This window comes from Streptomyces sp. NPDC008163, from assembly GCF_042956885.1.
GTDB lineage: Bacteria > Actinomycetota > Actinomycetes > Streptomycetales > Streptomycetaceae > Streptomyces > Streptomyces drozdowiczii_A.
In genome coordinates this window covers 226,218-280,744 of record NZ_JBIBHG010000001.1, presented here as the reverse complement: position 1 = coordinate 280,744, position 54,527 = coordinate 226,218, and the positions used below count along the sequence as shown (strand labels likewise).

Here is a 54,527-nt window from a genome sequence, read left to right as displayed (position 1 = left end):
AGTTCTTCTTGGCCTCTTCCACGCCCTTGGCGATGGCCGCGGGAACTTCCTTGGCCTTGCCGTAACCGACACCGACGGTGCCGTCACCATCGCCCACCACGACCAGCGCGGTGAAGCTGAAGCGACGACCACCCTTCACAACCTTGGCGACTCGGTTGATCGCGACGACGCGCTCGACGTACGCGGTCTTCTCGGCGGCGGTAGCGCCGCCGTCACGGCCCTTCCGGTCCCGCCGCTCGCCGCCACCGGCACCGCTTCCGCGGCGCTGGGGTCCAGCCATTGGATTTACCTCTCTCTGTTACGTCCGCTGTGCGTAGGAACCGGGGCTAGAACTTCAGCCCGGCTTCACGGGCGGCGTCAGCCAGAGCGGCAATCCGCCCGGCGTACTGGTTACCACCGCGGTCAAACACGACGGCCTCGACGCCTGCGGCCTTGGCACGCTCGGCGACCAGGGCGCCGACCTGCTTGGCCTGGCTGCTCTTGTCGCCCTCGCCACCACGGATGGAGACGTCCAGGGTCGACGCCGACGCGAGCGTGTGGCCCGCGATGTCGTCGATGACCTGAGCCACCATGTGGCGGTTGGAGCGGGTCACGACCAGGCGCGGACGCTCCGGCGAGCCGGAGATGTGCTTGCGGACGCGGATGTGGCGCCGCTTGCGAGCCGCGCGCTTGTACGCGTCGCCCTTGGCGATCTTCACGCCGTATGCCATGGCTACTTACCAGCCTTTCCGACCTTGCGGCGGATGACCTCGCCGGCGTACTTGACGCCCTTGGCCTTGTACGGGTCAGGCTTCCGCAGCTTGCGGATCTTGGCCGCGGTCTCGCCGACCTTCTGCTTGTCGATGCCCTCGACGGTGAACTTCGTGGGGGTCTCCACCTTGAAGGTGATGCCCTCCGGGGCCTCGATCAGGATCGGGTGGCTGTAGCCCAGGGCGAACTCCAGGTTGGAGCCCTTCGCCTGGACGCGGTAACCGACACCGCTGATCTCGAGCGCCTTGATGTATCCCTGGGTCACACCGGTGATCATGTTCGCCACCAGCGTGCGGGACAGGCCGTGAAGGGCCTTGTTCTGACGCTCGTCGTTCGGGCGGACGACGTTCAGGACGCCGTCCTCACCCTTGGTGACCTCGATCGGCGACGCGACGGTGTGCGTGAGGGTGCCCTTGGGGCCCTTCACGTTGACCGTGCGGCCATCGATGGTGACGTCCACACCGGCGGGAACCTGGATGGGGAGCTTGCCGATTCGCGACATGAGCTATTCCTCCGTTCCCGACTACCAGACGTAGGCGAGGACTTCCCCACCTACGCCCTTCTTCTGAGCCTGCTGGCCGGTCAGGAGACCGTGGGACGTGGAGATGATCGCCACGCCCAGGCCGCCGAGGACCTTCGGCAGGTTGGTGGACTTTGCGTAGACACGCAGACCCGGCTTCGAAATACGCTTGATGCCGGCGATCGAGCGCTCGCGGTTCGGACCGAACTTCAGGTTCAGGACGAGGTTCTTGCCGACCTCGGCGTCCTCGACCTTCCAGCCGGTGATGAAGCCCTCCTGCTGGAGGATCTCCGCGATGTGCGACTTGATCTTGCTGTGCGGCATCACGACGTCGTCGTGGTACGCCGAGTTCGCGTTGCGCAGACGCGTGAGCATGTCTGCGATGGGATCAGTCATGGTCATGAGTTGGCCTTCGGCCTCTCTCGCCGGGGTTTCCTGTATGCGCCATCCCTCTCCCCGCTCAGAGGCGGGACGGGTGCGGTGCGGGGACCTACGGCGTAGTAAGTCGGTCATGGGCGGCAGGCGCCCAACCCTGCAAGCCTACGGCATGCGGGGCCGGGCTCCTGCCGACCAGATGCTTACCGAGAGTCTCCGGTGATTCCCAACGCCCAAAGGGCGAAGGAGAATTACCAGGAGCTCTTGGTCACGCCCGGCAGCTCGCCGCGGTGAGCCATCTCACGAAGGCACACGCGGCACAGGCCGAACTTGCGGTAGACGGAGTGGGGCCGGCCGCAGCGCTGGCACCGGGTGTAACCCCGGACGCCGAACTTCGGCTTACGGGCGGCCTTAGCGATCAGAGCCTTCTTCGCCACGGTCAGTTCTCCTTGAACGGGAAGCCGAGGTGACGAAGGAGGGCACGACCCTCGTCGTCATTGGTCGCCGTGGTGACCACGGTGATGTCCATGCCCCGGACCCGGTCGATCTTGTCCTGGTCGATCTCGTGGAACATGACCTGCTCCGTGAGACCGAAGGTGTAGTTGCCACGGCCGTCGAACTGCTTGGGCGACAGGCCGCGGAAGTCACGGATACGCGGCAGCGCGAGCGACAGCGTACGGTCCAGGAACTCCCACATGCGGTCACCGCGGAGGGTGACGTGGCAGCCGATCGGCTGCCCCTCGCGCAGCTTGAACTGCGCGATCGACTTGCGGGCCTTGGTGACGGCCGGCTTCTGACCGGTGATCGTGGTGAGGTCCTTGACGGCACCGTCGATCAGCTTGGAGTCGCGGGCGGCGTCGCCCACACCCATGTTGACCACGATCTTGACCAGACCGGGAATCTGCATGACGTTCTCGTAGGAGAACTCCTCACGCAGCTTGCCGGCGATTTCCTCGCGGTAGCGCGTCTTGAGACGCGGCGCGGTGGTGGTAGTCATCAGATGTCCTCACCGGTGCGCTTGGCAACACGGATCTTGTTGCCCTCGTCGTCAAAGCGGTAGCCGACGCGAGTAACGACCTTGTTGCCGTCCTTCTCAACAACCAGCTGCACGTTGCTGACGTGGATCGGGGCCTCGGTCGTCACAATGCCACCGGTCTGCGAACCGCGAGCGGTCTGGCCGGCCTTGGTGTGCTTCTTGACCCGGTTGACACCCTCGACGAGGACGCGGTCCTGAGCGGGGTAGGCCACGATGACCTTGCCCTGCTTGCCCTTGTCCTTACCGGTGATGACCTGTACCAGGTCGCCCTTCTTGATCTTCATGCTTACAGCACCTCCGGCGCGAGCGAGATGATCTTCATGAACTTCTTCTCGCGCAGCTCACGGCCCACCGGGCCGAAGATACGGGTGCCGCGGGGGTCGCCGTCGTTCTTCAGAATGACGGCGGCGTTCTCGTCGAAGCGGATGTACGAGCCATCCTGGCGACGACGCTCCTTGACGGTGCGAACGATGACCGCCTTGACGACGTCACCCTTCTTCACGTTGCCACCGGGGATCGCGTCCTTGACGGTGGCGACGATGACGTCACCGATGCCCGCGTAGCGGCGACCCGAGCCACCGAGAACACGGATGGTGAGAATTTCCTTCGCACCCGTGTTGTCGGCGACGCGCAGTCGCGACTCCTGCTGGATCACGTCTATCTCCTGATCGTCTGCCGGTTCCCGGCAGGGGCCCCGCTAACGGGTGCCCCTGCCGAGCCTGGCGGAACTGACCTGAGGGGAAGTCCCCTCAGGAATTACTTGGCCTTCTCGAGGATCTCGACGATGCGCCACCGCTTCGTGGCGGACAGCGGCCGGGTCTCCATCAGGAGGACGCGGTCGCCGACGCCGGCGGCGTTCTGCTCGTCGTGGGCCTTGAGCTTGTTCGTACGGCGGATGACCTTGCCGTACAGCGCGTGCTTCACGCGGTCCTCGACGGCGACGACGACGGTCTTGTCCATCTTGTCGCTGACGACGAGGCCCTCGCGGGTCTTGCGGAAGCCGCGCTCGGCGGTCTTGCTCTCAGTCACAGTCTTCTCGCTCATCAGACGCTCTCCACCGTCTCGATACCGAGCTCGCGCTCGCGCATCAGGGTGTAGATCCGGGCGATGTCCTTACGGACGGACTTGAGCCGACCGTGGTTCTCGAGCTGGCCCGTCGCCGCCTGGAAGCGGAGGTTGAACAGCTCTTCCTTGGCCTCGCGGAGCTTGTTGAGGAGCTCCTCGTTGCCCAGCTCGCGCAGCTCGGACGCCTTGGTACCGGCCGACATCACGCTTCACCTGCCTCGCGCTTGACGATCCGGCACTTCATCGGCAGCTTGTGGGCCGCACGAGTCAGCGCCTCACGGGCGATCTTCTCGTTGGGGTACGACAGCTCGAACATGACGCGTCCGGGCTTGACGTTGGCGATCCACCACTCCGGGGAACCCTTACCGGAACCCATGCGGGTCTCGGCAGGCTTCTTGGTGAGGGGACGGTCCGGGTAGATGTTGATCCAGACCTTGCCGCCACGCTTGATGTGACGCGTCATGGCGATACGAGCGGACTCGATCTGACGGTTCGTCACGTACGCCGGGGTCAGCGCCTGGATGCCGTACTCGCCGAACGCAACCTGCGTGCCACCCTTGGACATGCCGCTGCGCTTCGGGTGGTGCTGCTTGCGGTGCTTGACCCTACGGGGGATCAGCATTTCGGTCAGGCCTCCGTTCCGGTGCTCTCAGCAGCCGGAGCAGCGGCGGTCGCCTCGGCCTTGGGGGCCTCGGCGGCCGGAGCCGACTGCTGCGGCTTGCGGCCGCGGCCGCCACGCTCGCCACCGCGGCCACCGCGGCCGGCCGGGCGGTCAGCGCCGCCACGGGCCGGGCGGTTGCCCGCACGGGCAGCAGCGTTCTCGGCGCGGACCTCGGCGATGTTCTTGACGTCGCCCTTGTAGATCCAGACCTTCACGCCGATGCGGCCGAAGGTCGTCTTGGCCTCGAAGAAGCCGTAGTCGACGTTCGCGCGGAGCGTGTGCAGGGGCACACGGCCCTCGCGGTAGAACTCCGAGCGGGACATCTCGGCGCCGCCGAGGCGACCGCCGCACTGGACCTTGATGCCCTTGGCGCCGGCCTTCATCGTGCTCTGCATGCTCTTGCGCATGGCACGACGGAAGGAGACGCGGGAGGAGAGCTGCTCGGCGACGGCCTGGGCCACCAGCTGAGCGTCCACCTCGGGGTTCTTGACCTCGAGGATGTTCAGCTGGACCTGCTTGCCGGTCAGCTTCTCCAGCTCGCCGCGGATGCGGTCGGCCTCGGCGCCGCGGCGGCCGATGACGATGCCCGGGCGAGCGGTGTGGATGTCGACGCGGACGCGGTCGCGGGTGCGCTCGATCTCAACCTTCGAGATGCCGGCGCGCTCCATGCCCTTCGTCATCATGCGACGAATGGCGACGTCTTCCTTGACGTAGTCCTTGTACAGCTTGTCGGCGTACCAGCGGGACTTGAAGTCCGTGGTGATGCCGAGCCGGAACCCGTGCGGGTTTACCTTCTGGCCCATTACCGGGTTCCTTCCTTGCTGCTGACGACCACGGTGATGTGGCTGGTCCGCTTACGGATCCGGTAGGCACGGCCCTGGGCACGCGGACGGAACCGCTTCAGGGTCGGGCCCTCATCCACGTACGCCTCGCTGATGACCAGCGAAGAGGCGTCGGTGTGGTCGTAGTTGTGTGCGGCGTTGGCAATGGCGCTGTCCAGCACCTTGCCGACCGGCACGCTCGCGGCCTGCGGGGCGAAACGCAGGACCGCCTGAGCCTCCGTGGCGTCCATGCCACGGATGAGGTCCACCACGCGGCGGGCCTTCATGGGCGTGACGCGGATGTACCGCGCCTGGGCCCTGGCTTCCATGGTTGTCCCTTCGGTGTAAGTCATAGTCAGTCACCCCGCGTTAGCGGCGCTTCGACTTCCGGTCGTCCTTGACGTGGCCGCGGAAGGTGCGAGTCGGCGAGAACTCGCCGAGCTTGTGGCCGACCATCGACTCGGTGACGAACACCGGGACGTGGATCTTGCCGTTGTGCACCGCGATGGTGTGACCCAGCATGGCCGGGACGATCATCGAGCGACGGGACCAGGTCTTGATGACGTTCTTGGTGCCGGCCTCGTTCTGTACGTCCACCTTCTTGGCGAGGTGGCCGTCGACGAAGGGCCCCTTCTTGAGACTGCGCGGCATCTAAACCCGCTCCTAGCGCTTCTTGTTCGTCTTGCGGCGGCGGACGATGTACTTGTTCGACGCCTTCTTGGGCGAACGAGTACGACCTTCCTTCTTACCCCACGGCGAAACCGGGTGACGGCCACCGGAGGTCTTACCCTCACCACCACCGTGCGGGTGGTCGACCGGGTTCATCACGACACCACGGACGGTCGGGCGGACGCCCTTCCACCGCATACGGCCGGCCTTGCCCCAGTTGATGTTCGACTGCTCGGCGTTGCCGACCTCGCCGATGGTGGCGCGGCAGCGGGCGTCGACCAGGCGGATCTCACCCGACGGCATACGAAGGTGGGCCATGGTGCCCTCCTTCGCCAGCAGCTGCACGGAGGCACCCGCGGAGCGGGCGAACTTCGCGCCGCCGCCGGGCCGCAGCTCGATGGCGTGGATGGTCGTACCGACCGGGATGTTGCGCAGCGCCAGGTTGTTGCCGGGCTTGATGTCGGCGGCCGGGCCGTTCTCGACACGGTCGCCCTGCGTCAGGCCACGCGGCGCGATGATGTAGCGCTTCTCGCCGTCCGCGTAGTGCAGGAGCGCGATGCGCGCGGTGCGGTTGGGGTCGTACTCGATGTGCGCGACCTTGGCCGGCACGCCGTCCTTGTCGTGACGACGGAAGTCGATCACGCGGTAGGCGCGCTTGTGGCCACCACCCTGGTGGCGAACGGTCACACGACCGGTGTTGTTACGGCCGCCCTTGTTGTGCAGGGGGCGGACCAGCGACTTCTCCGGCGTGGACCGCGTGATCTCGACAAAGTCGGCGACGCTGGAGCCACGACGGCCCGGGGTCGTCGGCTTGTACTTGCGGATACCCATTTCTCAGTCCTCGTCCGATTCCGGACGACTCGGCCTCACTAGGAGGTCGGGCCGCCGAAGATGTCGATACGGTCGCCCTCAGCGAGGGTCACGATGGCGCGCTTCGTGTCGGCGCGCTTGCCGAAACCGGTGCGGGTGCGCTTGCGCTTGCCCTGGCGGTTGATCGTGTTGACCCCGGTGACCTTGACCGAGAAGACCGCCTCGACGGCCTGCTTGATCTGGGTCTTGTTGGAGCCCGGCGCGACGATGAACGTGTACTTGTTCTCGTCGAGCAGCGCGTAGCTCTTCTCCGAGACAACCGGCTTGACGAGAACGTCGCGCGGGTCGGAGTAGGTCTTGCTGGTAACGGTCGCCTCGCTCATCAGGCGTCGCTCCCTTCGGTCTCGGTCTGGGGGCCAGACACGAAGGACTCGAAGGCGGCCTGGGTGAAGACCACGTCGTCAGAGACGATCACGTCGTACGTGTTCAGCTGGCCCGGCTCCAGGATGTGCACCTGGGGCAGGTTGCGTGCGGAGAGCCACGCGGCCTCGTCGTTGCGGTCGACGACCAGGAGCAGGTTCTTGCGCTCCGAGATCTTGCCGAACAGCGTCTTGGCGGCCTTCGTGGAGATCCCACCCTCGACCACGCCGGTGACGACGTGGATACGGGAGTGACGCGCCCGGTCGGAGAGGGCACCGCGGAGGGCGGCGGCCTTCATCTTCTTCGGGGTGCGCTGCGAGTAGTCACGCGGCTGCGGGCCGTGGACGACGCCACCGCCGACGAACTGCGGCGCACGGGTCGAACCCTGGCGCGCGCGGCCGGTGCCCTTCTGGCGGTACGGCTTGCGCCCACCACCGCGGACCTCGCCACGGGACTTGGTCTTGTGCGTGCCCTGACGGGCAGCTGCCAGCTGTGCGACGACGACCTGGTGGATCAGCGGAACGCTGGTCTTCGCGTCGAAGATCTCCGCGGGGAGCTCGACGGTACCGGCCTTGTCGCCTGCCGGCGAAAGGATGTCAATGGTGCTCATTACCTCAAGCCCCCTTGGCCGCGGTACGGACCAGGACGAGGCCGCCGTTCGGACCGGGGACCGCGCCCTTGATGAGGAGCAGACCCTTCTCCGCGTCAACCGCGTGGATGGTCAGGTTCTGGGTGGTGACGCGCTCGTTACCCATGCGACCGGCCATGCGCATGCCCTTGAAGACACGCCCAGGGGTGGCGCAGCCACCGATCGAACCGGGGGAACGGTGCTTGCGCTGCACGCCGTGACCGGCGCCGAGGCCCCGGAAGTTGTGACGCTTCATGACACCGGCGAAGCCCTTGCCCTTGCTCTTGCCCGTGACGTCAACCTTGACGCCGGACTCGAACACCTCGGCATTGATCTCCTGGCCGAGCGTGTACTCGCTGGCGTCAGGAGTGCGGATCTCCACCAGGTGGCGGCGCGGGGTGACGTCGGCCTTGGCGAAGTGACCCTTGAGGGGCTTGTTCACCTTGCGCGGGTCGATCTCGCCGAAGGCGATCTGCACCGACTCGTAGCCGTCGCTGTCGTTCGTACGGACCTGCGTCACGACGCACGGACCGGCCTTGACGACGGTCACCGGGACGACCCGGTTGTTCTCGTCCCAGACCTGGGTCATGCCGAGCTTCTCGCCCAGGACGCCCTTGATGTTCTTGCTCATCTCGGCCGTCCCCTCAGAGCTTGATCTCGATGTCGACGCCAGCCGGCAGGTCGAGACGCATCAGCGAGTCAACCGTCTTCGGCGTGGGGTCGAGAATGTCGATGAGGCGCTTGTGCGTGCGCATCTCGAAGTGCTCGCGAGAGTCCTTGTACTTGTGCGGCGACTTGATGACGCAGTACACGTTCTTCTCAGTGGGCAGCGGCACCGGGCCCGCGACCGACGCACCAGTGCGGGTCACCGTCTCGACGATCTTCTTCGCCGAGGAGTCGATGACCTCGTGGTCGTAGGCCTTGAGCCGGATGCGGATCTTCTGTCCCGCCATGGCTACTAGTAGTCCTGTCTCTCGTTTAACGCTCTGGAACCCGGGGTTCTGGTATCCCCCACCTCCGACCCACGCGGTCGGGCGTGTCGCATCCCCTCTACGCAGAAGTCCCGAAGGATTTCCCAACCAAGGGGGTGCGGGCCGAAGACCACGCTGCCGGGGGTGAAACCCCACCGGGCGCCTGGCCGGTGCCCCACTTACGCTTCCCGGAAGATTCCCGTACGTCCGGCCCGCATGGGGCCGACGAGTACTGTGGGACTCGCTTCCGGTCCTCCCGGCGGGAGGCGCGCAGCATTGACACTCAACCGAGCAACCTGGCTAGTGTGCCATACGGGCTGCGGGCCTGGCCAATCGGGTCGGGGATCTTACCCCGGCCGAGTGGATGCTCAAACGCAGGCGCGCATCGGGGGTCCCGGACCCCGCCGCCCACCCCACTTATTCGTTCGTACGCGCAAGCCCCCGCCCCTACAGTTTCCGACCGGATGCGGCGACGGTACGGGGGCGGAAGATCATGCGGACGCACTATCCACGGACCCCTCATCTGCCCTGGTCGCCCGGTGCCACCTCCGACGACGTGCGGATGACGGATCTCGCGGCGCTGGCCGGGACCGAGGTCGTCGTCACCGAGAAGCTGGACGGCGAGAACACCACGTTGTACGCGGACGGGCTGCACGCCCGTTCGCTGGACTCGGCGCACCATCCGTCGCGGACCTGGGTGAAGGCCCTCCAGGCCCGGGTCGGCTCCCGCATCCCGGCGGGGTGGCGGATCTGCGGGGAGAACGTGTTCGCGCGGCACTCCCTCGCGTACGGCTCGCTGGAGAGCCACTTCTACGGGTTCTCCGTGTGGGACGGCGACCGCTGTCTGGACTGGGACCGGACCGTGGAGTTCCTGCGCTCCCTGGGCATCCCGGCGCCGCCGGTGCTGTGGCGCGGGGTGTTCGACGCGAAGGCGCTGCGCGCGCTGAAGCCGGATACGGGGCGGCAGGAGGGGTACGTCGTCCGGCCGGCGGCCTCCTTCCCGGCGGCCCGGTTCGGCCACGTCGTCGGGAAGTGGGTGCGGCCGGGGCACGTGGTCACCGATACGCACTGGATGCACGCGGAGGTCGTGGAGAACGGGCTCGGCGCGGGGGCGGCGCTGTGGGCCGTACGGTCCGGAGCCCCCGTCGCCCCGGAGGCGCTGGCGGCGGCGGTGGGCGCGCAGGACCACGACGCCCCCGCCGCGCTCGCCGCCGCCGACGCCCTCGACGCCCTCGGCCGCACCGGGGACGACCGGCTCGCCGGCGTCCTCGCCGCCGCGCTGCACGGCACCCGCCGCACCGCCCTCGTCCCGCTCCTCGCCCCCGGCGTCGGCATGCCGCTCGCCCGTCGCGTCGCGGACCTCGTCGGGCTGGCCCCCGGGCTGCACCGGCCCTACCCCGACGAGGAGCGGCGCGCCGGGCTGGCCCGGATGGCGCTCGCCGCCGACCTCTCCGTGCTGCACGCGGTGTCCGGGGTGCTGGCGGACACCGCCGGGGCGCGGGAGCAGGTCGAGTGGTCGGCGCTGCACGCGGAGGAGGTGCGGGAGCCGGACGGGCTGGCCGAGGCGTTCGCCGATCTCGGGCCGGAGGCCGCCGCACGCTGCCTGGCGCAGGCCCGCGAGGCGTACGCGGACGGGCGTATCGCCACCGCCGAGGAGGCCGTCGCCGCGACCTGGCGATGGCGGTCCGGGGACTTCCCGCGCCTGGTCCAGCTGGCCGGGCCCTCGGGCAGCGGCAAGAGCACCTTCGGCCGGGGCCTGCCGGGGGTCGCGACGTACGTCTCGCTGGACGATCTCCGCCTGGCCCGGGGCTCGCGCGCCGACCAGAGCGCCAACGGGGACGTGCTGCGGGAGGGCCTGGACCGCCTGGACGCGGCCCTCGTCCCCGGCGCGACGGTGGTCTGGGACGCCACCTCGCTCAACCCGCACCAGCGCTCCCTGGTCCACGCGGTAGCCCGCCGCCGCGACGCCCTGGTCACGCACGCCGTGGCCTGGATCGGCGAGGCGGAGCTGGCCGCGCGCAACGGGCGCCGGGAGCACCCCGTACCGCCGCAGGTGCTGGCGTCGCAACTGCACCGGTTCGTACCCCCGTATCCCGGCCAGGCGCACCGCACCTGGTACATCGGCACCAGCGGAACCGTGGAGGACCGGGCCTGATGCGTACGAGCGAGGAGATCTACCACCGGGTCCGCTGGGACGCCCGCTTCGATCCGGCGCGCTTCGTGCTGGGCGTGGCGCAGCGCGGCCGGGAGCCGAAGCGGGTGCCGCTGGACCGGTTCACGCCGGGCGGGGACATTCCCTGGCACCGGGTCCTCTTCTTCGAGGCGGACGGCGAGGTCGTCTGGGACCGGGCGACGGGCACGGACCGGATCGACGCGACGGACGCCGGCCGGATACGGGAGGCGCGCCGCCTGCCTTCCCCGTACTTCACGGCCCGGACCCCGCACGCGTACTCACCCGCGTCGGGCACCTGGTCAGTGGCGCCGAGCGGCGCGAAGGGCCCGGCGGGTCCGCTGACGGTCCTCACCTGGAACACCCTCTGGGACCGCTACGACAGCGACCGCATCGACACCGCGCACCGCCGCCCCCTGCTCGCCGGGGCGCTGCGCGCGGCGGACGCGGACGTGATCGCGCTCCAGGAGGTGGAGCCCGCGCTGCTCACGCTGCTGCTGGGCTGCGACTGGGTGCGCGCTCACTACACGCTCGCGACCGACCCTGCCGGGCACGACGTGCCGGACCACGGTCTGCTGCTGCTCAGCCGCCTCCCGGTGAGCGAGGCGGCGTTGCACGCGCTGGGCCCGCACAAGGCGGTCGCTGCGGCGGTCGTCGAGACGGCGGACGGACCGGTCACGGTGGCCGTCACGCATCTCAGCAGCGACCACTCCCCCGAGGGCGCGGCCCGCCGGGACGCCGAACTGGCGGACCTCGCGACGGGGCTGGCGAATGTGGCGGGCGAACTGCTGCTCGTCGGCGACTTCAACGACGGCGGCGACCACCCGCAGACCCGCCTCGCGATGGCGGACGCGTGGACGGAGGTGCACGGCCCCGCCGACGACACCCCGACCTTCGACCCCTCGGCCAATCCGCTGGCCGCGATCTCGTCGCTCTCGGGCCGGGTGTCGCGCCTGGACCGGGTGCTGCTGCGTGCGGACCGGCTGCGGGCGTGTACGGCGGTGCTGCTCGGGGAAGAGCCGGGGCCGGGTGGACTGCATGTGTCGGACCACTACGGGGTACGGGTGGGGCTCGGCGCGGCTTCCCGGGCGGCCACCGCAGAAACCGCGCGCTCTGCCCAGGAGGCCGAGGCCGTGACCGCCCGCGTCGCCGCCGCCCTCCCCGACGCGCACGTCCGCCTCGTCGGCTCCCGGCGCATGGGCTGCGCGCTCCCCGGCGCCGACCTGGACCTGGTGGCGGCGCTTCCCGACGTCGCGGGCGTACGGGACCGGCTCGCCGCAGCCTTCCCGGAGGCGCGGGACCTGCGCGAGGTGCCGGGCGCCCGGGTCCCGGGCCTGCGCTGGTACGTGGACGGCCTGCGGGTCGACCTGGTCACCGTGGCGACGGGCCCCCTCCCCCCGGCCGAGGCGGTGGCGCGCCGCGCGGAGCTGGGCGGGGCGGCGGCCGTCGCGCTGAGCGCGGTGACCGACGCGGAGGCGTTCCCGCGTGAGGAGGCGTTCACCGCGCTGGCCCGGGATGTGAAGGAGTGGGCGGCGGCCAGGGGCCTGGACTCCGCGCCGTGCGGCGGCCTCCCGGGCATCGCCTGGGCGACCCTCGCGGCCCGCACCGCGCGCGGGGGCGGCGGCCTCCGGGACTTCTTCGCGACGTGGGCGGCGTGGGACTGGCGCGACCCGGTGGGCGAGGGCCCGGCGACGGGCGACCCGGTCACGGTGTACACCCCGACGCCCCCGGTCCGCTCCTGCACGACCCAGGTGAGCGCCGCCGGGCGCGACGTGCTGACGGCGGAGCTGTTCCGGGCGTGGGAGCTCCTGGACACGGAACCGGCCGCGCTCTGCGCCCCGCCGCCCCTCACCGAGCACACCGCCTGGGCCCTCGCGACGGCAGCCCCGTCCGAGGAGGGCCGCCTGCGAGGCCGCCTCCTCGCCCTCACCGCCGCCCTCGCGGAAGCAGGCGCCCCGGACACCCGCGTCTGGCCCCGCCCGGTCACGGCCCCCGACCACACGGGTTACGCGATCGGCCTGGGCACGACACCCCTGGAGCCGCACCGCCTGGCGGAGATCGGGGCGGAGGTTCTGCGCGGGCTCAAGGGGGCGTCGCTGCGCCCGGGCCCTGGTCCGGCGGCGCGTCCGCGCGAGTCCTGAGGGCAGGCGCTACGGAGTCCCTTACCGCGTCAGCCAGCTCGCGACCTCGTCCACCACGGCGGGGTCCACATGGCCGGGCCGCGCGTAGTCGGCCGGGGTGGACGGGCCGCTTCCGGCGAAGAAGAGGTGGTCGGCGCGCTCGTGGACGCGGATCGACACCTCCGGGCGGCCCGCGAGGGCGCGCCGCCAGCCCACGAGGTCGTCGGCGACGGTCACCTGGTAGTCCCGGCCGCCCTGGAGGATCAGCATCGGGCGGTCCAGCCGGGCGGCCGTCGCCGCCGGGTCGTAGGCGCGCAGGTCGAGCCAGTAGGAGGCGGAGAATCCCAGCGGCAGTGACTCCGGGGGCGTGTCGGGCGTGAGCCCCGGGTCCGCCACCGCGGCGGCCTGCCGGACCAGGGCCGACACCATCTCGTCGGCGGCCGGACCCGGTGCCGAGGCCGCCAGATGGCGCGCCACCCGGACCGCCGCCTCGTCCATCGGCCGGGTGTCCGCGGCAAGCAGCACCAGGCCCGCGACCGAGGGGTCGGCCTCGGCGATCCGGGGCGCCGCCTTGCCGCCCATGCTGTGCCCCAGCAGGTGGATGCGGTCCGGGGCCACCTCGGGCCGCTCCCGCAGCAGCCGGACGGCGGCGAGCGCGTGGGGCACGTACTCGTCGGCCATCGTGAAGTCCGGCCGCAGGCGGTCCGGGTGGGCGAAGGTCACCTTGTCGAAGCGCAGGACGGCCACCCGCCGGGAGGCGAGCCCCCACGCGAGGTCCTTCAGCGGCTTGTTCGCCCCGATGCTCTCGTCCCGGTCGAACGCGCCGCCGCCGCTGAGCAGCACCACGGCGGGCCACGGGCCCTCGCCCACGGGCAGGGTGAGCGTTCCGGGAACGGCGAGCGGCCCGGTGCCCACGACGACGTCGCACTCGGTGAACCGGTCCTCGTCCACGTAACCCGGCGGCTTCCACGTGGCGCCACCCTGCGTGTCGAACCGCAGCCCCTGCAACAGCCCGTCGTCACCGGCCGACGTGACCACGGTGAACCCGCCTTCGGCGCAGCGCACCGCTATGCGCACGCGCACCGAGCCGGCCTCGGCCACCGGCTCCGCCACGGCCGCCGAGCCGCCGCGCCCCGCCACCTCGGTGGCCCAGGCGAGCCGCAGCTGCTCGGCGGGGAGCGCCGCCCGCAGCGCGGGCGCGAACAGCTCCGCCGATTCCTCGAACCGCTCCGCCCGCAACAGCGCGGCGAACCGCCGCGCCGCCTGCGGTGTCCCACCCTCAACCGTTCTCATGATTGAGAAAGGTAGCACTCGTGAGAAGGTTGGGTGTGGACTCCCTGGACCTGCTCGCCCATCCCATCCGGCTGCGGATCGTGCTCGCGATGGGCGGCACGCGGACGCTGACCACCTCTCAGCTCTGCGCCCGCGTCCCGGAAGCCTCCAAGGCCACCGTCTACCGGCACATCGACCTGCTGGCGGCCGGGGGCATCCTTGAGGTGGCCGAGGAGCGCCGCGTGCGCGGCGCGGTGGAACGGCATTACCGGCTCCGGCAGGACCGGGCCGCGATCACTCCGGAGACGGTTTCCGCGCTCACTCCGGAGGACCACCGGCGGGCCTTCACCACGGCGATGACGGCTTTGCTGGCCGAGTTCACCGCATATCTCGACCGTGACGGCGCCGATCCCGTGGCCGACCGAGTGGGCTACCGCCAGCACTCGCTGTGGCTCAGCCCGGCGGAGCTGGACGAGCTGATCGGCGGCCTGCGCGCGGCCATCGCCCCGAAGCTCGCCAACGAACCGAGCCCTGAGCGGACTCAGTATCTGCTCAGCCCGATCCACTTCCCGATGGAAGCGCCTTCCCCGCCCGGCCCCGTGCCGCCCCCCGCCACCGACGGCTGAGTTCGCGCCTCCCCTGCCGGTGCACCGTCCGTCCCCCTGGTGACACGCGAAACGGCTTCCCCGGAGTCGGGGAAGCCGTTGCGCGACCGTGCAGAGCGGTGAGGGGTCAGGCGTGGCGGCGGTTGCCGGTGATGACCCGGTAGAGCACGAGCAGGATGATCGAGCCGACGATGGCCGCGATCCAGGTGGAGAGTTCGAAGAAGCCGTCGATGGAGTCGACGCCGAAGATGACCTTGCCGAGCCAGCCGCCGAGCAGGCCGCCCGCGATGCCGATGAGCATCGTGATGATGATGCCGCCCGGGTCCTTGCCCGGCACGAGCGCCTTGGCGATGAGACCCGCAAGAAGCCCGATGATGATCCACGCGATGATGCCCATGATGTCCCACCTGCCTGGTCGTATAAAGGTTTTGTCAACGACCGTCTTTACCGGAAGGGCGTCTTCAAACATCGGCCGTGCAGATGCGGGCGGCGGGCCTGTGGATGACGACCGGGGCACGGGGTCACGCATGGCAATTCGGTTGCGCGCCGGTGCCCGGCTCCGCGACCTTGCCCCCATGTCACTCGACGAGGAACTGATAGCGCTCCGCCGGGAGATCCACCGTCGCCCCGAACTCGCGGGCGGGGAACGGGAAACCGCCGGGCTCGTCGCCGAGCAGCTGCGCGCGGCGGGCCTGGAGGTGACGACCGGCGTCGGCGGGCACGGGGTCGTCGCCGTGCTCGACGGCTCGGCGGACGGCCCGACGATCGCGTACCGCGCGGACATGGACGCCGTGGACGCGACGAAGAACGTCCTGCCGTTCCCGCGTACGGGCCGGGTGTACGACGAGGGCTTCGCCTCGACCGTGCCCGGCGTCGCGCACCTCTGCGGGCACGACCTGCACACCGCGATCGGCGTCGGCATCGCGCGGCGGCTGGCCGCGTCCTCGGATCAGGTACGCGGCCGGCTGGTCTTCGTGTTCCAGCCCCCCGAGGAGCCGTTGCAGGGCGCCCGCGCGATGCTCGACACGGGCGTCGTGCAGCGGCTCGCGCCCCGCGAGTTCTACGCCCTGCACACCAGCCCGTTCCCCACCGGCACCATCGCCGTGTCCCCCGGGCACGGCCTGCCCGGCCTCGACCAGCTCCGCATCCTGCTCCCGGCGGACGCGGACGCGGCGGCGGTCGCGGCCGAGGTCGGGGCGCTCGGCACCGTCCACTTCCCGCAGAACGTCACCGAGTACCACGCGGGCTTCCACGCCCTCCTGGACCCCGACGCGGCGGCGTCGCGCCGGGAATCCGCGTCCGTCGCCGCGTGGCCGGAGCCGGGCCCCGCCGTCGGCGTACTCCTGCGCATCTGGCCGCAGGAACATCTGCCGGACGTACGCGCCCAGGTCGAACGCCTGGCGACGACGGCCGGTGGGCACGTCGCTTCCCAGGGCGCCCCGTTCCCCGCCCTGGTGAACTCCCCGGAGCTGAGCACGGCGGCCGGTGACTACTTGAGTACGGCGATGGGCCCGGAATCCGTCCTGCGGGCCCGCGCCTCATGGCCGTACAACTGCGAGGACTTCGCCCTGTTCACCCACGAGGCCCCGGGCGCGCTGCTCTACTTGGGCGTCGCGAACACCGACGCGGGCATCGACGGCGCCCCGCACTCCCCCGAATTCGCGGCGGACGAACGCGCGATCGGCCACGGCGTACGCGCCATGACCGGTCTCCTGACCCATCGCCTGACGACGGGTCGAAGGGGGCCGCACTACGGTGTGCGTCATGGCGAGTGAGACGGAGACCGATCGTGCCGCCCTGGCCCATGAGGTGTGCCTCGCGCTGAAGACGGGCTGCCCCGGATCACGTGCGGAGCTGACCGGCTCGCTGGGATCGGGCACGGCGGACGCCTTCAGCGACATCGACATCGCGTGGGTGGTGCCGGACGCGCGGTTCCCGGACTGCCTGACGTGGGCGGTGGGGGTGCTGGGCGGGGTCCGCCCGGTCGAGAGCGTCCGTATCGACCCGGACTTCTACCGCTCCGACCGCCGACGCCTCCTGTTCGTCCGCTTCGCGGGGGTGCCGCTGTTCTGGCGGCTCGATCTGGACGTCCGCGCCGCGTCGGTCGCGGACGACCCGCACTACGACGTGGGGAACCCGGCGGCGCGCGCCTGTGACGACGAGTGGTCGCGGCCGGCCAGCGCCCTGGCCAACGCCATCGGCGCGGTCAAGGCGGTGGCCCGAAAGCGGGACGACGAGGCCCGTGGCCTGCTGGACCGGGGGTTCGCCCGGATCGGCGAGGACGACCGGGCCTGCGGCGCCTGGGCCGACGACGTGGCCCGACTCGCCCACGCCGCCGCACTGCGCGACGCGTCCTTGTCGGACCTGGCGGCCCAGGTCACCGCACTCGCGGCCCACCACATGGGCGGCACCGCCTGACGACTCCCTAGGAGTCAGCGGCGTACGAAACGAACCCCGCCCACGCGGTCTCGCCGAAGGCGATCTGCGGCACGGACAGGTCCTTGGAGTCACGAACATGAACCGAACCGGACGACGCCGCGACCTCAACGCACTCGTTACTGTTGCTGCTGTCGCTGTAGCTGCTCTTGAACCACTCCAGCCGAGGAGCGTCGACGCCAGAGTTCTTGGTGATCATGTCTCTCCCAGTACTTGCTCGATGAAGGCCCGCGACTCCCGAGGCGTGAGAGCCTGAGCCCGCATGATCCCAGTTCGCAGCTCGATGATGCGCAGGTGCCGCGGATCAGCGACCGGACGGCTGCCGAACTCGCCTTCCGAACGCCCCACTGCCGATCCGTCCTTGAACTTCAGCACCTGCATCTCACCACCCATTCCCGCGTGGTCCTCGCGGTTGGTCGGCATCACCTGGATCTCAACGTTCCGCAACTCGCCCACCTCCAGGAGGTGTTCGAGCTGACGTCGCAGCACCATTCTGCCCCCAAGAGGGCGCCTCAGCGTCGCCTCTTCCTGCACAAAACTGAGCTCCGGCGCAGGTGAGCGGCTGAAGACGGACTTTCGAGCCATCCGCGCAGCGACCAGCCGCTCCACCTCGTCCGAGGAAAAGCCGGGGCGCCGCATTCCGAACAGCGCACGCGCGTACTCCTCCGTCTGCAACAGGCCGTGGAGGTTGTGACTTCCGTAGGCCGAAAGCTCGACGGCCTGGGCCTCCATCTTCGCCAGCTCGCGAATCTTCTTCGGGTACCTGACCGTTGCCAGGTCCTTCTTCATCGCGACGATCTTGCCGCTCGCCCCGCACACCTCGTCCGCCATATCCAGCAGCTCAGGCCGAGGGATGCGGCGCCCGCCCTCCACCTTGTAGATCAGGTTCTCCCCGTACCCCAGCCGCGTACCGAACTCCGCCGCCGTAAGCCCCGCCGCCTCCCGCCACGCCCTGAGCTGGCGGCCCACCGCGGCGACCACCGCGACGCCCGACTCGTCGTCGGGATCGACGTCCCAGCCGGGTTCGTCCGCCCCGGCATCCGTCTGCCACTCCGTACCGACCTCGTCCACACTCATCCGTGCCCCGCTTTCACGCGTGCCGTCGTTCCTCAACCGTGTACGTCCCCCGGGCGTCACCCCGTACAGCGGGGACAACGCTGGACAAGCTCGGGACAATGACCGTACGTAAGCATCGAGTCACTGTTCACGGTAGGGGCGCGCGGCCACCCTGAGTGACGTGAATCGAGAAATCACCCGACCCGAAACTTCCGCTCCCGTCCGGGAGTTCGCCGTACAGCTCTCCCCCACCCGCCGGGGCGCACGGCTCGCCCGGCTGCTCACGACGGCGCATTTGGGCGACTGGGGGCTCCCCACCGAGGCGGCTGCGCACATCGTGGCCGAGCTGGCCGCGAACGCGGCCACGCACGGGCGGGTGCAGGGCCGGGACTTCCGGCTGAGCCTCACCGTGGACGAAGCGTCACGGCTGCGGATCGAGCTGACGGACACCCGGAGTGACCGCCTGCCCGTGCCCGACACCCCCGGCCCGTGCGCCGAGAGCGGGCGCGGCCTGCTCATCGTGGCGGCGCTGGCGGACCGCTGGGGCGTCGAGGAGGGGCCGGTGCCCCGCAAGACGGTGTGGGCCGAGCTGGACCTCGTACCGTGACGTCCCCCACCGCGTCCCGGGTCACCGGGTCGCGGTCCTCCGCGACGCAAAAAGGCTTTTGAAAGAACCCGGGAAAGAACCAGACCAAAACCCACCCCACCCCGCCCTGACCTGCATCACTCGCGCGAGTGAACTCGGGCAACTGGGCTGGATTCGGGCCGGGTTCGCTCGCATATGCTCGCCGCGACAACACCACAGAACGTGACGGCCCCCGGCGAGACGGGAATCTCCACCGAGGGCCTGACCAACACGGAAGAGATCAGCTTCCTGATGGCTACCTCGCAGGCTATCGCGCCCCCTCGCGCCCCTTCCGGCTCCCCCACCGCCGGTGTCCAGCACGTCAACGTCCGCCACACCACCGGCTTCACGGTGATCGGCAACCACCTCGCCCAGCACGCGCAGCTCTCGCTCATCGCGATCGGGCTCGCCGCGCACGTCCAGTCGCTGCCCACGGGCGCCAGGATCGGCATCAAGCTCCTCGCGGCCCGCTTCCCGGAGAGCGAGGCCCGCATCGCGGCGGCGCTAAGGGAGTTGGAGGCGGCCGGATACCTGCACCGGGACCGCGTACGCCTGGCGGACGGCCGGGTGGTCACCCGTACGACGTCGTACAACCAGCCGCAGGCGACCCCGGAGCAGCGGGAACCCGCCCCGGCGACACCCCCGACCCCCGAACCGCACCCTGACCCGCGCCCCGAACCACACCCCGAGGCGGCCACCCTCCTCACGAGCCTCCGCCGCCAAGCTCCCCAACTCACCCTGTCCGCACGGGCGATCAGCGAACTGGCCCCCGCAGTCGCGACCTGGCTCGCCCGCGACGTACCCCCCGCAACGGTCCGGCACGCCCTGACGAGCGACCTCCCGCCGATCGTCAGGCACCCGGCGGGCTTCGTACGCAACCGCCTGACCGCCCTCCTCCCGCCCCCGCTCCCCCTCCCGACCGCACCGGAACCCGCCCCCGTCCCCCTCCAGGACTGCGACCGCTGCGACCGCGTCTTCCGCGCCCCGGAACCGGGCCACTGCCGCGACTGCCGCGAGGCGGAACCGTACAGAGCCGCCTGACCGGCCGAACCGTCCACCGGGCCGGCGGCGTCCTCCCGCACATGGACACCGACCGAACGACCCCCCGGCGCGAAGCCCTCACCGGCACCGCAGGACTCCTCACCGCGATACTCGGCGCCCTCGCGGGCCTCGTCGTCTGGCTTCCGTACGGGCGGAGGAGCCTCTTCGGCGGCTTCGAGGGCGAGCGGAACACCGATGTGCTCCTGCTGGGTCTGCCCATGCTGCTGCTCGGCGGCACGCTGGCGACCCTGGCCGCCTTCGCCGCCGTACGGGGGCGGTGGCGCACCGCGCTCGGACTCGCGACAGCCGTCGCGGGACTCGCCGCCCTCGGGTACGGCCTCGACGTCCTGGCGGAGCCGCAGGCGGTCTCGGACTGCGGGTCGCCCTGCTGAGCCGCGCTAAGCCCTGTCGGCCCGTGGCCCGGACGCCCAGCGGCACGCTTCCGCGTACGCGGTCTCCAACGGGCCGAAGATCTGTGGCGCGGCGGGAACGATGCCGCCGGGGCCGAGCCGGGCGGCGGTGCCGGAGCGCTCCAGGAGCCGGAGCAGGACGGGCTCGACACCGCACAGGATCAGCCGGCCGCCCTGGTCCTCCAGGCGGGCGGCGTAACGGTCGAGGAGCTTGAGCATCGCCGAGGAGGGCACGTCGGGCAGGACGCGGACGGTCAGGACGAGGACCGCCCCGCGCGCCCCGTCCACCCCGGGCAACTGGCTCTCGATCCTGGGCAGTTCGGCGAAGAAGGAGGAGCCCGCGTACTCCAGGACGGTCACCGTGCCCGGTGCGAGGGCGGTGGGCGGTTCGGCGGTCTCCCAGTGTCCGGGGCCGTCGGCTCCGTCCGGGGTGCGGCGCAGGGCGACGAGCTTCGCCTGCCGCGCGGCCTGCGCGCAGTACAGCAGGAGGGACAGAACGGCGCCCAGGACGATCGCCTGCTGGAGGGGGATCTGGGTGGTGGCCAGGAAGGTGAGGACCATCGCCGCCGACGACATCCGCGAGGTGCGCAGGACGAGGAGGATGTCGTGGCGCTTGCCCCAGACCAGTTCGCCGCCGACGACCAGGATCAGCCCGCCGATCACGGGCATCGGGATGCGCTCGGCGAGCGAACCGGCCACCAGGACGACCAGGGCGAGGAAGACGCCGGAGACGACTCCCGCCCAGCGGGTGCGGGCCCCGGCCGAGACCGCGACCCCGGTACGCGAGAGCGAACCGCCCGACGGCATCGCCTGGAACAGGCCGCCCGCGAGGTTGGCCCAGCCCTGGGAACGGAAGTCGCCGTTGACGTCGGAGCGGGTGCCGTCCGGGTTCGGCATCGACGGCGCGATCCCCGCAGCCTGGGCGAGGGCGACCAGCGCCACCGAGAACGCCCCGCCGATCAGGTGCGGCACGGCGGACAGATCCGGCGCGGTGAAGGACGGCAGGGCCATGGGGATGGCGGCGATGTCCCTGACCAGCTCCACGTCGGTGCCGAGGAGTGCCGCCCCGATGCTGGTCACGACCATCGCGATGAGCAGGGCGACGGGTTCGAGGCGTCTGACGGCTCGGGCCGCCGCCCAGATCGCGACCGTGACGGCGGCGGTGGCGGTCGCCGCGCCCTGCCAGCTCCCGACGTGCACCAGCCAGTCGACGAGCTGGTAGAGCTTGTTGTGCCCCTGAGGCGTGTAGGCGGTGGCGTCCTTCAGTACGCCCGTCATGATCTGCAGGGCGATGCCGGTGGAGAGGCCGGTCATCACCGCGTTCGACACGAAGCTCATGACCGCGCCGAGCCGCAGCACGCCCAGGAGCAGCATCGCCGCGCCGACCATCACGGTCAGCACGGCCACATTCCCGGCGTCCTTGGGGTCGAGCCCCGCGTCCGACAGGACGCTCTTCGAGGTCAAGGCGATCGCGCTGGTCAGCGTGGTGACCATGAGGACGGTACGGGAGGTCAGCGAGCCCACGATCGCGGGCACGACGCCCGCGTAGAGACCGGCGACCGGGTTGAACCCCGCGATCGAGGCGTACGCCATCCCCTCGGGGATGGAGAACAGACCGGTCACCGCCCCGGAGGCCGCGTCCGAAGCCTTCGGCCGGCCCAGCCCGGCGAGCGCCCGGCGGGCCCGGCTCGCGGCCGACCGCTTCACGAGAGGCCGGTGAGCGCGTCACCGATGTACTTGGCACCGAGCACGGCGAGGACGGTGGTCATGATCGCCGCGTTGTGGACGGACATCCACTCCTTCCACCCGCTCAGCACACGCGCCGAGCGACTGCCGCCCAGCAGGTAGACACCGAGGGGCAGCAGCGTGCACAAGGAGCCGACGACCACCATCAGCACGGCGGCCACCGTCTTGCCCGCGCCCGACGCGTCGGCAGTCGCGATCGAGACGGCACCGCCGACGGCCAGCACCAGGTTCTTGGGGTTGGCGGCCACCAGCGCGACCGCGAGCCCGGCCGCCTTGGCCGGGGTGAACCGGTCCAGGGCCCGCATCCACTTCGGCGCCGCGCTCTCGTGCCCCTCGCGCGGCCGGCCGCGCCACTGCCTGTACGCCATCAGCACGAACAGCACGCCCAGGGCCAGCTTGAGCCAGTACGCCCAGGAAGGCTTCTCCCCCTCGGTGTGCAGCCCGCTGCCCGCGGCCACGACGACGGCGACGACAGCCGCCAGACCCACCACCCAGCCGACGGTGAACGCGATGCCATTCGTCCGGCCCTTCGGGGTGGCCAGCATCAGGATCACCGCGATCAGCGGCAACGGGCTGATCGCGATGCCCACCGCCGAGGTGAGCATCGCGCCGATCGCCTCGCCCATGTGTGCCTCCTCGTCCCCGGCGTACACGGCCCTCCCATTGAGCACCGCGCCCACCGCCCCCCGCCCGGAGGGCGCGGCCACACGGGTGTGGCCTACGCCGGATGCGCCTCCCGCCAGGCCCGCATCGAGCGGTCCCACTCCTCCCCCGTCAACGCCGTGAGCGAGGCCGGGAAAAGACCGTCCTCCTCCTTGGCGATGTGGTGGTGCAGCTCGGCCACCGCCTCGCGCAGGCGGACGACGTCCTCGGCGCGGGTGAGGTCGATCTCCCGGAGGAACGCGCCCAGCTCGCGGTGTTCGCGTACGAGCGCGTCGATGTAGTCCGCGTACTCCGGGTCGGCCCTCATCACCGCGAAGAGCCCCTGCTCCTCGCCCTGCCAGTGCGCCACGAGCTCCCGCTCCATCCGGGCGACCAGGTCCGGGACGAGGGCCCGGCTCCCCTCGTCCAGCGCGCGCAGGGCCGCGCCCGCCGTGTCCGTGACGGACTCGTGCTCCGCGATGAACTCCTTGACCAACGGGATCTCACGGCAGCCGCAGTAGTGGCACATAAGGGGCACTTTGCCAGAGGTGCCGGGACCGCCAGCCCTCTGACAGACTCCCGCCATGCCTGTACGTACCACTCAAGCCTGGGACCTGCGCCCCGCCACCCCCGGCGACCTGGAAGACATAGTCGAGCTCAAGGCCGTCGTGATGCGCCCGGATCTGGTGCGCCTCGGCCGCTTCGACGAGCACCGGGCGCGGCAGCGGGTGCGCGACTCGTACGCCCCCGAGCACACCTCGGTCATCGTCGTGGACGGGCGGTTCGCGGGCAGCGTCGCGCTGAAGCCGGTCGGGGACGGCTATTTCCTGGAGAGCTTCTACCTGGACGAGGCCGTGCAGGGCCGGGGCGTCGGCTCCGGCGTACTGCGCCACTTCCTGGACCGTACGGACGCGGAGGGGGCGACCGTACGACTGATCGTCGTGCAGGGCAGCGCCGCCCGGCGGCTGTACGAGCGGCACGGGTTCGTCATGGAGCACGAGGACCCGATCGACGTCACCATGGTCCGCCGGCCCCCGGCCGACCCGTCACCGTAAAAACACCGAAGGGCCCCGCCCCACCGTGTGAACGGTGGGACGGGGCCCTTCTTGGTGCTCTGTGCGGAGCAACCAGGTCAGACGAACAAGTAATTACTTGTTGATCTTGGTGACCTGGCCGGCGCCCACGGTCCGGCCACCCTCACGGATGGCGAACTTGAGGCCCTCCTCCATGGCGACCGGCTGGATCAGCTGGACCGACATGACGGTGTTGTCGCCCGGCATGACCATCTCGGTGCCCTCGGGGAGGGTCACGACGCCGGTCACGTCCGTGGTACGGAAGTAGAACTGCGGGCGGTAGTTGTTGAAGAAGGGGGTGTGACGGCCACCCTCGTCCTTCGACAGGATGTAGGCCTGGGCCTCGAACTCGGTGTGCGGCGTGACCGAACCGGGCTTGATGATGACCTGGCCGCGCTCGACGTCCTCGCGCTTGATGCCACGGAGGAGCAGACCGACGTTCTCACCGGCCTGGCCCTCGTCGAGCAGCTTGCGGAACATCTCGATGCCGGTGACCGTGGTGGTGGTCTTCTCCTGCTTGATGCCCACGATGTCAACGGTCTCGTTGACCTTGAGGACACCACGCTCGATGCGGCCGGTGACGACGGTGCCACGACCGGTGATCGTGAAGACGTCCTCGATCGGCATCAGGAACGGCTTGTCGACGTCGCGCTCGGGCTGCGGGATGTTCTCGTCCACGGCCTTCATCAGGTCGAGAACGGTCTGGCCCCACTCCTTGTCGCCCTCAAGGGCCTTGAGCGCCGAGACCTTGACGACCGGAAGGTCGTCGCCCGGGAACTCGTACTCGGAGAGCAGCTCGCGGACCTCGAGCTCGACGAGCTCCAGGATCTCCTCGTCGTCCACCATGTCGGCCTTGTTCAGGGCGACGACGATGTACGGAACGCCGACCTGGCGGGCCAGGAGCACGTGCTCCTTGGTCTGCGGCATCGGGCCGTCGGTGGCGGCGACCACGAGGATGGCGCCGTCCATCTGCGCGGCACCGGTGATCATGTTCTTGATGTAGTCCGCGTGACCCGGGCAGTCGACGTGCGCGTAGTGACGCGACTCCGTCTGGTACTCGACGTGCGCGATCGAGATGGTGATACCGCGCTGGCGCTCCTCGGGAGCCTTGTCGATCTGGTCGAAGGCCGAGGCCTCGTTCAGGTCCGGGTACGCGTCGTGCAGCACCTTGGTAATGGCGGCCGTGAGGGTCGTCTTACCGTGGTCGATGTGACCGATGGTGCCGATGTTGACGTGCGGCTTAGTCCGCTCGAACTTCGCCTTCGCCACTGGGTCCTCCTGTGGAGTGGTTCTGTACGCCTTGCTTCATCGGCGCCAGGTGATCTTTGCTGGGATGCCGGCCCCCGGGGGCATTCTCCGCGAAGTGTGAACTGCGCGACGAATGCCCCACGGGCTCCGGTGACAAGCCTAAAGCGTGAGCTCGGGAGAGTTACTCGCCCTTGGCCTTCGCGATGATCTCCTCGGCGACGTTCCGCGGAACCTCGGCGTAGGAGTCGAACTGCATCGAGTAGCTTGCGCGACCCGAGGTCTTGCTGCGGAGGTCTCCGACGTAGCCGAACATCTCCGAGAGGGGCACGAGGCCCTTCACGACGCGAGCGCCGCTGCGCTCCTCCATGGCCTGGATCTGGCCACGGCGGGAGTTGAGGTCGCCGATGACATCGCCCATGTAGTCCTCGGGCGTGGTGACCTCGACGGCCATCATCGGCTCAAGGAGCACGGGGGACGCCTTGCGGGCACCCTCCTTGAACGCCTGCGAACCGGCGATCTTGAAGGCGAGCTCCGAGGAGTCGACCTCGTGGTAACCACCGTCGAGGAGGATGACGCGGACGCCGACCATCTCGTAACCGGCCAGGATGCCGAACTGCATGGCTTCCTGGGCACCCGCGTCCACCGAGGGGATGTACTCACGGGGGATGCGGCCACCGGTGACCTTGTTGACGAACTCGTACGACGCGTCGCCGCCCTCGAGGGGCTCGATGGCGATCTGCACCTTCGCGAACTGGCCGGTACCACCAGTCTGCTTCTTGTGCGTGTAGTCGATGCGCTCGACGGCCTTGCGGATCGTCTCGCGGTACGCGACCTGGGGCTTGCCGACGTTCGCCTCGACGCGGAACTCGCGCTTCATGCGGTCGACGAGCACCTCGAGGTGAAGCTCGCCCATACCACCGATGATGGTCTGGCCGGTCTCCTCGTCGGAGTGCACCTGGAAGGACGGGTCCTCCTCGGAGAGGCGCTGGATCGCGATACCCAGCTTCTCCTGGTCACCCTTGGACTTGGGCTCGATGGCGACCTGAATGACCGGCGCCGGGAAGTCCATGGACTCCAGGATGACCGGGTTCTTCTCGTCGCTCAGCGTCTCACCGGTGGTGGTCTGCTTCAGGCCCATGACGGCGATGATGTCGCCGGCGCCCACCGAGTCGATCTCCTCACGCTTGTTCGCGTGCATACGGTAGATCTTGCCGATGCGCTCCTTCTTGCCCTTCACGGAGTTCAGCACCGCGGTGCCGGCGTCCAGGCGACCGGAGTAGATCCGGACGAAGGTGAGCTTGCCGAGGTGCGGGTCGCTCGCGATCTTGAACGCCAGAGCCGACAGCGGCTCGTCGTCCGAGGGCTTGCGCTTCACGACGGTCTCGGGGTCCTTGGGGTCGTGGCCCTCGATGGCCTCGACGTCCAGGGGGGAAGGCAGGTAGCGGACGACCGCGTCGAGCAGGGGCTGGACGCCCTTGTTCTTGAACGCGGTGCCACAGAACACCGGGGTGACGGTGACGGAGTCGGCGCCGCCCTTGGAGGCCAGGGTGATGCGACGGATCGCCTCGTGCAGCTGCTCCTGGGTGGGCTCGGTGCCCTCCAGGTACAGCTCCATCATGGCGTCGTCGTTCTCCGCGACGGCCTCAAGGAGCTTGCCGCGCCACTCGTCCGCCTGCTCCTGGAGCTCGGCCGGGATGTCAACGACGTTGTACATCTCGCCCTTGGCGGCCTCTTCGGGGTACACGAAGGCCTTCATCGACACGAGGTCGACGACGCCCGTGAAGTCCGCCTCGGCACCGATCGGCAGCTGCATGACGATCGGGGTCGCGCCGAGGCGGTCCACGATCATGCTGACGCAGCGCAGGAAGTCGGCACCGGTGCGGTCGAGCTTGTTGACGAAGCAGATACGCGGCACGCCGTAGCGGTCCGCCTGACGCCAGACGGTCTCGGACTGCGGCTCGACGCCGGCCACACCGTCGAACACGGTGACGGCGCCGTCGAGGACGCGGAGCGAACGCTCCACCTCGACGGTGAAGTCGACGTGACCCGGGGTGTCGATGATGTTGATGGTGTGGTCAACATCGTTGAGCGGCCAGTGGCAGGTCGTCGCGGCGGACGTGATGGTGATGCCGCGCTCCTGCTCCTGCTCCATCCAGTCCATCGTGGCAGCGCCGTCGTGGACCTCACCGATCTTGTACGAGACGCCGGTGTAGAACAGGATCCGCTCAGTGGTGGTCGTCTTGCCCGCGTCGATGTGGGCCATGATCCCAATGTTGCGGACCTTGGCCAGGTCAAGCGAAGTGGTGGCCATAAGGCTCAGTCTTCTCTCGGTCTCGATGGGGGTAGCGACTACCAGCGGTAGTGCGCGAAGGCCTTGTTGGACTCGGCCATCTTGTGGGTGTCCTCACGCTTCTTGACGGCAGCGCCAAGACCGTTCGAGGCGTCGAGCAGCTCGTTCATGAGCCGCTCGGTCATCGTCTTCTCGCGGCGGGCGCGGGAGTAACCCACGACCCAGCGGAGGGCCAGAGTGGCGGCACGACCGGGCTTGACCTCGATCGGCACCTGGTAGGTGGCGCCACCGACACGGCGGGACTTGACCTCGAGCGAGGGCTTGACGTTCTCCAGCGCGCGCTTCAGCGTGATGACCGGGTCGGCGCCGGTCTTCTCGCGAAGACCCTCCATGGCGCCGTACACGATCCGCTCGGCGGTGGAACGCTTGCCGTCGAGCAGGATCTTGTTGATCAGCGACGTGACAAGAGGAGAGCTGTAGACCGGGTCGATGATGACCGGGCGCTTCGGGGCGGGGCCCTTACGAGGCATTCTTACTTCTCCTTCTTGGCGCCGTAGCGGCTGCGGGCCTGCTTGCGGTTCTTGACACCCTGGGTGTCGAGCGAACCGCGGATGATCTTGTAGCGAACACCCGGCAGGTCCTTCACACGGCCACCACGCACGAGCACGATGGAGTGCTCCTGCAGGTTGTGTCCCTCACCCGGGATGTAGGCCGTGACCTCGATGCCGGAGGTCAGGCGCACACGTGCGACCTTCCGGAGCGCGGAGTTCGGCTTCTTCGGGGTGGTCGTGAACACACGCGTGCAGACGCCGCGGCGCTGGGGCGAACCCTCGAGTGCGGGCGTCTTGTTCTTCTCGACCTTGTCCTGCCGGCCCTTCCGGACCAGCTGCTGGATCGTAGGCACTACTTCTCCGGTTTCTGTGTGCCGTCGGTGAAACTAACCTGGAACGTCGCCGACCCACGCGGTCGGGTGTGTCGAATCCTGCGAGCCCGTACCGGAACGGCATGAGGAGCACGGATCACGGTGGCCGAAGACAGGCTCGCCATGCGGTTGAGGACACGCACACGAACCCAGGCACACCCCAGGCACAAGGTCTGAGCGTACCTACCTCACGGACCTGGGTCAAAACAAATGCCGTCCAGCCCGGGTGCGGCGGGTGGCGGCCACCATTCCGGACATGCCGTGACCACCCCGGCACGCTACGTGGCCGAAACGCCTCCGGTCACCGGCCGCCCCGACGGGACCGTCAGTACATTGAACCGCGCCGACGAATCGGGGGGTCGTATGACGGGCGCCACAGCCCTGCCCAGCGAGGACGGACTCGACGACCGGGTGCCTTTTCTCGCGCGGCTGGAACGCGAGGAGCGGGACGCCCTGCTCGCCCTGGGACGGGAGCTGTCCTTCGCTCCCCGGGCACCGCTGCTGCAGCAGTACGAACCGTCCTCCCACGTGCTGCTCATCCTGCGCGGCTGGACCAAGGTCATCGCGGCGGCCGAGAACGGCTACGAGGCCCTGCTCGCTCTGCGCGGCCCCGGCGACATCGTCGGGGAGTCGGCCGCCCTGACGGGCCGCCCCCGCTCGGCGACGGTGACCGCACTGGCTCCGGTACGTGCCGTCGTGATCACCCACGAACGGTTCCGCGACTTCGTGAGCCGTTCCCCCTCCATCTCGCTGAAGCTGCTGGGTCTGACATCGGACCGGAACAGGGCGGCCGACCGGCGACGACTGGAGTTCGCGTCCATGAGTGTCCGCGAGAGGTTCGCGGTTCTCCTCCTCGACCTGGTCCGCTCCCACGGCCGGCGCACCGATGAGGGAATCGAGATCACCGTGCCGCTCAGCAAGCAGGAGCTGGCCGGTGCGATCGGCGCCTCCCGCGAAATGGTCCAGCGGCTGCTGAAGGACCTGCGGGCCCGGGGCATCGTGATCACCGGCCGCCGGACCCTGGTGGTCGTACGTCCGAGCGCCCTGCGGCTGATGGCCCGCACCCCGTTCCTGGAGTCCGCCGCGCTGTCCCAGCCAAGCACCCCCGCACCCTGACGTCTGTGCACGCTGTCACAGTGCGAGTGCGTCTTTTGCCCTCACCACTGCCTCCGTGCCGGCGACAGGCTCTTGCCGAACCAATCGACGGCGAGAGGCAGTGCTCCCATGTCCGACCCTGTGAACAGCACCATCTTCCTTCTCGACATCGAGAACTTCAGCAAACGCGATGACGTGGAGCAGGCGTACCTGCGCCGCATGCTGTTCGAGCTCGCCGATCGTGCGCTGCTGACCGCGGGCATCGAGATGACCCGGCGGCGGCGCGCCGACCGGGGTGACAGCGTGATGGAGCTGATCGACTCCAACGCTTCGCCGACCACGCTGCTGCGTACGCTCCTCACCTTCGTGCCGGCGGAACTGCGAGCGCTGAACCGCAGGGCCTCCAGCTCTGCGCAGATGAGGCTCCGCGGGGTCGTCGCGTCTGGGTACGTGGCCGTGGACGACGACGGCGGCTGGGTGGGGTCTGACCTCAACCACGCCTGCCGACTGCTCGACGCGCAGGTACTGCGGCAGGCGCTGCGGAAGCGGCCGGGCAACGACTTCGCCCTGGCCGTGTCGGACTCCGTCTACCAGGGCGTCGTACGGCACAACCATCCCGGAGTGCCGGCCGACGAGTTCCACGCCGTCACCATGGACAGCAAGAACGGCCCGCTGCCGGCCTGGCTGCACGGATTGATGCCCGAGCCGGAGGCGCCCGTCGAAGCAGCCGACGCCGCACCCTCTGCCGCTCCGCGCCAACGGTCCGCTCCCCAAGCGTCCACGTTCGACCTCGGTGGGGCGACGGTGAACGGCGGTGTCTTCGGCGGCGACAACCACGGCATCGGCGGCGGGGTCTTCCACGGCAATGTGCGCTTCGGGGACGACCGCGGAGACCGGGGGTGAGCGGCGAGCCCGACCCGCGCGGTCCGGCCGAGGACGAACAGCCACCGGCCACCTCACCCGCCGGCCGCACGGACGAGGCGGCCGACGCCGCACCGGCGGACCGGCCGCAAGAGGCATGGGCGGCGCGCCGGGACCTGGAGGACCACGTCCCACGCTCCATGGCGTTCGGCGCGGAAACGCGGCTGGCCGGTGGGGTGCTGGGCGGTGTCAACCACGGCATCGGGGGCGGCCTCTTCCACGGTGACGTCCATGTGGACGCCAGGACCCATGTCCACTACGGGTTCGGCGCCCTGTCGGCCTCCCGTTCCTCGGGCGAGATCCGCGCCGCCACGCTGAGCGGGATCGCCGAGTCCTTCGCCGATCCGGGGCCGGCATTCACGGCGCTCGTCGAGCAGCTGCGCGAGGAACGCGTACTCGTGCTCAGCGGCCCCCAGTCCTCGGGCCGGCGTACAGCCGCGCTCATGCTGCTGCACCGCCTCGGCCTCTCCCCGGTGCATTCACTGGCGCGGGACACCGCACCGCACTCCCTTCTGCCGGAGGGCGACGACGACGCCGGGGCGCAGGGGCACCTCCTGTGCGACCTGGAGACCGACAGGAACAAGCCGTTACGGGACGTCGATCTGCTCGCCCTGCGCGACCGGCTCGGCCGGCGGGACGCGTACCTGGTGATCACGGTCGGGCCCCGGGCGTGCCTGGAGGATGTGCAGCCGCGTTCCTGGCAGCCGCCCGCACCGGCCGATGTACTGGCCGCACACCTGCGGGCCCGCCTCGAAGACGACAGCGCGGCGAACCTGCTGACCCTGCCGGTGGTCACGGAATTCCTCGCACGCGACCACCAGCCCCGCGAGGCGTCCGCCTTCGCGTCCGTACTGGTCGAGCACGCATCCGGGAACGCCGGCGCGGAGAAGGTCGACAACTTCTCGCTGGCGGCCCTCGAGGACCAGGTCCGGGAGTGGTTCGAAGAGGACGACACCGTGCTGCACCTGCGGGAGAAGTCCTTCCTCATCGCACTCGCTGCGTTCGACGACGGACCGTACGCGCTGACGGCCGAGGTGAGCGACCGCCTCTATGCACGTCTGCAGGAGACTGCGGACTCCCAACTGCCCGCTGCCGTGCCCGTATTCGGAACGCACATCGGCAGACGTCTGCAACGGGCGCGGGCCCACCGCTACGAGGACGACGAGCCCACCGAGTGGGGCCCGGTACGGCAGGTGAAGGCGGCCTTCCGGGACGATCGGACCTCGCTGGTCCTCCTGCGGGAGGTGTGGACCGGACACCCCTCGGCGCGGCCCGCCCTGGTGCAGTGGCTGCAGGAACTGGCGAAGGACGGCAGGCCGCTCGTCCGTACCCGGGCGTCCTCGACGGTCGCGGTCCTCGCCCACACCGACCTTCCCTCCGCCATGGCACTCGTCATCGAGCCTTGGGCGGCGTCCCCGCTGTACGGGCCCCGAACCGTCGCCGTGCACGCTCTGGCTCTCGCCCATCGCATCGGCACTCCGAACGTGCCGCAGATCCTCGACACCTGGTGCGACAGTGACGCACTCCATCTCCGCTGGGTCGCCATCCGCACGCACGGACTGATCGGACCCGAACGACCGGTCGAGGCTGTGGCGGCCCTGCGCACCGCGGCACACCGGGAGGGCCGAAACGAACCGGAAGCGGCCCCCGGTCAGGACGATGGGGAACTGGGCGAGGCGCTGGCCGAGTCGGTGGAACTTCTCCTGCTCTCCACAGCGAACGACCGGGTGCTGGACGAGCTCCTGAGAGCCCAGGAACGCGATCAGCGCATGCGGACCCTGACCATGAACGGCTTCCTCGGCGCCTGCGGACGCACCGAGCGCGGCGCCCCCAAGGGCCGGCCGATCGTCCTGGACTGGTACGCGACGTCACTGATGTCGCACACCCCTGCGGCAACGGGGATCCGGTCGCTCATGCGGACGGCGCTGAACGACCGCGACCACCGCAAGCACGCGCTCGACGTGCTGAGCCGGTGGGTGCTCTCGGCCGAAGGCGTACCCGGGGCCGAGAGTGCGCTCTCCCACCTGCTGTCCGGCCTCGCCGTGGACGAGCCGGAGCGTCGGCGCATCAGCCACCTGCTGCGCACGCTCCCGGGCGACGACGGGATTCCATCGCCCGTAGCGAACCGCCTGCTGGCCACGCTGCCGACCCCCTGAACCTCTCGACGAGCACAGGAGACCCGCCGACATGAACCCGTTCCACGGTCCTCCCGAGTGGGAGCAGCCGGCCGGACGCCACACACCTCTGACCGATCCGGTGCTGACCGTGCGCCAGATCTCCCGCTTCGGCTTCGTGCCCCGCAGGCTCACCCGCATCGACCACGCCCTGGTGTTCGCGACCCCGTCCGGCCGGTACACCACCGCGTTGCCGCCGATTCGGCCGACACGGGCGGAGATCATCAGCAGGCGCTACACCGCCGTGTACGAGGTGGACATGGGCGTCCATCCCGTCCGCGCGAAACTTTCGCTCCCCAGCAGGAACGACGCCCTGCAGTTCGTGAGTGTCGTCGAGTTGAACTGGCAGGTGGGCGATCCCGCGGTCTTCGTCGCGTCGAGACACCGCGATGTGCCGCGACTGCTGCTGGGAGAGCTGGAGCAGGCCGCCCGCGCCGTCGCGCGACACTTCCCCATCACCGGCAGCACCGAGGCCGAGGCCGCAGTCCTGCGAACAGTACGGACCCGGGGCCCACTCGGCGCGCAGGCGGGGCTCCTCGTCACCTGGACGCTGCGGCTGCACCGGGATCAGGACAACATCGAGCACGAGCAGCGCATGCAGAGCATCGACCACGCGGCAGTCGAAAACGTCCACCGCGAACGCCGCGCCATGGAACACGACTTCGAGACGACCCGCCGCGCCCTGGTGCACGGCGAACAGCAGCAGGCACTGGCTCTCCAGCGGCAGAAATGGCTCACCGAGTTGCAGGACGCGGAACTCGCCAAGGTCGACTTCTACCAGCGCCAGCTGGAACAGGGCGGGGTCCGGGCCTGGGCGCTGCACCTCGCCGAGCATCCCGAGGACTCCTGGCTGGTCATGCAGAGTCTCCGCCAGGACCAGCTGAGCATGATCCGGGCCAAGGCGGAGATGGTCACCCAGCTGCTCAACAGCGACAACGTCGAGGGGTACGAGCTCGAAGGCCCCAAGAACCTCGCGCTGCGGGCCCTGCACGACATTCTGAACCACCAGCTACCGGCTGACGAGACAGGCCGGGGAGCCCCCGCGCCGCGGCTGCCGCTGTCCTCCGAGTGGCCCGAAGAGCCGGAGTCGCCGTTGCCGGACGTCCAGGTCCCCGAGGCCCGGCAACAGCCCCGGAGCTCGCCGCCCGCCCATGAGCAGGGCATGTACCTACCCAAGGACATGCCGTGACCGGCCCGGACCCCGCCCCCGGCGCGGAGGCCGCTGCACGTCTGCTGGCCGACCTCCGCACCGAGATCGCCCGCGCCGACAGCAAGGCGGCCGTCGTGGTCGCCGCTCTCGGGATCAGTTCGGGCATGGTCTGCGGAATCCTGGCCGGGACGCAGTGGCCGTCGGGCCATCTGTCCGGGTGGGGCTCCGTCGTCTGGTGGACGGGGATCACCGTCCTGGCCGCCGCCCTGCTGTGCCTCCTGATGGCGGTCGTCCCGCGCTACCGGGTCCGTGGCGGAGGGCCCGACACTCCCCTCACGTACTTCGGGGACATCCAGCGGGCAGTACGGCTGAACCGGCTCCCCCAGGCACTCGCCGAGACCGAACAGCTTCCGATGCCCGCCCTCCTGGCGGCCCTCGCCGAGACCAGCCGGATCGCGTTGCGCAAGCACCAGTGGATACGGGCCGGACTGGCCGCGTTCTGCCTGGGCGCTCTGCTACTCACCCTTTCCGTGGTCATCGGCTGACCTCCCCCATCCCCCGAGGACGGACATGCCTCAGCACCCCGAACACCAGCGCGCCGAACAGGACCGAACCACCGGCACCGAAGCGGTGGACGATCTCGAATACCGCCACGCCCCCGGGACCCGGCTGCACTTCGCCGCGCGCCAGCGCCGGGTGGACACCGCCGCTCTGGGCGGCCTGGCGCTCCACCTCCCCGCGTTCGCGTTCAGCCTCGGAGCGCTTCTCGCCGTCGGCCGGCTCGTCGATCTCGCCTGGCAGATCCCGTACTGGCTCCCCGCCCTGATCTGGCTGGCCTGCGGTCTGCTGGTCTTCCACCGCCCTGCGGAGGACCTGTACGCCCGGTACGTACTGGGATTCCGCTACCCCCTCCCCCGGGAGCGCGCCCGGTTGGACCCGGTCTGGCGGGAGGTCACGGGCCGGGCGGGCGTCGAGGGCGACCGCTACCGCCTCTGGGTGGAGAACACCCCGAACCTCAACGCGTACGCGGCCGCCGGCCACATCGTCGGCGTGACCCGGTTCGCGCTGGAGAACCTGTCGAGCGCCCAGCTGGCGGCCGTACTCGCCCACGAGCTGGGCCACCACGCGGGCGGTCACGGCTGGTCCACGCTGGCCGGACGCTGGTACACGCTGCCCGCCCGCGCGGCGTTCCGGGCCGGACGCGCGGTCCTGCTCAGCGCCGGCAACCGGGCCGTGGGGCTCGGCTCGGTGTCCGCCGCGGCGCTGATCGCCGGCTGCGGCGTCGTACTGTTCGGACCGGCGGCGATCCTGCTGGGAGCGGCACCGCTGGTGCTGCTCACCCTGCCCTATGCCGCGGCGGCGCTGAGCAGACGCGCAGAGCTGCGGGCGGACCTGCACGCCGCATCGCTCGGCTTCGCCCCCATGCTCACCGAGGTCCTGCTCGCCATGGAGGAGGGCGGGGACCCCTCGCACCCCGGTCTCGGGCCGGCCGCGTCCGGGATGAGCGGCGCCCGTCCAGGACCCGCCGCGCACCTGCTGGCCTCCCACCCGGACTACGCGACCCGCATACACCGCCTCCGCCCCTTCCTGGCCGCGGACCGCTGAACGGCGCGAGCCGGGAACGCCGGAGGGCGGCCACCCCGCAATCGGGATGGCCGCCCTCCGGGCGTATCAAGCGACTCGCTTACTGGTTGTACGGACCGTAGTCGTAGTCCTCCAGCGGAACGGCCTGGCCGGAGCCCGTGCCGAACGGCGAGTAGTCGATGTCGTCGTAGCCGACGGCCGAGTACATCGCGGCCTTGGCCTCCTCGGTCGGCTCGACCCGGATGTTGCGGTAGCGGGACAGGCCCGTACCGGCCGGGATGAGCTTACCGATGATGACGTTCTCCTTGAGGCCGATCAGGGAGTCGGACTTGGCGTTGATCGCCGCGTCCGTCAGGACCCTGGTCGTCTCCTGGAAGGAGGCCGCGGACAGCCACGACTCCGTCGCCAGCGACGCCTTGGTGATACCCATCAGCTGCGGACGGCCGGAGGCGGGGTGACCGCCCTCGGTGACCACGCGACGGTTCTCGGTCTCGAACTTCGAGCGCTCCACGAGCTCGCCCGGCAGCAGCTCCGCGTCGCCGGACTCGATGATCGTCACGCGGCGGAGCATCTGCCGGATGATGATCTCGATGTGCTTGTCGTGGATCGACACGCCCTGCGAGTTGTAGACCTTCTGGACCTCGCCGACCAGGTGGACCTGGACCGCGCGCTGGCCGAGGATGCGCAGCACGTCGTGCGGGTTGGTGGCACCCACGGTGAGCTTCTGGCCCACCTCGACGTGGTCGCCCTCGCCCACCAGGAGACGGGCGCGCTTCGAGATCGGGAAGGCGATCTCGTCGCTGCCGTCGTCCGGGGTGACGACGATCTTCTTGGTCTTCTCGGTCTCCTCGATGCGGACACGGCCCGCGGACTCGGAGATCGGGGCGACACCCTTGGGCGTACGCGCCTCGAAGAGCTCGACGACACGCGGCAGACCCTGGGTGATGTCGTCACCGGCCACACCACCGGTGTGGAAGGTACGCATCGTCAGCTGGGTACCGGGCTCACCGATGGACTGGGCGGCGATGATGCCGACCGCCTCACCGATGTCGACCAGCTTGCCGGTGGCGAGCGAGCGCCCGTAGCAGAAGGCACAGGTGCCGACCGCGGACTCACAGGTCAGGACCGAGCGGGTCTTGACCTCCTCGACGCCGGCGCCCACCAGGGCGTCGATCAGGACGTCACCGAGGTCGACGTTGGCAGGCGCGATGACCTTGCCGTCCACCACGACGTCCTCGGCGAGCATGCGGGCGTAGACCGAGGTCTCGACGTCGTCCGTCTTGCGGAGGACACCGTCGGCACCCTTGACGGCGATCTTCAGCTTGAGGCCGCGGTCGGTGCCGCAGTCCTCCTCGCGAATGATCACGTCCTGCGAGACGTCCACCAGACGACGGGTCAGGTAACCCGAGTCGGCGGTACGCAGGGCGGTGTCCGCCAGACCCTTACGGGCACCGTGCGTGGAGATGAAGTACTCCAGAACGGTGAGGCCCTCACGGAAGGACGCCTTGATGGGACGCGGGATCGTCTCGTTCTTGGCGTTGGACACCAGACCACGCATACCGGCGATCTGACGCATCTGCATCATGTTTCCTCGGGCACCCGAGTCAACCATCATGAAGATGGGGTTCGTCTTGGGGAAGTTCTCGTTCATGGCCTCGGCAACCTCGTTGGTCGCCTTGGTCCAGATCGCGATGAGCTCCTGCGTGCGCTCGTCCTTGGTGATCAGACCGCGCTCGTACTGCTTCTGGACCTTCTCGTCCTGCTCCTCGTAGCCCTTGACGATGGCCTTCTTGGCCTCGGGCACGACGACGTCGGAGATGGCCACGGTGACGCCCGAACGGGTCGCCCAGTGGAAGCCGGCCGCCTTCAGGTTGTCGAGCGTCGCCGCCACGATGACCTTGGGGTAGCGCTCGGCGAGGTCGTTGACGATCTCGGAGAGCTGCTTCTTGCCGACCGAGTAGTCGACGAACGGGTAGTCCTCGGGCAGCAGCTCGTTGAAGAGCGCGCGGCCCAGGCTCGTCCGCAGCCGGAAGGTGTCACCCGGCTGGTACTCGGGCTCGCCCTCCTCGGCGACCGGCGGCACCCAGCCACGCGGCGGGATGGTGCCCACCGGGAAGCGGATGTCGACGGACGACTGGAGCGCCAGCTCGCCGGCGTCGAACGCCATGATCGCCTCGGCCGTGGAGCCGAACGCGCGGCCCTCGCCCTTGGTGTCACGGAGGTCGCCGTCCGTGGTCAGGAAGAACAGGCCCAGCACCATGTCCTGAGTCGGCATGGTGACGGGACGACCGTCGGCCGGCTTCAGGATGTTGTTCGAGGACAGCATCAGGATGCGGGCCTCGGCCTGCGCCTCCGCGGAGAGCGGCAGGTGCACGGCCATCTGGTCACCGTCGAAGTCCGCGTTGAACGCGGTGCAGACGAGCGGGTGGATCTGGATGGCCTTGCCCTCGACCAGCTGGGGCTCGAAGGCCTGGATGCCGAGGCGGTGCAGCGTGGGCGCACGGTTCAGCAGCACCGGGTGCTCGGCGATGACCTCTTCGAGGACGTCGTACACCACGGTGCGGCCGCGCTCGACCATGCGCTTGGCCGACTTGATGTTCTGCGCGTGGTTCAGGTCGACCAGGCGCTTCATCACGAACGGCTTGAAGAGCTCCAGCGCCATCGCCTTCGGCAGACCGCACTGGTGCAGCTTGAGCTGCGGACCGACGACGATCACGGAACGCGCGGAGTAGTCCACGCGCTTGCCGAGCAGGTTCTGACGGAAACGACCCTGCTTGCCCTTCAGCATGTCGCTGAGGGACTTCAGGGGACGGTTACCGGGGCCGGTGACCGGGCGACCGCGACGACCGTTGTCGAAGAGGGCGTCCACGGCCTCCTGGAGCATGCGCTTCTCGTTGTTCACGATGATCTCGGGCGCGCCGAGGTCGAGAAGCCGCTTCAGGCGGTTGTTGCGGTTGATCACGCGGCGGTACAGGTCGTTGAGGTCGGAGGTCGCGAAGCGGCCACCGTCCAGCTGCACCATCGGACGCAGGTCCGGCGGGATGACCGGCACGCAGTCGAGCACCATGCCCTTGGGCTTGTTGCTGGTCTGCAGGAACGCGGAGACGACCTTGAGGCGCTTGAGCGCACGGGTCTTCTTCTGGCCCTTGCCGGTACGGATGATCTCGCGGAGGCGCTCGGCCTCCTCGTCGAGGTCGAAGGACTCCAGGCGCTTCTGCAGCGCGGCGGCGCCCATGCAGCCGTCGAAGTACGTGCCGAAGCGGTCACGCAGCTCGCGGTAGAGCAGCTCGTCGCCCTCCAGGTCCTGGACCTTGAGGTTCTTGAAGCGGCTCCACACCTCGTCGAGGCGGTCGATCTCGCGCTGCGCACGGTCGCGCAGCTGCTTCATCTCGCGCTCGGCACCCTCGCGCACCTTGCGGCGCACGTCGGCCTTGGCACCCTCGGCCTCCAGCTCGGCCAGGTCGGACTCGAGCTTCTTGGCGCGGTTCTCCAGGTCGGAGTCGCGGCGGTTCTCGATCTGCTGGCGCTCGACGGAGACGTGGGCCTCCAGGGAGGGGAGGTCGCGGGTGCGGCGCTCCTCGTCCACGAACGTGATCATGTACGCGGCGAAGTAGATGACCTTCTCGAGGTCCTTCGGCGCGAGGTCCAGCAGGTAGCCCAGGCGCGACGGGACGCCCTTGAAGTACCAGATGTGGGTGACGGGAGCGGCGAGCTCGATGTGGCCCATGCGCTCACGGCGCACCTTGGCGCGCGTGACCTCGACGCCACAGCGCTCACAGATGATGCCCTTGAAGCGGACACGCTTGTACTTGCCGCAGTAGCACTCCCAGTCCCGGGTCGGACCGAAGATCTTCTCGCAGAAGAGTCCGTCCTTTTCGGGCTTGAGGGTGCGGTAGTTGATGGTCTCCGGCTTCTTGACCTCGCCGTGGGACCAGGTCCGGATGTCGTCCGCGGTGGCAAGGCCGATCCGCAGCTCGTCGAAGAAGTTGACGTCGAGCACTTGTCGTCAATCCCTCTTTCGGGGGTTCGAGCCCCCTCGCGTCACGCGAGTAAATCGGGGCACTTCAGCAATGGTCTGAACGGGTCCGGGGAGAGCCGGCCGGATCACGGGGATCCGGCCGGCCAACCCGTCAGACCTCTTCGACGCTGCTCGGCTCGCGCCGGGACAGGTCGATACCGAGCTCCTCCGCCGCGCGGAAGACGTCCTCGTCCGTGTCGCGCATCTCGATGGACATGCCGTCCGAGGACAGCACCTCCACGTTGAGGCAGAGCGACTGCATTTCCTTGATGAGCACCTTGAAGGACTCGGGAATGCCCGGCTCGGGGATGTTCTCGCCCTTGACGATCGCCTCGTAGACCTTCACGCGGCCGGTGACGTCGTCGGACTTGATCGTCAGCAGTTCCTGGAGGGCGTAAGCGGCGCCGTAAGCCTCAAGGGCCCACACCTCCATCTCACCGAATCGCTGCCCACCGAACTGCGCCTTACCACCCAGCGGCTGCTGCGTGATCATGGAGTACGGGCCGGTCGAACGGGCGTGGAGCTTGTCGTCGACCAGGTGGTGCAGCTTGAGGATGTACATGTAGCCGACCGAGACCGGGTCCGGGAACGGCTCGCCGGAGCGGCCGTCGAACAGCTTGGCCTTGCCGGAGGGCTGCACCAGACGCATGCCGTCGCGGTTCGGGATCGTGGCCTCGAAGAGACCGGAGATCTCGTCCTCGCGCGCACCGTCGAAGACGGGCGTGGCGACGTTGGTGCCGGGGGCGACCTGGTCGGCGCCGATGGCCTGCAGGCGCTTGGCCCACTCGTCACCGAGGCCGGAGACGTCCCAGCCGCGGCTGGCGAGCCAGCCGAGGTGGATCTCCAGGACCTGTCCCGGGTTCATTCGGGACGGGACACCCAGCGGGTTGAGGATGATGTCGACCGGGGTGCCGTCCTCCAGGAACGGCATGTCCTCGATCGGCAGGATCTTCGAGATGACGCCCTTGTTGCCGTGACGGCCGGCGAGCTTGTCACCGTCGGTGATCTTGCGCTTCTGCGCGACGTAGACGCGGACCAGCTGGTTCACGCCCGGCGGCAGCTCGTCGCCCTCTTCGCGGTCGAAGACGCGGACACCGATGACCTTGCCGATCTCGCCGTGCGGCACCTTCAGCGAGGTGTCGCGGACCTCGCGCGCCTTCTCACCGAAGATCGCGCGGAGCAGGCGCTCCTCGGGGGTCAGCTCGGTCTCACCCTTGGGCGTGACCTTGCCGACGAGGATGTCGCCGGCGACGACCTCGGCACCGATACGGATGATGCCGCGCTCGTCGAGGTCGGCGAGGACCTCCTCGGAGACGTTCGGGATGTCCCGGGTGATCTCCTCGGGGCCGAGCTTGGTGTCACGGGCGTCGACCTCGTGCTCCTCGATGTGGATCGAGGAGAGGACGTCGTCCTGCACGAGGCGCTGCGACAGGATGATCGCGTCCTCGTAGTTGTGACCCTCCCAGGGCATGAACGCCACGAGCAGGTTCTTGCCGAGCGCCATCTCACCGAACTCGGTGGCCGGGCCGTCGGCGAGGACCTGGCCCTCGATGACGCGGTCGCCCTCGGAGACGACGACCTTCTGGTTGACCGAGGTGCCCTGGTTGGAGCGCATGAACTTGGCGATGCGGTACGTGGTGTACGTACCGTCGTCGTTCGTGACGGTGATGTAGTCCGCGGAGACCTCCTGGACCACACCGTCCTTCTCGGCCTTCAGCACGTCACCGGCGTCGGTGGCGCAGCGGTACTCCATGCCGGTGCCGACGAGCGGCGCCTCGCTCTTGATGAGCGGGACGGCCTGGCGCATCATGTTCGCGCCCATGAGGGCACGGTTGGCGTCGTCGTGCTCCAGGAAGGGGATCATCGCGGTCGCGACGGACACCATCTGGCGCGGCGAGACGTCCATGTAGTCGACCTCGCCACCGGGAACGTAGTCGACCTCGCCGCCACGACGGCGGACCAGGACGCGGGGCTCGGTGAAGCGCAGGTCGTCGGAGAGCGTCGCGTTCGCCTGGGCGATGACGAAACGGTCTTCCTCGTCGGCGGTGACGTAGTCGACCTCGTCGGTGACCTGGCCGTCGACGACCTTGCGGTACGGCGTCTCGATGAAGCCGAACGCGTTGACGCGGCCGTACGAGGCGAGCGAACCGATCAGACCGATGTTCGGGCCTTCGGGGGTCTCGATCGGGCACATGCGTCCGTAGTGGGACGGGTGCACGTCTCGGACCTCGAAGCCGGCCCGCTCACGGGAGAGACCACCCGGGCCGAGAGCCGACAGACGGCGCTTGTGGGTGAGACCCGACAGCGGGTTGTTCTGGTCCATGAACTGCGACAGCTGGCTGGTGCCGAAGAACTCCTTGATGGAGGCGACGACCGGCCGGATGTTGATCAGGGTCTGCGGCGTGATCGCCTCGACGTCCTGGGTGGTCATGCGCTCGCGCACGACACGCTCCATACGGGCGAGACCCGTACGGACCTGGTTCTGGATGAGCTCGCCGACGTTGCGCAGGCGGCGGTTGCCGAAGTGGTCGATGTCGTCGGTCTCGACGACGATCGTCCGACCGGACTCGCCGACCGTCTCGGTCTCACCGGCGTGCAGCTTGACCAGGTACTTGATGGTCGCGATGACGTCGTCGGTGGTGAGCACGCCGGCGTCCAGCGGCTCGTCCGCGCCGAGCTTCTTGTTCACCTTGTAGCGGCCGACCTTCGCGAGGTCGTAGCGCTTCGGGTTGAAGTAGAGGTTCTCGAGCAGCGTCTGAGCGGCCTCGCGGGTGGGCGGCTCGCCCGGGCGGAGCTTGCGGTAGATGTCGAGCAGCGCGTCGTCCTGGCCCTGGGTGTGGTCCTTCTCCAGGGTGGCGCGCATGGACTCGTACTCGCCGAACTCCTCGAGGATCTGCTCGGTGGTCCAGCCGAGCGCCTTCAGGAGGACGGTGACCGACTGCTTGCGCTTGCGGTCGATGCGGACACCGACCATGTCGCGCTTGTCGATCTCCATCTCCAGCCAGGCACCCCGGGAGGGGATGATCTTGGCGGAGAAGATGTCCTTGTCGGACGTCTTGTCGATCGACGAGTCGAAGTAGACACCCGGCGAGCGGACCAGCTGCGACACCACGACACGCTCGGTGCCGTTGATGACGAAGGTGCCCTTGTTGGTCATGAGCGGGAAGTCGCCCATGAAGACCGTCTGGGACTTGATCTCGCCGGTCTCGTTGTTGGTGAACTCGGCCGTGACGAAGAGCGGGGCGGCGTACGTGAAGTCGCGCTCCTTGCACTCGTCGATCGAGTTCTTCGGGGGCTCGAAGCGGTGGTCGCGGAACGTGAGCGACATCGACCCGGAGAAGTCCTCGATCGGGGAGATCTCCTCGAAGATCTCCTCGAGGCCGGACTTGGTGGGGACGTCTTGTCCACTGTCCAGAGCAGCCTCGACGCGAGCCTTCCAGGCGGCGTTGCCGAGGAGCCAGTCAAAGCTCTCGGTCTGCAGCGCGAGGAGGTTCGGAACCTCGAGGGGCTCCTTGATCTTTGCAAAAGAGATGCGCAGCGGGGCGGTGCTGGCGCCGTTGTTCGTATTCGCGGTCGAGGCGTTGCGCGAGGCGGCCAAGAGGGGGTCCTTCCGAGGGCTCGGACTCACTACGCGCGTACCGGTCCCAAACTGGACATGAGGGCAGAAAATCCCAGGTCAGGGATGATCGGTCCACGATGCTCAAGATGGGTATGCCCCTGGTGACGGGCAGGAGGCAGCTAACAGGCAGCGCAAAGGGTCAGTGTAGCCAAGTGCCACACTGATGTCCAGTCGGGGTTTTCAGAGACCCACGTTGCTCTCAACAGCTCTTCTCAACACCTATGTCCAGCCCTGCGCGAGGTGCGCCCTTCTTTACTGCCCGCTTCGCCATCGATCCATGCCTCGGATTCGGATCGATTCGGCGACGCGCCTTGAGAATTGCGCGCCGCGTGCGGTTCGTCAAGGGCCCCCTCGGCCCCGGCCGCCCTCGGACCCCCGAGAGGCGCACGGCGATGATCACGATACTCGTCAACGCGGGAAGGGCAAGGCACCCGCCTCCGGTACGCCGAAAGGCGACCACCCGGACGGGTGATCGCCTTTCGCGATGTGACTCCGCGCCTCGCGGCACGGGGGTCCTGAGGAGTCAGAGGACTCCTCGGGTCACTTGACCTCGACGGAGGCGCCGGCGCCCTTGAGGGACTCGGCAGCCTTGTCCGCGGCGTCCTTCGCGACCTTCTCGAGGACGGGCTTCGGGGCGCCGTCGACGAGGTCCTTGGCCTCCTTCAGGCCGAGGGAGGTCAGCTCGCGCACGACCTTGATGACCTGGATCTTCTTGTCACCGGCGGCGGTGAGGATGACGTCGAACTCGTCCTTCTCCTCCTCGGCCGGGGCAGCCGGGCCACCCTGGGCCGGGCCCGCGACGGCGACGGCCGCGGCGGCGGTGACGTCGAACTTCTCCTCGAAGGCCTTCACGAACTCGGCGAGCTCGATGAGGGTGAGCTCCTCGAACTGAGCGAGCAGGTCTTCCTGGGACAGCTTCGCCATGACAGGCGTCCTTCCACTATTCGGCAGGTGCCGGATGTATGTGTCGGCGGGCGTACACGGTGCCCGCTGGACCGCTGAGCGTGATTACTCGGCGGCCTCGGCGGGAGCCGGCGTACCGGCACCGCCCTGCTCCTCCAGCTTGACGCGAAGCGCTTCCGCGGTGCGGACGAACTTCGACGGCAGCGCCTGGAAGAGCTGCGCAGCCTGAGTCTGCTTGCCCTTCATGGCACCGGCCAGCTTGGCGAGCAGAACCTCGCGGGACTCGAGGTCCGCGAGCTGCTTGATGTCATCGGCGGACAGCGCCTTGCCGTCAAGGACACCGCCCTTGATGATCAGGTTCGGGTTGTCCTTGGCGAAGTCACGAAGACCCTTCGCCGACTCCACCGGGTCACCGGTGACGAAGGCAACCGCCGTCGGACCTGCGAAGAGGTCGTCCAGCGTGTCGATCCCGGCCTCGTTGGCCGCAATCTTGGTCAGCGTGTTCTTCACCACGGCGTACTGGGCGTTCTCACCGAGCGAACGGCGCAGCTGCTTGAGCTGTGCCACGGTGAGACCCCGGTACTCGGTCAGCACGGCGGCGTTCGAGCTGCGGAACTGGTCCGCGAGCTCGGCTACCGCAGCAGCCTTGTCGGGCCTAGCCATAGCGTCGGCCTCCTTCCGGGTGATGAGGACCGCTCGAAAGGGACCGGAAAGACGAAACGCCCCGGCGCAGGCGCCAGGGCGAAGCTCGACCGGACAGAATCCGGGAGCTCTCCACAGTCACCTGCGCAGGTCGTCCGCATCAACGGAGCCTTCGGTTGCCCGAACCCTGATGGATTCAGGACAACGACCAGCGGTCTTTGGCTTCTGCAGAAGAGTACGCGACTCGGGTCGCGCCGGGCAAATCCGTCCCGTTTCGAAGGGTGCCGGGAGGTTTGAACCCCCCGGAACCGGGTTACGAAGCGGCGCCCTGCTGCTGCTCCATCAGCTCGGTGAAGTCGACGGTCTGGGCGGCCGGCGGGCGCTCGACGGAGACCTTGGTGCCGTAGTCGCTGTAGTAGACCGTGGAGTTGAGCTCACCGGTCTTCATCGAGCCGCGCTCGGTCTTCTTCACCAGCAGGTCGTTCTCGTCGACCCAGATGTCGACGGTCTCCGTGGTGATCCCCGCGTCCGCCAGCTGCTTCTTGAGGGCGTCGAGCTCGTCGGCGCCGAGGCTGCTGTTCTTGGCGGTCAGGGCGGCGACGTCGACCGTGCCCGAGTAGTGCGTGGTGCTGACGCCGCGGACGTCCTCCTCGCCGACCTTCTTCACGTCGCCGGAGGCGAGCAGTGACTTCACGCCCTGCTCGGGGGTGCTGTTCTGCATCTGGTCCTTCAGCGCCGCCCCCGACGCCCCGGCCAGCTTCTCCAGGTCGTCGTAGCTGTAGCTGATCCAGCGCTTGCCGCCGGTCTGCTGGGACATGGCCGCGCCCATGTCCGCCGCGTACCCGTCCTTGAAGTAGCGGGCCTCCATGGTGCCGTTGCTGCCGGCCTTCTTCATGGCGTCCGCCATGGTGCCGCCGGTGTACGTGATCTTCATGGAGCCCGTGATCCCGTCGGACCAGTCCATGACGCCCGACTGCTTCATGGACATCGCGCTGCCCATGGAGGTGTCGCCCTCGACCCGCGCCGAGTGCGCCTGGCCGGTCTTCTTCTGTACGGCGACCAGCGCGGCTATCGGGTCCACCTTCACCACGGAGCCGCCGCGGCTCTCGGTCTTGCCGGAGCCCTTGCCCGTATCCCCGTCGTCCGATCCGCCACAGGCCGCGACCGAGGTCAGCGCCGCCACCACGGCGACGGACAGACCCACGCGCCGTACGGTATTGGTCAACATCTGAAATCCCACCCCTCGTTCGACTCTCGGTCACCCACGCTGACGCAGGGCTCCGACAGTCATGTCCACGTACGAATGAGGACGAGCCCCGCACCTCGAAAGGTTGCGGGGCCCGTCCCATGTCACACGTGACGCGGCGGTCGTACGAGCGCGGAGGCTCAGACGGCGGCCGGGTCCTCCTCGACGAGGAGGTTACGGGTGCGGTTGGAGTCCAGCGGGATGCCGGGGCCCATCGTGGTCGCCAGGGCGGCCTTCTTGATGTAACGGCCCTTCGCCGCGGACGGCTTGAGGCGGAGGACCTCTTCCAGCGCCGCTGCGTAGTTCTCCACCAGCTTGGTCTCGTCGAAGGAGACCTTGCCGATGATGAAGTGCAGGTTCGAGTGCTTGTCGACGCGGAACTCGATCTTGCCGCCCTTGATGTCGTTGACAGCCTTCGCGACATCGGGGGTGACCGTACCGGTCTTCGGGTTCGGCATCAGACCACGCGGACCGAGCACGCGGCCGAGGCGGCCGACCTTGCCCATGAGGTCCGGGGTCGCGACGACGGCGTCGAAGTCCAGACGGCCCTTCGCCACCTCGTCGATGAGCTCGTCGGAGCCGACGATGTCGGCGCCGGCGGCTTCCGCGGCCGCAGCACGGTCACCGGTCGCGAAGACCAGGACCCGGGCGGTCTTGCCGGTGCCGTGCGGGAGGTTCACGGTGCCGCGGACCATCTGGTCGGCCTTGCGCGGGTCAACACCCAGGCGGAAGGCGACCTCGACGGTGCCGTCGAACTTCGTGGTGGCGGTGTCCTTGGCGAGACGGACGGCCTCGAGCGGGGCGTACAGGCGCTCCCGGTCGATCTTGGCGTCCGCAGCGCGGAGGTTCTTGCTGCGCTTCACTTCTACTCCTGATGGTTTTCAGAGTGTGGAGTCGTGGTGCGGACCAGCGCCGGTCCTACCACTGAGGGCGTGGGGCTGAATCAGCCTTCGACCGTGATGCCCATGGAACGGGCGGTGCCAGCGATGATCTTCGACGCGGCGTCGAGGTCGTTGGCGTTCAGGTCGGGGAGCTTCGTCGTGGCGATCTCGCGGACCTGGGCAGCCGTCAGCTTGGCGACCTTGGTCTTGTGCGGCTCGCCGGAGCCCTTCTCCACACCCGCGGCCTTGAGGATCAGCTTGGCGGCCGGCGGAGTCTTGGTGATGAAGGTGAAGGAGCGGTCCTCGTAGACCGTGATCTCCACCGGCACGACCATGCCACGCTGCGACTCGGTCGCGGCGTTGTAGGCCTTGCAGAACTCCATGATGTTGACGCCGTGCTGACCCAGTGCGGGGCCGACCGGCGGGGCCGGGTTGGCCGCACCGGCGTTGATCTGGAGCTTGATAAGCCCCGTGACCTTCTTCTTCTTGGGAGGCATGTGCTCTCTCCGGGTCCTAGTGAGAGTTTTCGCCGTCATCCGGTCATCCGGATGCAGGCATACCGCACAACGATAACGGGTATAGCCGTGCGACCAAAAACCAAGCAGGTCAGACCGGCTTCGAGAGCCTGTCTGACCTGCTCGGTAGGCATGTGTCCAGAAGCGGGCGGAAAGCTCAGTTCTTCTGGATCTGGTCGAAGCTGAGCTCGACCGGGGTCTCGCGACCGAAGATCTCGACCAGGCCCTTGACCTTCTTCGAGTCGGCGTTGATCTCGTTGATCGTCGCCTGCAGCGTCGCGAACGGGCCGTCGGTGACGGTGACCGAGTCGCCGACCTCGAAGTCGAGGACCTCGACGGTGACCTTGCGGGCCGGAGCCGGCTTGCCCTCGGCCTCGGCGGCCTCACGGGCGGCCTTCTCCTCGGCCTCCGGAGCGAGCATCTTGACGATCTCGTCCAGCGTCAACGGGTACGGGTCGTAGGCGTTGCCCACGAAGCCGGTGACACCGGGGGTGTTGCGGACGACGCCCCAGGACTCGTTCGTCAGGTCCATGCGCACCAGGACGTAGCCCGGGAGCTTGTTCTGACGGACGTTCTTGCGCTCGCCGTTCTTGATCTGGACGATTTCCTCCTCAGGCACCTCGGCCTGATAGATGAACTCCTCCACGTTCAGCGAGACGGCGCGCTGCTCCAGGTTGGCCTTCACACGCTTCTCGTAACCGGCGTACGTGTGGATGACGTACCACTCGCCCGGCAGCCCGCGGAGCTCCTCGCGCAGGGCCGTGACGGGGTCGACGGGCTCGGCCGGCTCGGCCTCCTCCTCGTCGGCCGCGTCTGCGGTCTCCTCGGCGGTGTCCTCGGACGCCTCGTCGGCGTCGGCGGCCTCGGCCTGGTCCGACTCCTCGGCGTCCGCCGCCTCGACGATGTCGAGCTCGTCCTCGGCGGACTCGAAGGCGCCCGCCGTCGGCTCGACGGCGTCGTTCAGGTTCGGGTCAGACACGGTGGCTTCTTCCTGGATACATATGGGTGGAACATGCGAAAGGGGCGCCCATCAGGCGCCCTTCGCGTGGATCAGCCGAAGACGTACTTGACGACCCGCGCGAAACCGAAGTCAATCACGGTTACGAGGCCGATCATGACGACGACGAACGCAATCACCACACTGGTGTACGTCGTCAGCTGGTTGCGCGTCGGCCAGACGACCTTGCGGAGCTCCGCGACGATCTGGCGGTAGAAGAGCGCGAGACGGCCCAGAGGGCCCTTCTTCCCGCGCTTGCCGCCCTTCCGGGTCTTCTTGGACTCGGGGGCCTCGTCCTCGGCATCAGGCTTGTCGATGGAGCCCACGGCGTCCGTCACGCTTCTCACCTGATTCCGGGTCGTGGCCGTGCCGCGCCCGGTGGAGCCGCACGGCGGTGCATTGAAGTACGTACATGCGCACACATCCTGGCGAAGGAGTGTGTAGCAGGGCCGGAGGGACTTGAACCCCCAACCGCTGGTTTTGGAGACCAGTGCTCTACCAATTGAGCTACGACCCTTTGTGGATTCCACCAACCTACCGCATGTTCCCGGATGACCCGAGTGCAGGAACGGTGCGGCTGATGAAGGCCAACGACAGGAGAGTGTACGTGCTCAGCGGCCCGGCGTCGAACAGAAAGCTGCTGATCGCTCCTGGTCGCTTCCTGTCCGCATGCTGTCCGAGTGCTGTCCGGTCCCTGAAACCCCCGTGCCGACGCGGAAAACGGTCTGCGAGCATGGGGGCCATGAGCGCTGCTACTTCTCCGTCCGAGCGCCGGGTCTCCGCCCGCATCGGTGCCATCTCCGAGTCCGCAACCCTCGCCGTCGACGCCAAGGCCAAGGCCCTCAAGGCCGCCGGCCGCCCGGTGATCGGGTTCGGCGCCGGTGAGCCCGACTTCCCGACCCCCGGCTACATCGTGGACGCCGCCGTCGAGGCGTGCCGCACCCCGAAGTACCACCGCTACACCCCCGCGGGCGGGCTCCCCGAGCTCAAGGCCGCCATCGCGGAGAAGACGCTGCGCGACTCCGGTTACGAGGTCGACACCTCCCAGATCCTGGTGACCAACGGCGGCAAGCAGGCGATCTACGAGGCGTTCGCCGCGATCCTCGACCCGGGCGACGAGGTCATCGTCCCGGCCCCGTACTGGACCACCTACCCCGAGTCGATCCGGCTGGCCGGCGGCGTCCCGGTGGAGGTCGTGGCCGACGAGACCACCGGTTACCGGGTGTCCGTGGAGCAGCTGGAGGCGGCCCGTACCGAGCGTACGAAGGTCGTCCTGTTCGTCTCCCCGTCGAACCCGACCGGCGCGGTCTACAGCGAGTCCGACACCGAGGCCATCGGCCGCTGGGCCGTCGAGCACGGCCTGTGGGTGATGACCGACGAGATCTACGAGCACCTGGTCTACGGGGACGCGAAGTTCACCTCGATGCCGGCGGCCGTGCCGGAGCTGCGCGACAAGTGCATCGTGGTCAACGGCGTCGCCAAGACGTACGCGATGACCGGCTGGCGGGTCGGGTGGATCATCGGCCCCAAGGACGTCGTGAAGGCCGCGACCAACCTCCAGTCGCACGCCACGTCCAACGTCGCCAACGTCTCGCAGGCCGCCGCGCTCGCCGCCGTCTCCGGGGACCTGGACGCGGTCGCCGAGATGCGCACCGCCTTCGACCGGCGCCGCCGCACCATCGTGCGGATGCTCAACGACATCGACGGCGTGTTCTGCCCGGAGCCCGAGGGCGCGTTCTACGCGTACCCCTCGGTCAAGGAGCTGCTCGGCAAGGAGATCCGCGGCAAGCGCCCCCAGACCTCGGTGGAGCTGGCCGCGCTGATCCTGGACGAGGCCGAGGTGGCGGTCGTCCCGGGCGAGGCGTTCGGCACGCCGGGCTACCTGCGCCTGTCGTACGCGCTGGGCGACGACGACCTGGTCGAGGGCGTCTCGCGGCTCCAGAAGCTGCTGGGCGAGGCGAAGGCGTAAGCATCGCTCCCTTCCCGTAGAAGCGGCCCCCGATGCCGGAATCGGGGGTCGCTTTCGCGTTCGAGGGGGCACTCGATGGAGAAAGCGGCTACCGCACCGCCCCTCCGTGCGGCAGGATCTTGCAATGGAACGTGATGTACGGCTGCTGCCCAAGGCCCACCTGCACCTGCACTTCACCGGGTCGATGCGGCCCACGACGCTGCTGGAGCTCGCCGACAAGTACGGGGTGCGGCTGCCCGAGGCCCTGACCGGCGGCGAGCCGCCCAAGCTGCGCGCCACGGACGAACGGGGCTGGTTCCGCTTCCAGCGGCTGTACGACATCGCCCGGTCCTGCCTGCGGGCCCCCGAGGACATCCAGCGCCTGGTGCGCGAGGCCGCCCAGGAGGACGTGGCGGACGGCTCCCGCTGGCTGGAGATCCAGGTCGACCCCACCTCGTACGCGCCTCTGCTCGGCGGTCTGATCCCGGCGATCGAGATCATCCTGGACGCGGTGGACGCCGCCTCGCGCGAGACCGGGCTGCCGATCCGGGTGGTCATCGCGGCGAACCGGATGAAGCACCCGCTGGACGCCCGGACCCTCGCGCGCCTCGCCGTGCGGTACGCGGACCGGGGCGTCGTCGGCTTCGGGCTCTCCAACGACGAACGGCGCGGCATGGCCCGTGACTTCGACCGGGCCTTCGCCATCGCCCGGGAGGGCGGCCTGCTGGCCGCCCCGCACGGCGGCGAGCTGTCGGGCCCGTCCAGCGTCCGGGACTGCCTGGACGACCTCGACGCGGCCCGGGTGGGGCACGGGGTGCGCGCCGCCGAGGACCCCCGGCTGCTGCGGCGGCTCGCGGAGGCGGGGGTGACCTGCGAGGTGTGCCCGGCGTCCAATGTGGCGCTCGGCGTCTACGAGAAGCCCGCCGATGTCCCCCTGCGCACTCTGTTCGACGCCGGGGTGCCGATGGCCCTGGGCGCGGACGACCCGCTGCTCTTCGGCTCCCGGCTGGCCGCGCAGTACGACCTGGTGCGCCGTCATCACGCGTTCACCGACGAGGAACTGGCCGAGCTGGCCCGCCAGTCGGTGCGTGGTTCGACGGCACCGGAGCCGGTGCGGGCGGAGCTGCTGGCGGGGGTCGACGCGTGGCTGGCGGATCCCGCGGCCTGAGCCTCAGCCCGCGAGGCCGTTGAGCAGGGTGCGGGCGAGGGACGCCGCGAAGTCGTCCAGCGGCTGGGGCGGTTCGCCGTCGTCCGTGGCGTCGTAGGCGAAGGCGCGCTGGGCGCAGGCACCGAGGAGCAGGGCGGCGGCCGCGTAGGTGTCGGCGTCGGGGCGGAGGCGGCCGGCGGTCTGTTCGGCCCGCAAATAGGTGTCGACGCCGCGGATGGGCAGGTGGGGGCCGGTGCCGAGCTCGCGCATGGCCGCGTCGTGGCGCTCCTTGAGCCGCGGTTCGGCGTACAGGGAGGCGGCGATCGGGAAGCTCTGCTCGTAGAACAGGGCGGCCTGGCGGGCGATGTCGGTGAGGTTCTCCTCGACCGACCGCTCCCCCGCGCCCGGGTCGGCGATGAGGTCGCGCAGATCGATCTTGGGCAGCCGTTCCTTGAGGACCACCACGAACAGCTCCTCCTTGCTGAGGAAGTTCTTGTAGAGCGCGGCCTCCGAGCAGCCGGCGGCCTTGGCGATCTCCTTGGTGGTGGTGCGGGCCAGGCCCTTGGTGAGCATGAGCTCGTGGGCGGCGTCGACAAGGCGGACGCGGGCCGGCTTCTGCTCCATGACTACTCCGATAAGGCTTGACGGGTGAGTGATTACCCACCCACTCTAGAGGTGAGTGAACACTTACCCACCTCGAAGGGGTGTGCCATGAAGCTCACGGTTTTTGGTGCGACCGGCGGTATCGGGCAGGAGATCGTCCGCCAGGCAGTGGCGGCGGGGCACGAGGTGACGGCGGTGGTCCGCGACCCCGCCCGGCTCGCGGTCCCGCTCTCGGACGTCACGGTGCACACCGCCGCCCGGCTGGACGACCCGGAGGCGCTGCGGGAGGCGGTGGCGGGACGGGAGGCGGTCCTCTCCGGCCTCGGGTCCAGAGGCCGGAAGGCCGACGGGATCGCCGAGCGGCTGACCCGCTCGGTACTGGCGGCCATGGAGGCGGAGGGCACCCGGCGGCTGCTGGTGGTCAGCGCCGCCCCGGTCGCCCCCACGCCCGCCGACGAGCCGCTGCTCGACCGGATGATGCTGTCGATGATCGGCGCGGTCCTCAAGGAGGTGTACGCGGATCTCACCGCGATGGAGGGGGCGCTGGCGGCCTCGGCGACGGACTGGACGTCGGTGCGTCCGCCGAAGCTGACGAACGGGCCCCTGACGGGCACCTACCGCACGGTCGTCGGCGGCAACCCGCGCAGCGGCCGGTCCATCTCCCGGGCCGACGTGGCCCACGCGATGCTGGCGCTGACCGGCGACCCGGCGACGGTGAAGCAGGGCGTGGGCGTCGCGTACTGAGGCCCGGGGCCGGAGCGCCCGGGACACGGGGCCCGGGCGCTCTACAGGCTGACGCCCACCGTCACCGGCTCGTTGACCAGCGTGACGCCGAAGGCCGCGTGCACCCCGGCCACGACCTCGCGCGCCAGGGTGAGCAGGTCCTCCGTGGTCGCCGCGCCCCGGTTGGTGAGGGCGAGCGTGTGCTTGGTGGAGATGCGGGCGGGTCCGGTGCCGTAGCCCTTGGTGAAACCGGCCCGGTCGATGAGCCAGGCGGCGGAGGTCTTGGTGCGCCCCTCACCGGCGGGGAAGGCGGGCGGCGTCACGTCGGGCCCGAGCCGTTCGGCGACCCGGGCCAGGAACGCGTCGAACTCGGCCTGTTCCAGAATCGGGTTGGTGAAGAAGGACCCGGCCGACCAGGTGTCGTGGTCCTCGGGGTCGAGGACCATGCCCTTGCCCGCGCGCAGCCGGAGCACTGTTTCACGGGCCTCGGCGGCGGGAACGCGCTCCCCCTCCTGGACGCCCATGGCCCGCGCGGTCTCCGGGTACTTCAGGGGCGCCGAGAGCCCGTCGGCCTCCTCCAGGCCGAAGCGGACGCGCAGCACCACGTACCGGTCGGGTTCGGCCTTGAAGCGGCTGTGCCGGTAGGAGAACGCGCACTCGGAGTTGGGCAGGACGACCGTTTCCCGGGTGCGCCGGTCGTAGGCGACGACCTCCGTGATGGTGGCGGACACCTCCTGTCCGTACGCCCCGACGTTCTGGATGGGCGTCGCACCCGCCGAGCCGGGGATGCCCGCCAGGCATTCGAGCCCCGCGAGGCCCGCCTCCACGGTGCGGGTGACGGCGTCGGTCCAGACCTCCCCGGCGGCCAGTTCCAGGAAGCCGCCGTCGAGGACGAAGCCCTTGGTGGCGATCCGCAGGGCGGTGCCCTCGAAGCCCTTGTCGCCGATGACCAGGTTGCTGCCGCCGCCGATGATCAGGAGCGGGGTGCCGCTGTCGTCGGCCTCGCGCACGGCGTCGATCACCTCGGTGTCCGTGGTGGCCGTGAGGAGCCGGGTGGCGGGGCCGCCGAGCCGGAAGGTGGTCAGGGGGGCGAGGGGGGCGTCGTGGAGTTCCTGCACGGGGACAAGGGTACGGTCCGTGGCCCCGCCGTCTGGGCGGGGCCACGGACCGCGTGGCGTGTGCGGGGTGCGTCAGGCGGGTACGGAGACCGGCTCCTCCGCGTCGGCCGGGGTCTCGGCCGTCCCGACGGCGGCCTGCTGCTCACCGGCGGCGCGGCGGCCGGGGATCATCAGGGCGACGAGCGCGGCCAGGGCGACGACCCCGGAGCCGATCCAGACGGCGGGCACGGTGCCGTCGGTGAAGGACTGCGCGGACTCCAGGCCGCCCTGCGAGGCGAAGACGGTGGTGAGCACCGCGACCCCGAGGGCGCCGCCGACCTCGCGGAGGGCGTTGTTGGCTCCGGACGCGATGCCCTGGTCACCGGGGCGGACGCTGGACATCACCAGGCTGGCGGCCGGTGCGAAGTACAGGGCCATTCCGATGCCGCCGATGATCAGGCCGGGCAGCTGCGAGACGTAGGACGCGTCCGGGGCGATGACCAGGGCGAAGAGGGCGAGGCCGACCGCCTGGAGGGCGAGCCCGGTCACGACCACCGGGCGGCCGCCGAAGCGGTCGGAGAGGATCCCGGCGATGGGGGCGACGAGCATCGGCATCCCGGTCCAGGGCAGCATCCGCAGTCCGGCCTCGGTCGGCGAGTAGCCGAGGACGCCCTGGAAGTACTGGCTGAGCAGGAAGATCGCGCCGAACATCCCGAGGTACATCAGCAGGCTGGCGATGTTGATCCCGAAGAAGCCGCGGTCCCGGAAGAGCCGCATGGGAAGCATCGGCTTGCGGCCCCGGAAGCCGTGGCGGACGAAGGCGCCGATGAGCGCGATGCCGGCGATGAGGGAGGTCAGGACGGCCGGGCTGGTCCAGCCGTC

General features: G+C 69.3%; 60 protein-coding genes and 1 tRNA gene (2 of these 61 cut by a window edge). 18 read left to right on the top strand and 43 right to left on the bottom strand.

Annotation, left to right across the window (positions count from 1 at the left end; genetic code table 11):
• The 19 genes from rpsE to rpsJ form a co-directional block, all read right to left on the bottom strand.
• A protein-coding gene (gene rpsE / locus ACFZAT_RS01420; protein WP_391258451.1) for a 30S ribosomal protein S5 crosses the window boundary here: on the bottom strand, positions 1-280 show its start. It extends 326 nt beyond the left edge of the window; 280 of the gene's 606 nt are visible here — the first part of the coding sequence; its start codon is at positions 278-280; its stop codon lies beyond the left edge, outside the window.
• Positions 281-326: 46 nt separating this feature from the next.
• Positions 327-710 carry a 50S ribosomal protein L18 gene (gene rplR, locus ACFZAT_RS01415; RefSeq protein WP_111337428.1) on the bottom strand — a complete coding sequence of 128 codons (384 nt, stop codon included), beginning with the start codon at positions 708-710 and terminating at the stop codon, positions 327-329.
• A 2-nt stretch (positions 711-712) separates the two neighbouring features.
• A complete protein-coding gene (gene rplF, locus ACFZAT_RS01410) occupies positions 713-1,252 on the bottom strand; it encodes a 50S ribosomal protein L6 (protein ID WP_018101218.1) in 540 nt (179 codons plus the stop codon).
• 21 nt (positions 1,253-1,273) lie between these two features.
• Positions 1,274-1,672 carry a 30S ribosomal protein S8 gene (rpsH, locus tag ACFZAT_RS01405; RefSeq protein WP_164399965.1) on the bottom strand — a complete coding sequence of 133 codons (399 nt, stop codon included), beginning with the start codon at positions 1,670-1,672 and terminating at the stop codon, positions 1,274-1,276.
• Between the two features lie 224 nt (positions 1,673-1,896).
• Positions 1,897-2,082, bottom strand: coding sequence for a type Z 30S ribosomal protein S14 (locus ACFZAT_RS01400; RefSeq protein ID WP_003948630.1), 186 nt, complete (start codon positions 2,080-2,082; stop codon positions 1,897-1,899).
• Between the two features lie 2 nt (positions 2,083-2,084).
• Complete coding sequence (gene rplE / locus ACFZAT_RS01395) at positions 2,085-2,642, bottom strand: 50S ribosomal protein L5 (RefSeq protein WP_018101220.1); 558 nt, start codon at positions 2,640-2,642, stop codon at positions 2,085-2,087.
• On the bottom strand, positions 2,642-2,965 hold the full coding sequence (rplX, locus tag ACFZAT_RS01390) for a 50S ribosomal protein L24 (protein ID WP_003966949.1): 324 nt from the start codon (positions 2,963-2,965) through the stop codon (positions 2,642-2,644). The genes rplE and rplX overlap by 1 nt, the downstream gene beginning before the upstream one ends.
• A gap of 2 nt (positions 2,966-2,967) precedes the next feature.
• Entirely contained in the window at positions 2,968-3,336 is a 369-nt protein-coding gene (gene rplN / locus ACFZAT_RS01385) for a 50S ribosomal protein L14 (RefSeq protein ID WP_003966950.1), read from the bottom strand.
• Between the two features lie 101 nt (positions 3,337-3,437).
• Positions 3,438-3,725, bottom strand: coding sequence for a 30S ribosomal protein S17 (gene rpsQ / locus ACFZAT_RS01380; RefSeq protein ID WP_018101221.1), 288 nt, complete (start codon positions 3,723-3,725; stop codon positions 3,438-3,440).
• A complete protein-coding gene (gene rpmC, locus ACFZAT_RS01375) occupies positions 3,725-3,949 on the bottom strand; it encodes a 50S ribosomal protein L29 (protein ID WP_014047786.1) in 225 nt (74 codons plus the stop codon). Before rpmC ends, rpsQ begins: the two co-directional genes overlap by 1 nt.
• Positions 3,949-4,368 (bottom strand): 50S ribosomal protein L16, encoded by a 420-nt coding sequence (rplP, locus tag ACFZAT_RS01370; protein WP_018101222.1) that lies wholly within the window; start codon positions 4,366-4,368, stop codon positions 3,949-3,951. Before rplP ends, rpmC begins: the two co-directional genes overlap by 1 nt.
• A 5-nt stretch (positions 4,369-4,373) precedes the next feature.
• Entirely contained in the window at positions 4,374-5,210 is an 837-nt protein-coding gene (gene rpsC, locus ACFZAT_RS01365; RefSeq protein ID WP_018101223.1) for a 30S ribosomal protein S3, read from the bottom strand.
• On the bottom strand, positions 5,210-5,557 hold the full coding sequence (gene rplV / locus ACFZAT_RS01360) for a 50S ribosomal protein L22 (RefSeq protein WP_004571827.1): 348 nt from the start codon (positions 5,555-5,557) through the stop codon (positions 5,210-5,212). The genes rpsC and rplV overlap by 1 nt, the downstream gene beginning before the upstream one ends.
• Positions 5,558-5,597: 40 nt before the next feature.
• Positions 5,598-5,879, bottom strand: coding sequence for a 30S ribosomal protein S19 (rpsS, locus tag ACFZAT_RS01355; RefSeq protein ID WP_018101224.1), 282 nt, complete (start codon positions 5,877-5,879; stop codon positions 5,598-5,600).
• A gap of 12 nt (positions 5,880-5,891) precedes the next feature.
• The gene (gene rplB, locus ACFZAT_RS01350; RefSeq protein WP_073964434.1) at positions 5,892-6,728 is read right to left on the bottom strand and encodes a 50S ribosomal protein L2; all 837 of its coding nucleotides are present in this window, start codon (positions 6,726-6,728) and stop codon (positions 5,892-5,894) included.
• 38 nt (positions 6,729-6,766) lie between these two features.
• Positions 6,767-7,090 (bottom strand): 50S ribosomal protein L23, encoded by a 324-nt coding sequence (gene rplW / locus ACFZAT_RS01345; RefSeq protein WP_003966958.1) that lies wholly within the window; start codon positions 7,088-7,090, stop codon positions 6,767-6,769.
• Positions 7,090-7,737 (bottom strand): 50S ribosomal protein L4, encoded by a 648-nt coding sequence (gene rplD, locus ACFZAT_RS01340; RefSeq protein WP_143621221.1) that lies wholly within the window; start codon positions 7,735-7,737, stop codon positions 7,090-7,092. Before rplD ends, rplW begins: the two co-directional genes overlap by 1 nt.
• A 4-nt stretch (positions 7,738-7,741) precedes the next feature.
• Positions 7,742-8,386, bottom strand: a complete 645-nt coding sequence (rplC, locus tag ACFZAT_RS01335) for a 50S ribosomal protein L3 (protein ID WP_018101228.1) — start codon at positions 8,384-8,386, stop codon at positions 7,742-7,744.
• Positions 8,387-8,399: 13 nt separating this feature from the next.
• Positions 8,400-8,708, bottom strand: a complete 309-nt coding sequence (gene rpsJ / locus ACFZAT_RS01330; protein ID WP_003948644.1) for a 30S ribosomal protein S10 — start codon at positions 8,706-8,708, stop codon at positions 8,400-8,402.
• A 511-nt stretch (positions 8,709-9,219) separates the two neighbouring features.
• On the opposite strand from rpsJ, the gene ACFZAT_RS01325 reads away from it, so the two are divergent.
• Both ACFZAT_RS01325 and ACFZAT_RS01320 read left to right on the top strand, forming a co-directional pair.
• Entirely contained in the window at positions 9,220-10,881 is a 1,662-nt protein-coding gene (locus ACFZAT_RS01325; protein ID WP_391258441.1) for an RNA ligase family protein, read from the top strand.
• Positions 10,881-13,037 carry an RNA repair domain-containing protein gene (locus ACFZAT_RS01320; RefSeq protein ID WP_391258438.1) on the top strand — a complete coding sequence of 719 codons (2,157 nt, stop codon included), beginning with the start codon at positions 10,881-10,883 and terminating at the stop codon, positions 13,035-13,037. The genes ACFZAT_RS01325 and ACFZAT_RS01320 overlap by 1 nt, the downstream gene beginning before the upstream one ends.
• 21 nt (positions 13,038-13,058) lie before the next feature.
• Here the strand turns inward: ACFZAT_RS01320 and ACFZAT_RS01315 are convergent, their stop codons facing one another.
• On the bottom strand, positions 13,059-14,309 hold the full coding sequence (locus ACFZAT_RS01315; protein WP_391258435.1) for a serine aminopeptidase domain-containing protein: 1,251 nt from the start codon (positions 14,307-14,309) through the stop codon (positions 13,059-13,061).
• 20 nt (positions 14,310-14,329) lie between these two features.
• Between ACFZAT_RS01315 and ACFZAT_RS01310 the strand changes: the two genes are divergently transcribed.
• Positions 14,330-14,914 (top strand): helix-turn-helix domain-containing protein, encoded by a 585-nt coding sequence (locus ACFZAT_RS01310; protein ID WP_391258432.1) that lies wholly within the window; start codon positions 14,330-14,332, stop codon positions 14,912-14,914.
• 106 nt (positions 14,915-15,020) lie between these two features.
• Here ACFZAT_RS01310 and ACFZAT_RS01305 read toward each other — a convergent pair whose 3' ends face one another.
• Entirely contained in the window at positions 15,021-15,290 is a 270-nt protein-coding gene (locus ACFZAT_RS01305; RefSeq protein ID WP_073964445.1) for a GlsB/YeaQ/YmgE family stress response membrane protein, read from the bottom strand.
• Between the two features lie 178 nt (positions 15,291-15,468).
• On the opposite strand from ACFZAT_RS01305, the gene ACFZAT_RS01300 reads away from it, so the two are divergent.
• The gene (locus tag ACFZAT_RS01300) at positions 15,469-16,668 is read left to right on the top strand and encodes a M20/M25/M40 family metallo-hydrolase (RefSeq protein ID WP_391258428.1); all 1,200 of its coding nucleotides are present in this window, start codon (positions 15,469-15,471) and stop codon (positions 16,666-16,668) included.
• Positions 16,658-17,311 carry a hypothetical protein gene (locus tag ACFZAT_RS01295; protein WP_391258425.1) on the top strand — a complete coding sequence of 218 codons (654 nt, stop codon included), beginning with the start codon at positions 16,658-16,660 and terminating at the stop codon, positions 17,309-17,311. The genes ACFZAT_RS01300 and ACFZAT_RS01295 overlap by 11 nt, the downstream gene beginning before the upstream one ends.
• A 7-nt stretch (positions 17,312-17,318) precedes the next feature.
• Here the strand turns inward: ACFZAT_RS01295 and ACFZAT_RS01290 are convergent, their stop codons facing one another.
• Both ACFZAT_RS01290 and ACFZAT_RS01285 read right to left on the bottom strand, forming a co-directional pair.
• The gene (locus tag ACFZAT_RS01290) at positions 17,319-17,528 is read right to left on the bottom strand and encodes a DUF397 domain-containing protein (protein WP_391258422.1); all 210 of its coding nucleotides are present in this window, start codon (positions 17,526-17,528) and stop codon (positions 17,319-17,321) included.
• Positions 17,525-18,406, bottom strand: coding sequence for a Scr1 family TA system antitoxin-like transcriptional regulator (locus tag ACFZAT_RS01285; RefSeq protein WP_391258420.1), 882 nt, complete (start codon positions 18,404-18,406; stop codon positions 17,525-17,527). Before ACFZAT_RS01285 ends, ACFZAT_RS01290 begins: the two co-directional genes overlap by 4 nt.
• Before the next feature lie 160 nt (positions 18,407-18,566).
• Between ACFZAT_RS01285 and ACFZAT_RS01280 the strand changes: the two genes are divergently transcribed.
• The 3 genes from ACFZAT_RS01280 (at position 18,567) to ACFZAT_RS01270 (ending at position 20,443) form a co-directional block, all read left to right on the top strand.
• Positions 18,567-18,992 (top strand): ATP-binding protein, encoded by a 426-nt coding sequence (locus ACFZAT_RS01280; RefSeq protein WP_391258417.1) that lies wholly within the window; start codon positions 18,567-18,569, stop codon positions 18,990-18,992.
• A gap of 270 nt (positions 18,993-19,262) precedes the next feature.
• Complete coding sequence (locus tag ACFZAT_RS01275) at positions 19,263-20,051, top strand: helix-turn-helix domain-containing protein (protein ID WP_391260151.1); 789 nt, start codon at positions 19,263-19,265, stop codon at positions 20,049-20,051.
• Between the two features lie 41 nt (positions 20,052-20,092).
• A complete protein-coding gene (locus ACFZAT_RS01270; protein ID WP_391258414.1) occupies positions 20,093-20,443 on the top strand; it encodes a hypothetical protein in 351 nt (116 codons plus the stop codon).
• 6 nt (positions 20,444-20,449) lie between these two features.
• Here ACFZAT_RS01270 and ACFZAT_RS01265 read toward each other — a convergent pair whose 3' ends face one another.
• The 3 genes from ACFZAT_RS01265 to ACFZAT_RS01255 form a co-directional block, all read right to left on the bottom strand.
• Positions 20,450-22,168: a SulP family inorganic anion transporter gene (locus ACFZAT_RS01265; protein ID WP_391258411.1), complete on the bottom strand. Its 1,719-nt coding sequence runs from the start codon at positions 22,166-22,168 to the stop codon at positions 20,450-20,452.
• Positions 22,165-22,833, bottom strand: a complete 669-nt coding sequence (locus ACFZAT_RS01260; RefSeq protein WP_391258409.1) for a GAP family protein — start codon at positions 22,831-22,833, stop codon at positions 22,165-22,167. Before ACFZAT_RS01260 ends, ACFZAT_RS01265 begins: the two co-directional genes overlap by 4 nt.
• Positions 22,834-22,925: 92 nt before the next feature.
• Positions 22,926-23,378 (bottom strand): hemerythrin domain-containing protein, encoded by a 453-nt coding sequence (locus tag ACFZAT_RS01255; RefSeq protein ID WP_391258406.1) that lies wholly within the window; start codon positions 23,376-23,378, stop codon positions 22,926-22,928.
• Between the two features lie 55 nt (positions 23,379-23,433).
• Between ACFZAT_RS01255 and ACFZAT_RS01250 the strand changes: the two genes are divergently transcribed.
• Positions 23,434-23,904: a GNAT family N-acetyltransferase gene (locus tag ACFZAT_RS01250; RefSeq protein WP_391258403.1), complete on the top strand. Its 471-nt coding sequence runs from the start codon at positions 23,434-23,436 to the stop codon at positions 23,902-23,904.
• 93 nt (positions 23,905-23,997) lie between these two features.
• On the opposite strand, the gene tuf is transcribed toward ACFZAT_RS01250, so the two are convergent.
• The 4 genes from tuf to rpsL form a co-directional block, all read right to left on the bottom strand.
• Positions 23,998-25,191, bottom strand: coding sequence for an elongation factor Tu (tuf, locus tag ACFZAT_RS01245; protein WP_093707149.1), 1,194 nt, complete (start codon positions 25,189-25,191; stop codon positions 23,998-24,000).
• Positions 25,192-25,351: 160 nt separating this feature from the next.
• Positions 25,352-27,481 (bottom strand): elongation factor G, encoded by a 2,130-nt coding sequence (fusA, locus tag ACFZAT_RS01240; protein WP_391258400.1) that lies wholly within the window; start codon positions 27,479-27,481, stop codon positions 25,352-25,354.
• 38 nt (positions 27,482-27,519) lie between these two features.
• A complete protein-coding gene (rpsG, locus tag ACFZAT_RS01235; protein WP_018101248.1) occupies positions 27,520-27,990 on the bottom strand; it encodes a 30S ribosomal protein S7 in 471 nt (156 codons plus the stop codon).
• 2 nt (positions 27,991-27,992) lie between these two features.
• Positions 27,993-28,364: a 30S ribosomal protein S12 gene (rpsL, locus tag ACFZAT_RS01230; protein ID WP_003948652.1), complete on the bottom strand. Its 372-nt coding sequence runs from the start codon at positions 28,362-28,364 to the stop codon at positions 27,993-27,995.
• 381 nt (positions 28,365-28,745) lie between these two features.
• On the opposite strand from rpsL, the gene ACFZAT_RS01225 reads away from it, so the two are divergent.
• The 6 genes from ACFZAT_RS01225 (at position 28,746) to ACFZAT_RS01200 (ending at position 35,327) form a co-directional block, all read left to right on the top strand.
• Positions 28,746-29,498, top strand: coding sequence for a cyclic nucleotide-binding domain-containing protein (locus ACFZAT_RS01225; RefSeq protein ID WP_391258396.1), 753 nt, complete (start codon positions 28,746-28,748; stop codon positions 29,496-29,498).
• Between the two features lie 108 nt (positions 29,499-29,606).
• On the top strand, positions 29,607-30,380 hold the full coding sequence (locus ACFZAT_RS01220; protein ID WP_391258393.1) for a hypothetical protein: 774 nt from the start codon (positions 29,607-29,609) through the stop codon (positions 30,378-30,380).
• Positions 30,377-32,554, top strand: coding sequence for a hypothetical protein (locus ACFZAT_RS01215; RefSeq protein ID WP_391258390.1), 2,178 nt, complete (start codon positions 30,377-30,379; stop codon positions 32,552-32,554). The genes ACFZAT_RS01220 and ACFZAT_RS01215 overlap by 4 nt, the downstream gene beginning before the upstream one ends.
• Before the next feature lie 31 nt (positions 32,555-32,585).
• On the top strand, positions 32,586-33,761 hold the full coding sequence (locus ACFZAT_RS01210) for a hypothetical protein (protein WP_391258388.1): 1,176 nt from the start codon (positions 32,586-32,588) through the stop codon (positions 33,759-33,761).
• Positions 33,758-34,267 carry a Pycsar system effector family protein gene (locus ACFZAT_RS01205; RefSeq protein ID WP_391258386.1) on the top strand — a complete coding sequence of 170 codons (510 nt, stop codon included), beginning with the start codon at positions 33,758-33,760 and terminating at the stop codon, positions 34,265-34,267. Before ACFZAT_RS01210 ends, ACFZAT_RS01205 begins: the two co-directional genes overlap by 4 nt.
• 25 nt (positions 34,268-34,292) lie before the next feature.
• Positions 34,293-35,327, top strand: a complete 1,035-nt coding sequence (locus tag ACFZAT_RS01200; RefSeq protein WP_391258383.1) for a M48 family metalloprotease — start codon at positions 34,293-34,295, stop codon at positions 35,325-35,327.
• Positions 35,328-35,406: 79 nt separating this feature from the next.
• On the opposite strand, the gene ACFZAT_RS01195 is transcribed toward ACFZAT_RS01200, so the two are convergent.
• The 10 genes from ACFZAT_RS01195 to ACFZAT_RS01150 all read right to left on the bottom strand — a co-directional run bounded on the left by ACFZAT_RS01195 (position 35,407) and on the right by ACFZAT_RS01150 (position 48,644).
• Complete coding sequence (locus tag ACFZAT_RS01195) at positions 35,407-39,306, bottom strand: DNA-directed RNA polymerase subunit beta' (protein ID WP_073964459.1); 3,900 nt, start codon at positions 39,304-39,306, stop codon at positions 35,407-35,409.
• A 130-nt stretch (positions 39,307-39,436) separates the two neighbouring features.
• Positions 39,437-42,922, bottom strand: coding sequence for a DNA-directed RNA polymerase subunit beta (gene rpoB, locus ACFZAT_RS01190; RefSeq protein WP_164640337.1), 3,486 nt, complete (start codon positions 42,920-42,922; stop codon positions 39,437-39,439).
• Between the two features lie 561 nt (positions 42,923-43,483).
• A complete protein-coding gene (rplL, locus tag ACFZAT_RS01185) occupies positions 43,484-43,867 on the bottom strand; it encodes a 50S ribosomal protein L7/L12 (RefSeq protein ID WP_073964461.1) in 384 nt (127 codons plus the stop codon).
• Between the two features lie 84 nt (positions 43,868-43,951).
• A complete protein-coding gene (rplJ, locus tag ACFZAT_RS01180) occupies positions 43,952-44,509 on the bottom strand; it encodes a 50S ribosomal protein L10 (RefSeq protein WP_018101258.1) in 558 nt (185 codons plus the stop codon).
• A gap of 292 nt (positions 44,510-44,801) precedes the next feature.
• Positions 44,802-45,716, bottom strand: coding sequence for a hypothetical protein (locus ACFZAT_RS01175; protein WP_391258377.1), 915 nt, complete (start codon positions 45,714-45,716; stop codon positions 44,802-44,804).
• A gap of 158 nt (positions 45,717-45,874) precedes the next feature.
• Complete coding sequence (gene rplA / locus ACFZAT_RS01170) at positions 45,875-46,597, bottom strand: 50S ribosomal protein L1 (protein ID WP_391258374.1); 723 nt, start codon at positions 46,595-46,597, stop codon at positions 45,875-45,877.
• An 80-nt stretch (positions 46,598-46,677) separates the two neighbouring features.
• The gene (gene rplK / locus ACFZAT_RS01165; RefSeq protein WP_018101261.1) at positions 46,678-47,112 is read right to left on the bottom strand and encodes a 50S ribosomal protein L11; all 435 of its coding nucleotides are present in this window, start codon (positions 47,110-47,112) and stop codon (positions 46,678-46,680) included.
• A 175-nt stretch (positions 47,113-47,287) separates the two neighbouring features.
• A complete protein-coding gene (gene nusG / locus ACFZAT_RS01160) occupies positions 47,288-48,109 on the bottom strand; it encodes a transcription termination/antitermination protein NusG (RefSeq protein WP_391258370.1) in 822 nt (273 codons plus the stop codon).
• A 71-nt stretch (positions 48,110-48,180) separates the two neighbouring features.
• Positions 48,181-48,465: a preprotein translocase subunit SecE gene (gene secE / locus ACFZAT_RS01155; protein WP_164398884.1), complete on the bottom strand. Its 285-nt coding sequence runs from the start codon at positions 48,463-48,465 to the stop codon at positions 48,181-48,183.
• A gap of 106 nt (positions 48,466-48,571) precedes the next feature.
• Positions 48,572-48,644: transfer RNA gene (locus ACFZAT_RS01150), tRNA-Trp, on the bottom strand.
• Positions 48,645-48,869: 225 nt separating this feature from the next.
• Here ACFZAT_RS01150 and ACFZAT_RS01145 point away from each other — a divergent pair.
• Complete coding sequence (locus tag ACFZAT_RS01145; RefSeq protein WP_391258367.1) at positions 48,870-50,096, top strand: aminotransferase class I/II-fold pyridoxal phosphate-dependent enzyme; 1,227 nt, start codon at positions 48,870-48,872, stop codon at positions 50,094-50,096.
• Positions 50,097-50,220: 124 nt separating this feature from the next.
• Positions 50,221-51,243, top strand: coding sequence for an adenosine deaminase (locus ACFZAT_RS01140; RefSeq protein WP_391258365.1), 1,023 nt, complete (start codon positions 50,221-50,223; stop codon positions 51,241-51,243).
• A 3-nt stretch (positions 51,244-51,246) separates the two neighbouring features.
• Here ACFZAT_RS01140 and ACFZAT_RS01135 read toward each other — a convergent pair whose 3' ends face one another.
• On the bottom strand, positions 51,247-51,846 hold the full coding sequence (locus ACFZAT_RS01135) for a TetR family transcriptional regulator (protein WP_391258363.1): 600 nt from the start codon (positions 51,844-51,846) through the stop codon (positions 51,247-51,249).
• 87 nt (positions 51,847-51,933) lie between these two features.
• On the opposite strand from ACFZAT_RS01135, the gene ACFZAT_RS01130 reads away from it, so the two are divergent.
• Entirely contained in the window at positions 51,934-52,569 is a 636-nt protein-coding gene (locus tag ACFZAT_RS01130) for an NAD(P)H-binding protein (protein WP_391258360.1), read from the top strand.
• A 41-nt stretch (positions 52,570-52,610) separates the two neighbouring features.
• Here the strand turns inward: ACFZAT_RS01130 and ACFZAT_RS01125 are convergent, their stop codons facing one another.
• A complete protein-coding gene (locus ACFZAT_RS01125; RefSeq protein WP_391258358.1) occupies positions 52,611-53,666 on the bottom strand; it encodes a UDP-N-acetylmuramate dehydrogenase in 1,056 nt (351 codons plus the stop codon).
• Between the two features lie 72 nt (positions 53,667-53,738).
• A protein-coding gene (locus ACFZAT_RS01120) for a DHA2 family efflux MFS transporter permease subunit (protein ID WP_391258356.1) crosses the window boundary here: on the bottom strand, positions 53,739-54,527 show its 3' portion. It continues 666 nt past the right edge of the window; the window shows 789 of its 1,455 coding nt (coding positions 667-1,455); the start codon falls outside the window, past its right edge — the gene reads right to left on this strand; its stop codon occupies positions 53,739-53,741.

What these genes read in the sequence shown, in the direction of transcription:
- ACFZAT_RS01175 (WP_391258377.1), bottom strand. Translation starts at nt 45,716, where the DNA reads ATGTTGACCAATACCGTACGGCGCGTGGGTCTGTCCGTCGCCGTGGTG.
- ACFZAT_RS01220 (WP_391258393.1), top strand. Translation starts at nt 29,607, where the DNA reads ATGTCCGACCCTGTGAACAGCACCATCTTCCTTCTCGACATCGAGAAC.
- rplP (WP_018101222.1), bottom strand. Translation starts at nt 4,368, where the DNA reads ATGCTGATCCCCCGTAGGGTCAAGCACCGCAAGCAGCACCACCCGAAG.
- ACFZAT_RS01145 (WP_391258367.1), top strand. Translation starts at nt 48,870, where the DNA reads ATGAGCGCTGCTACTTCTCCGTCCGAGCGCCGGGTCTCCGCCCGCATC.
- ACFZAT_RS01210 (WP_391258388.1), top strand. Translation starts at nt 32,586, where the DNA reads ATGAACCCGTTCCACGGTCCTCCCGAGTGGGAGCAGCCGGCCGGACGC.
- ACFZAT_RS01300 (WP_391258428.1), top strand. Translation starts at nt 15,469, where the DNA reads ATGTCACTCGACGAGGAACTGATAGCGCTCCGCCGGGAGATCCACCGT.
- ACFZAT_RS01135 (WP_391258363.1), bottom strand. Translation starts at nt 51,846, where the DNA reads ATGGAGCAGAAGCCGGCCCGCGTCCGCCTTGTCGACGCCGCCCACGAG.
- rplE (WP_018101220.1), bottom strand. Translation starts at nt 2,642, where the DNA reads ATGACTACCACCACCGCGCCGCGTCTCAAGACGCGCTACCGCGAGGAA.
- rpsC (WP_018101223.1), bottom strand. Translation starts at nt 5,210, where the DNA reads ATGGGCCAGAAGGTAAACCCGCACGGGTTCCGGCTCGGCATCACCACG.
- ACFZAT_RS01290 (WP_391258422.1), bottom strand. Translation starts at nt 17,528, where the DNA reads ATGATCACCAAGAACTCTGGCGTCGACGCTCCTCGGCTGGAGTGGTTC.
- ACFZAT_RS01305 (WP_073964445.1), bottom strand. Translation starts at nt 15,290, where the DNA reads ATGGGCATCATCGCGTGGATCATCATCGGGCTTCTTGCGGGTCTCATC.
- rpsJ (WP_003948644.1), bottom strand. Translation starts at nt 8,708, where the DNA reads ATGGCGGGACAGAAGATCCGCATCCGGCTCAAGGCCTACGACCACGAG.
- ACFZAT_RS01255 (WP_391258406.1), bottom strand. Translation starts at nt 23,378, where the DNA reads ATGTGCCACTACTGCGGCTGCCGTGAGATCCCGTTGGTCAAGGAGTTC.
- ACFZAT_RS01250 (WP_391258403.1), top strand. Translation starts at nt 23,434, where the DNA reads ATGCCTGTACGTACCACTCAAGCCTGGGACCTGCGCCCCGCCACCCCC.
- rplL (WP_073964461.1), bottom strand. Translation starts at nt 43,867, where the DNA reads ATGGCGAAGCTGTCCCAGGAAGACCTGCTCGCTCAGTTCGAGGAGCTC.
- rplF (WP_018101218.1), bottom strand. Translation starts at nt 1,252, where the DNA reads ATGTCGCGAATCGGCAAGCTCCCCATCCAGGTTCCCGCCGGTGTGGAC.
- ACFZAT_RS01140 (WP_391258365.1), top strand. Translation starts at nt 50,221, where the DNA reads ATGGAACGTGATGTACGGCTGCTGCCCAAGGCCCACCTGCACCTGCAC.
- rpsH (WP_164399965.1), bottom strand. Translation starts at nt 1,672, where the DNA reads ATGACCATGACTGATCCCATCGCAGACATGCTCACGCGTCTGCGCAAC.
- rplR (WP_111337428.1), bottom strand. Translation starts at nt 710, where the DNA reads ATGGCATACGGCGTGAAGATCGCCAAGGGCGACGCGTACAAGCGCGCG.
- rpsG (WP_018101248.1), bottom strand. Translation starts at nt 27,990, where the DNA reads ATGCCTCGTAAGGGCCCCGCCCCGAAGCGCCCGGTCATCATCGACCCG.
- ACFZAT_RS01270 (WP_391258414.1), top strand. Translation starts at nt 20,093, where the DNA reads ATGGACACCGACCGAACGACCCCCCGGCGCGAAGCCCTCACCGGCACC.
- rplW (WP_003966958.1), bottom strand. Translation starts at nt 7,090, where the DNA reads ATGAGCGAGGCGACCGTTACCAGCAAGACCTACTCCGACCCGCGCGAC.
- ACFZAT_RS01260 (WP_391258409.1), bottom strand. Translation starts at nt 22,833, where the DNA reads ATGGGCGAGGCGATCGGCGCGATGCTCACCTCGGCGGTGGGCATCGCG.
- rplK (WP_018101261.1), bottom strand. Translation starts at nt 47,112, where the DNA reads ATGCCTCCCAAGAAGAAGAAGGTCACGGGGCTTATCAAGCTCCAGATC.
- ACFZAT_RS01200 (WP_391258383.1), top strand. Translation starts at nt 34,293, where the DNA reads ATGCCTCAGCACCCCGAACACCAGCGCGCCGAACAGGACCGAACCACC.
- rplD (WP_143621221.1), bottom strand. Translation starts at nt 7,737, where the DNA reads ATGAGCACCATTGACATCCTTTCGCCGGCAGGCGACAAGGCCGGTACC.
- ACFZAT_RS01285 (WP_391258420.1), bottom strand. Translation starts at nt 18,406, where the DNA reads ATGAGTGTGGACGAGGTCGGTACGGAGTGGCAGACGGATGCCGGGGCG.
- ACFZAT_RS01320 (WP_391258438.1), top strand. Translation starts at nt 10,881, where the DNA reads ATGCGTACGAGCGAGGAGATCTACCACCGGGTCCGCTGGGACGCCCGC.
- rpsS (WP_018101224.1), bottom strand. Translation starts at nt 5,879, where the DNA reads ATGCCGCGCAGTCTCAAGAAGGGGCCCTTCGTCGACGGCCACCTCGCC.
- ACFZAT_RS01275 (WP_391260151.1), top strand. Translation starts at nt 19,263, where the DNA reads ATGGCTACCTCGCAGGCTATCGCGCCCCCTCGCGCCCCTTCCGGCTCC.
- ACFZAT_RS01325 (WP_391258441.1), top strand. Translation starts at nt 9,220, where the DNA reads ATGCGGACGCACTATCCACGGACCCCTCATCTGCCCTGGTCGCCCGGT.
- rplX (WP_003966949.1), bottom strand. Translation starts at nt 2,965, where the DNA reads ATGAAGATCAAGAAGGGCGACCTGGTACAGGTCATCACCGGTAAGGAC.
- rplB (WP_073964434.1), bottom strand. Translation starts at nt 6,728, where the DNA reads ATGGGTATCCGCAAGTACAAGCCGACGACCCCGGGCCGTCGTGGCTCC.
- ACFZAT_RS01315 (WP_391258435.1), bottom strand. Translation starts at nt 14,309, where the DNA reads ATGAGAACGGTTGAGGGTGGGACACCGCAGGCGGCGCGGCGGTTCGCC.
- rplC (WP_018101228.1), bottom strand. Translation starts at nt 8,386, where the DNA reads ATGAGCAAGAACATCAAGGGCGTCCTGGGCGAGAAGCTCGGCATGACC.
- rpmC (WP_014047786.1), bottom strand. Translation starts at nt 3,949, where the DNA reads ATGTCGGCCGGTACCAAGGCGTCCGAGCTGCGCGAGCTGGGCAACGAG.
- fusA (WP_391258400.1), bottom strand. Translation starts at nt 27,481, where the DNA reads ATGGCCACCACTTCGCTTGACCTGGCCAAGGTCCGCAACATTGGGATC.
- ACFZAT_RS01225 (WP_391258396.1), top strand. Translation starts at nt 28,746, where the DNA reads ATGACGGGCGCCACAGCCCTGCCCAGCGAGGACGGACTCGACGACCGG.
- rplJ (WP_018101258.1), bottom strand. Translation starts at nt 44,509, where the DNA reads ATGGCTAGGCCCGACAAGGCTGCTGCGGTAGCCGAGCTCGCGGACCAG.
- ACFZAT_RS01295 (WP_391258425.1), top strand. Translation starts at nt 16,658, where the DNA reads ATGGCGAGTGAGACGGAGACCGATCGTGCCGCCCTGGCCCATGAGGTG.
- rplV (WP_004571827.1), bottom strand. Translation starts at nt 5,557, where the DNA reads ATGGAAGCCAGGGCCCAGGCGCGGTACATCCGCGTCACGCCCATGAAG.
- ACFZAT_RS01130 (WP_391258360.1), top strand. Translation starts at nt 51,934, where the DNA reads ATGAAGCTCACGGTTTTTGGTGCGACCGGCGGTATCGGGCAGGAGATC.
- rpsQ (WP_018101221.1), bottom strand. Translation starts at nt 3,725, where the DNA reads ATGAGCGAGAAGACTGTGACTGAGAGCAAGACCGCCGAGCGCGGCTTC.